This window comes from Ancalomicrobiaceae bacterium S20 (assembly GCA_040269895.1).
In the GTDB taxonomy this organism is placed as follows: domain Bacteria; phylum Pseudomonadota; class Alphaproteobacteria; order Rhizobiales; family Ancalomicrobiaceae; genus Methyloraptor; species Methyloraptor flagellatus.
Window position 1 is genome coordinate 3,810,001 of the sequence record CP158568.1, and the last position, 57,671, is coordinate 3,867,671.

Genomic DNA, 57,671 nt, shown 5'->3' on the forward strand with positions numbered 1-57,671 from the left:
CGGCTATTATCCGGTCTTCGTCGCCGCGCTCGTCGCGCTGCCGATCCGGGCGCTGATCGCGGCGACCTGGATCTCGCCGTGGGCAGTCATTCCGGTGCAGGTGCTCGATGGCGTCGGCGCCGGCCTGCTCGGGGTCGCGGTGCCGGGGCTGGTCGCGCGCATGCTGCGCGGCACCGGCCACGTCAATGCCGGCCTCGGCATGGTGATGACCGTTCAGGGCATCGGCGCCTCGCTGAGCCCGAGCTTCGCCGGCGTGATCGCCGCGCGGTTCGGATTCTCGGCGGCCTACATGGCGCTCGGGGTCGCGGCCGGGATCGCGCTCTGCGTCTGGCTGGTGGCGCGCGGCCATATGCGCATGGCCTGCGACGTCACGAAGGAAGCGACGGCCGGGAGGGATTGAAGGAACACATCACGCATACCGCAACGGGATCGCGGTCGTGAACTTCATCTCCTCCATGGCGATGAACGAGGTGATGTCGGTGAAGTCGAGCCGCGTGATCAGTTGCTTGTAGACGGCATCATAGATCTCGACGGAGGGGACGACGAGGCGCAGCAGGTAGTCGATCTCGCCGGTCAGCCGATAGGCCTCGACGATCTCGGGGATGTCGGAGATCGCCTTGCGGAAGGCCTCCAGCCATTCGATCGAATGGCGCGACGTGCGCACGCCGACGAAGACGGTGGTTCCGACGTTGGCGCGGCGGCGGTCGATCAGGGCCACGCGGCGCGCGATCAACCCGTGATCCTCGAGCGCCTTGATGCGGCGCCAGCACGCAGAGACCGAGAGGCCGACGGTGTCGGCCAGATCGGCGACGGCGACGGTCGCGTCGCCCTGCAGCTCTTCGAGGATTCTCTTGTCGCGAATATCGAGCACGACGCACTCCGTTTGCGAGTAGAGAATAAATGACGCAAAATGATCTCGTAAATAATCAAGAATGCGCAATCGGCTTGCGTATTTGCCCGCATATTGTGCAAACGACGCGCATTCTCAGCATCGCTCCTGCGCTACGGTTTCGACGTCGAAGCCAAGACGGAGCAGCAACGTGTCTCGCATCATCGGTCTCATCGGCGGCATGAGCTGGGAAAGCACCGCAACCTATTATCGTGAAATCAATGAGATGGTCCGCGAGCGCCACGGCGGCCTCGTCTCGGCCGACATCCTCCTGCGTTCGGTCAACTTCGACGAGATCGTCGCGCTGCAGAAGGCCGGCGACTGGGACGGCGCCGAGGCGCGCCTCGCGGAGGCCGGTCGCGGCCTGGCGGGTGCGGGCGCCGGCTGCCTGCTCATCTGCACCAACACCATGCATCTGGTCGCCGAGGGGGTGGAACGGTCGGCCGGGGTGCCGTTGATCCACATCGTCGACGTGGTCGGGCGCGATCTGACGGCGCGCGGCGTGAAGACGCCGTTGCTGCTCGCGACGCGCTACACCATGGAACAGAATTTCTGGAAAGACCGGCTGCGGCGGAAGTTCGATCTCGACGTCATGGTCCCGGACGAGCAGGATCGCACCATCGTCCACGACGTCATCTTCGACGAACTCTGTCGCGGCGTGATCAAGGAAGCCTCCCGCGAAAGTTACATCAGAATAATCAACGCAGGCAAAGCGCGTGGCGCCGACAGCGTGATCTTCGGATGTACCGAAATAGGGCTTCTCATCAATTCCGCCGATACGGATCTCGCGGTATTCGATTCGACCAAACTCCATGCCCGGGCCGCTGCGGACTTCTTCGACGGTCGCCTCGACATGGCTCCCCTCGCCGCCTGACGGCGCCTCGCTCGGAAAGTCGGTCATGCCCGCGCACACCTCGCCGTTCCCACCCTCCCTCTGGGCCGCCATGACCCCGGATCGCCCGCCGGCGCCTCAGTTGGCGGGCGAGACTACGGCCGACATCGCGATCGTCGGGGGCGGCATCACCGGGCTCTCCACCGCTCTCGAACTCGCCTCGCGCGGACGCTCCGTCGTCCTCGCCGAGGCGGCTTCGGTCGGGTGGGGCGCCTCCGGACGCAACAACGGTCAGGTCATCCCGACGATGACCGGAGCCGAACCGGACGTCATGGCGCAACGCTTCGGCGAGACCGGCGAGCGCTTCGCCCGTCTCGTCTGCGACAGCGCGTCCTATGTCTTCGATCTGATCCGTCGCCACGGCATCGATTGCGAGGCGGTCCAGAACGGCTGGTTCCAGCCGGCCCATTCGCCGGGTCGCGTGAAGCTGTCGGCCGCCCGCGTCGAGGCCTGGGGCCGGCGCGGCGCGCCGGTCCGCCTGCTCGACGCGGCCGAGACGGCGGTGCTCACCGGCTCGAAGGACTGGTACGGCGGCATGCTCAACGCCTCCGGCGGTCATCTCAATCCGCTCGCTTATGTGCGGGGTCTGGCGAAGGCGGCGGAAGCGGCCGGAGCGCGGATCTTCGAGGGCACGGCGGTCACCGGCATCGAGAAATCCGGCGAGGGCTGGCGGCTGACCACGGCCGGCGGCACCATCGTCGCCGATCGGGTGATGCTCGCCTCCAACGGCTACACCGACTGGTTCGCCCCGTCGCTCGCCCCGAAGATCGCCCGTTCGCTGATCCCCGTCCTCTCCTGGCAGATGGCGACGGCACCGCAACCCGATCACGTCCGCGCCTCCGTCCTGCCCGGGCTTCAGGCGCTCTCCGACACCCACGGCGATCTGCGCTTCTTCCGCTGGGATGCGCGCGGCCGGCTCGTCTCGGGCGGCGCGATGATCGTTCCCTTCGACGGGGCGCGGCGGCTGAAGGCGCTGATCGGCGAGCGTCTCGCCGGGATCTTCCCGCAGATGGGCGTGCCCGGCTTCGATTACGTCTGGAACGGCCGCATCGGCATGACGCACGACCGGATGCCGCGATTCCATCGGCTGGCCGAGGGGCTGTGGACCTGGGAGGCGTGCAACGGCCGTGGCGTCGCGCTCGCCTCCGCCCTCGGTCCGGTCTTCGCCGACGCGCTCGACGGCAAGCCGGAGAAAGAGCTTCCCGTGCCACTGACCGAGGTGCGCCCCTATCAGTTCCACGCCGTGGCGAAGCTCGTCGCCCCGGCGATGCTCGCCTGGTACCGCTTCAAGGACGGTCGCGAGCCCGCGTGACGACGAGACCCGAGACCACCCCATCCCCGGAACGCAAGAGCAACAGGAAGAACCAGATGTCCGATACGTCCCCCTCCGGCCGAATGGTCCCGATCGAGTGGCTCCAGGGCGCCTTCGCCATGCGCGCCGCGGCCTATGCCAACATGTTCGATGTGCTGCGCGATGCCTTCGGCACCGACAAGGCGGTCGAGCTGGTCGGCGAGGCGACCCGCCGCATGGGCGTGACCATGGGCGCCAAGTTCGCCGACCTCGGACCGGCGAACCTCGTCGGGCTGAAGGACCGCTTCATCGGCGGCATCCCGGCCGTCGACGAGATCTTCGCCCCGGAGATCCGGCAGTGCGACGACGAGCGCCTCGAGATCAAGTTCCATCGCTGCCCGCTCAAGGAGGCCTGGCAGGCGATGGGTCGTTCGGAGGAGGATCTCGAACTCCTCTGCAAGGCCGGCGGCGCCATCGACGGCGGACTCTTCAAGGCGGCCGGCTTCGTCTTCAAGGGCGAGACCTGGAAGCCGGGCGAAGAGGGCTGCTGCCGCCTGGTGGTCGAGCCCGGCACCGCCGCCTGAGGCAAATCAGTTTCGGAATTGGCATTCCATCGGCCCCCTGAGGCCCTCGAGTGGAGAAAGAGTATGACGTTCACCCGCAGGACCATCGTCGGCTTCGCGCTGATCGCCCCCTTCGCGGCCGCGCCGGCCGTTGCCGCCGACGCGATCCGCCTCGGCTACCAGCTGCCGCTGACCGGCAACACGGCCCAGTACGGCCAGGACTTCAAGACCGCGGCCGAGATCGCGCTCGAGCGCTTCAATGCGTCCGGCCGCCTGCCGGTCAAGGTCGAGATCGTGTTCGAGGACAGCCGCTCGGATGCCAAGGAAGGCGTGGCGATCGCCCGCAAGTTCGTCGACGACGAGAAGATCGTCGGTGTGCTCGGCGACTTCACCTCCGGCGTGTCGATGGCGGCGGCGCAGGTCTACAAGGAGGCCGGCATGCCGCAGCTCTCCCAGACCGCCTCGCATCCGGACTACACCAAGATCTCGGAATGGCAGTTCCGCAACATCACCACGCAGGCCGGTGAAGGGCCGTTCAACGCCGACTGGATGCTCTCCAAAGGCATCAAGAAGGTTGCGGTGGTCGCCGAGCAGACCGACTGGGGCCAGTCCGTCACCAAGTACTTCAACGAGCGTCTGACCGCGCAGGGCGGCACCGTGGTGCTGACCGAGTATTTCAACCGCGGTCTGCCCGACTTCCGCTCGCTGCTCACCAAGATCCAGCGCGAGAAGCCCGACGCCATCTACACCGGCTTCTTCTACGAGGACGGCGCCAACTTCCTGAAGCAGGCGAAGCAGGTCGGCCTCAACGTGCCGATCTGGTCGACGTCCGCCGCCCACAATCAGAAGATCATCGAGCTCGCCGGCGCGGACGCCGACGGTCTGTCGCTGACCACCAACTTCCTGCCCAACAGCCCGAAGCCGGAAGTGAAGAGCTTCGTCGAGGCCTGGGTGAAGGCGCGCGGCGCCGAACCGGGCCAGTTCCCGGCGCAGGCCTTCGACGCCGTCAACATCATGCTCGAGGCGGTGGTGAAGACGTATCCGAAGACCACCCGTGCCTCGGTGCGCGACGCGCTCGCCGCCACCAAGGACTTCCCCGGCGTGACCGGCACGACGACCTTCGGCCCGGATCGCGAGCCGATGAAGTCGCTCGCCAAGGTCCGCGTCATCGGCGGCGCCTTCACGCCCGTCAACGACTGACGCCCTCCGGGAGCGGTTCGCCGCTCCCGCTCAGCCGCCCGGGCCACCGGCGCCCAATTGTTTCGACGCGACGCGAGGGCTCAGCGTGATCGATCCCTATTATCTGCAGCAATTGGCCATCGGCCTGTCACAGGGGGTGATCTACGCCCTGATGGCGATCGGCTTCACGCTGATCTTCGGCGTACTCAACGTCGTCAACTTCGCCCATGGCGAGGTCTACACGATCGGCGCCTTCGTCGGCCTGATCGTCGTCACCGCCTTCGCGCCGCCGCTCGTCGTCGTCGTGCTGATCGTCCTGGCGGTCGGTGCGGCGCTCGGCTGCGGGCTCGAGCGGATCGCCTTCAAGCCGTTCCGCCGCTTCTCCGACGAGGCGTCGCTGAAGTCGCGCGCGATGCGGGAATCGACGCTGATGTCGTCGCTCGCGGTCTCGATCGTCGCCCGCGAGGGGCTCGAGATCGCCTTCGGCTCGCAGATGCAGACGCTGCCCTTCGCGGCGCTGATCAACAAGCCGATCGCGCTCGGTCCGGTCACCATCGTCACCGGCGACCTGATCATCCTGGCCGTCGCCGCGGTGATGCTCGGATCCCTGCAGTATCTGCTGACGCGGACCCGCGTGGGGCTCTCGATCCGCGCGGTCTCGGCCAATCCGCTCGGCGCGAAGTACGTCGGCATCGACACCGACCGCACCATCCTCTTCACCTTCGCCATCGGCTCGGCGATGGGCGCGGCGGCCGGCATCCTGGTCGGGCTCTACTACGGGGCGATCTTCCCGGCGATGGGCTTCGTGCCCGGCATCAAGGCCTTCGTCGCCATGGTCATGGGCGGCCTCTCGTCGATCCCCGGCGCGGTGATCTGTGCGCTGCTGCTCGGGCTCTCCGAAGGCATCGCCACCACCTTCGTCTCGTCGAACTGGGCCGACATGGTCGCCTACGGCTTCCTGGTCGTCACCCTGATCTTCTTCCCACAGGGGCTCTTCGGCGCCGGGAGGGAACGTGTCTGAGATCTCTAAAAAGATGTCGCGCCCGGCGCTCGTGCCGATCGCGCTCGTGCTCCTCGTCTTCGCCGTCGCGCCCGCGAGCCTCGCCTGGTTCGGCAAGGGCTACTTCTTCCAGGTCGCCAATCTGGTGCTGATCTTCGCGCTGCTCGCCGCGTCGCTGCATCTGGTGACCGGCGTCGCGGGGCTCCTCCACCTCGGCCATGCCGCCTTCTACGGCATCGGCGCCTATGTCGCGGCGCTGATGGGGTCGGAGCTGAAGCTCGGCTTCCTGTGGGGTCTGCCGGCGGCCGGCCTGGCGGCGGGGCTCCTCGCCTTCGTGGTGGCGTTGCCGACCATGCGGCTCGTGTCGATCTACTTCGCGGTGGCGACGCTCGCCATCGGGCAGATGATCAACACGGTGCTGCTCAACTGGGTCGCGGTCACCAAGGGGCCGAACGGGGTAATGCTCTTCTCCGGCATCAAGCTCTTCGGCTGGTCGGTGAAGGGTGGCCTGTCGGTCTACTTCGTGGTGGCGGTGGTGGTCGGCCTGTCGATCTGGGCGCTGCACCGGCTGACCCATTCCTACTGGGGCAACGCGCTCCGGGCGCTGCGCGAGGACGACCAGTGCGCCGATGCCATGGGCATCGACACGGTGCGGCTGAAGATCGAGGTGTTCACGCTGTCGGCCGTCTTCGCCGGTCTCGCCGGCGCGCTGTGGGCCTATACCACCGGCTACGTCTCGCCCGGCGACTTCAACTTCTCCAATTCGATCCTGATCCTGGCGATGGTGGTCGTCGGCGGTCTCGGCTCGCTGCCCGGGGCGATCGTCGGCGCCGTGCTGCTGATCCTCCTGCCGGAGGTGCTGCGCTCCTTCGGCGATCTGCGCAACGTGATGGTCGGCATCGTGATGTTCGTCTCCATCCTCTTCCTGCCGAAGGGTCTCTTCGGCGAGGTCCCCGCGCTCACCTTCGCCCGTCGGGCACTGGGTCGGCGGTGGACGGCTGCACCGGGCGAACGGGAGGTCGGCTGGAAATGACGCTGGTCGAAATCGAAAACGTCACCCGTCGCTTCGGTGGCCTGCTCGCGGTCGACGCCGTCACCACGAAGGTCGAGGCGGGCGAACTGGTCGGCCTGATCGGGCCGAACGGGGCGGGCAAGACGACGCTCTTCAACCTGATCTCGGGCTTCACCACGCTCACGGCCGGCAGCGTCCGGTTCAAGGGCGAGGCGATCGACGGACTGAAGCCGCATGTGATCGCCGCCCGCGGCATGTCGCGCACGTTCCAGAACCTGCGCGTCTTCCCCAACATGTCGGTCTTCGACAACGTCTCGGTCGGCGCGGTCGGCAAGATGGGACTGTCGGCGGGGCGCGCGATCGTCGGCGGCGCCAGGCGCTCGCAGGCGATCTCGCGGGCCACCTGGCAGGCGCTGGAGCGCGTCGGACTGACCGAGGTCGCCGGCGAACTCGCCGCCAACCTCTCCTACGGCAAGCGCAAGTATCTCGAGATCGCGCGGGCTCTCGCCATGCGGCCCGACTTCCTGATCCTCGACGAGCCCGCAGCCGGCCTCAACGACAGCGAGACGGCGGAGCTCGCCCGTTTCATCCGCTCGCTCAACGCCGACGGCCTCGCCGTCATGCTGGTCGAGCACGACATGAACCTCGTCATGAGCATCTGCTCGCGCGTCGTCGTGCTGGCATCGGGGCGCAAGATCGCCGACGCCGCACCCGATGTGGTGCGCGCCGATCCGGCGGTGCTCGAAGCCTATCTGGGGGTCGAGGAATGAGCCTGCTCGAAATCCGCGGCCTGACCGTCGCCATGGGCATCCAGGAGATCCTGCACGGCGTCGATCTCGACGTGCCGGACAAGGGCATCGTCGCCGTGCTCGGCTCCAACGGCGTCGGCAAGACCACCCTGATGCGGGCGATCTCCGGCATCTATCGGCCGAAGTCGGGCTCGATCCGGTTCCGGGGCGAGGAGATCTCGAAGCTCAAGAGCCACGAGATCGTCGCCCTCGGCCTGCTCCAGTCGCCGGAGGGGCGCCAGATCTTCTCGTCGATGAGCGTCCGGGAGAATCTGGTGCTCGGCGGCGGGCGGCACGGCACGTCGGAGCTCGACCGCGTGCTGGCGCTCTTCCCCAAGCTCGGCGAGCGCATGGCGCAGACGGCGGGCTCGCTCTCGGGCGGCGAGCAGCAGATGCTGTGCATCGCCCGGTCACTGATGGCGAAGCCCTCGCTCCTGCTCCTCGACGAACCGTCGCTCGGCCTCGCGCCGAAGTTCGTCAAGGGCATCTTCGACCTCGTGTCGCAGATCCGCGCCGAGGGCCTGTCGATCCTGATCGTCGAACAGAATGCGAAGGCAGCACTCCGCATCGCCGATCGTGCGGCGGTGATGGAATCGGGCAGGATCGCGCTCGAAGGGGCCGCCGCCGACCTCGCCGGCGATCCGCGCATCGTCGAGGCCTATCTCGGCGGCCATGTTCACGAACAGCCGGCGGCGACCGGCACGGGAGAGCGCGCATGAACCTGCCGATCATCGAACGTCGTCGCATCGAGGCCGAGATCCTCGGCCACGTCTATGCGGTGCTGAAGGCCCGGTCCGGCGAGGACGAGGCGAAGGCGGTGATCGGCGAAGCGGTGTCGCGCTCGGCGATCGAGCAGGGCGCCCGCTTCCGCGAGGCGCTCGGCCGCGATCCCGATCTCTCCGACTTCGACGCCATCCTGCCGAACTGGACGACGGGCGGCTCGCTCGAGCTCGAAGTGCGCCATGCCGCGCCCGATCGGCTCGACTTCGACGTCACCCGTTGCCGCTATGCCGAGATGTACCGCGAGATGGGGCTGGGCGAGATCGGCCACCTCCTCTCGTGCAATCGCGATGGCGACTTCTGCGTCGGCTACAATCCGAAGATGGAGCTGACGCGCACCGAGACCATCATGGGCGGGGCGAAGCGCTGCGACTTCCGCTATCGCCTCGAAACCACCCAGCCCGAGGAGAATCGTCCGTGAACGCTCCCACCCGCTTTTCCTCCGAAGAGATCGACGAAGCGGTCGCCTGGCGGCGCGAACTGCATCAGATGCCGGAACTGGCCTTCGAGGAGCATCGAACCTCGGCCTTCGTCGCCGAGCGGCTCGCCGCCTTCGGCCTGAAGGTCGAGACCGGCCTCGGCGGCACCGGCGTCGTGGCGACGCTCACGCGCGGCACGTCGTCCCGCGCCATCGGCCTGCGCGCCGACATGGACGCGCTCGCCATCCACGAGGCGACGGGGCTCCCCTACGCTTCCAAGAACCCCGGCCGGATGCATGCCTGCGGCCACGACGGCCACACCGCCATGCTGCTCGCCGCCGCGCGGTCGCTCACGAAGAGCACGACGCTCGACGGCACCGTGCATTTCATCTTCCAGCCGGCCGAGGAGAACGAGGGCGGCGCCGAGCGGATGATCGCCGAGGGGCTCTTCCACCGCTTCCCCGTCGAGGCGGTCTTCGGCATGCACAACTGGCCGGCGCTGCCGATCGGGCGGGCGGGCCTCACCACCGGCCCGATGATGGCGGCCTTCGGGATCTTCGAGATCGAGGTGAAGGGTCGCGGCGCCCACGGCGCCATGCCGCATCAGGGCGTTGATCCGGTCGCGGCGGTGTTCCAGATCGGCTCGGCGCTGCAGACCATCGCCTCGCGCAACGTCTCGCCGATGTCGTCGGCGGTCGTTTCGGTCACGACGGTGCACGGTGGCGACGCCTGGAACGTCATTCCAGACGCCTGCAAGATGAGCGGCACCGTGCGCTGGTTCGCGCCCGAGATCGGCGACCTGATCGAGACGCGGCTGAAGGCGATCGTCCACGGTATCGCCGGGGCCATGGGCTGCGAGGCGACGATCGACTATCAACGCCGCTACCCGGCGACCATCAACGACGCCACGGAGGCCCGCTTCGTCCAGGGCGTCATCAGCGACATGGCGCCGACGCTGATGCTCGAGAGAGACATCGAGCCGAGCATGGGCGCGGAAGACTTCGCCTTCATGTTGCTCGAGAAGCCCGGCGCCTATGTCTGGGTCGGGCAGGGCCGAGGGCCGGGCGAGGCCGGTCTCCACTCGCCGCGCTACGACTTCAACGATGCGGCGCTGCCGATCGGCGCGGAACTGTGGACGCGCATTGCCGAAGCCAAGCTGAGGGCGTCCTGATCCCCGCTACGAGGCCTTCGCACCGCGAGGACGACCGTCATCGCCGTGCGAGGGCCGAGGCGTACCCCTCTCCCAACCGTCGCCTACGACCTGGCTCGACGCCCCCGGCGCGGGAATCTCGGTTCCCCGCGTCGGCTTTCGCGCCCAGCCTTAGACGACGGAACGGCCATGCCGGGAGAACACGGGCCTGAAAATCAAAAAGCCGCGCTTTTGGGTGTCAATCGGCGAGCAATCTTGACCCCGGATCGGCGTCGAACTTTGACCCCCTGGTTTCGCGCAGTTGGGCGCTTCCGATCGAATGTCGAAGCTTCGCTGTGAGCATGTCGTCGGTGTCGTGACGGAGGGAGGGCGTAGCCCGACCGGAGGCACTATACCGACGACGGCGCCGATCTCAGGCCCGGTGTTTGAAGCGCCAGCTGTCGTTGCCGGTCTCGACGATGTCGCAGTGATGGGTGAGGCGGTCGAGCAGCGCCGTAGTCATCTTGGCGTCGCCGAACACCGACGGCCATTCGCCGAAGGCGAGGTTGGTCGTGACCACGATCGAGGTGCGCTCGTAGAGCCGGCTGATCAGGTGGAACAGCAACTGACCGCCGGATTGGGCGAAGGGCAGGTAGCCCAACTCGTCGAGGACGACGAAGCCGAGGCGGCAGAGCCAGTCGGCCATTCGCCCCTGTCGGCCGGCACGGGTCTCGGCCTCGAGCTTGTTCACGAGGTCGACGACGTTGAAGTACCGCCCCCGCATGCCGGCTCGGATGCAGGCCCGTGCGATGGCGATGGCCAGGTGGGTCTTGCCCGTGCCGGTACCGCCGATCAGCACGACGTTGCGCTGCTGGCCGATGAAGCCGCCGGCGGCGAGGTCTCTGACCAGGTTCTCGTTGATCGGCGTGCCGTCGAAGGCGAACTCGTCGATGTCCTTGGCGAGCGGCAGCTTGGCCACGCCCATCTGGTAACGGATGGAGCGGGCCTGCTTCTCGGCGATCTCGGCGGTGAGCATCGCCGCGACGATGCGCTGTGGGTCGTGGTTGCGCTTCAGGGCCGCCGCTACGATCTCGTCGTAGGCCGCCTTCATGCCGAACAGCTTCAGCTCGGTCATCGTGCTCAGGATCTTGGTGCGGTCCATCAGCCGGCCCTCCGCAGGTCGTCGTACCGCGCGCAGTCGGCAATCGGCTCGAACCGCAGCTTCAACGCATCCGGGGTCAGGATGCCGACCGGGATCGGCGCGGGCCGCCGTCGCGCCAGGATGTTCAGCACCACGTCGGCGGAGTGCACGCCTTCGCCGAGCGCCTCGGCGCAGGCCGCCTCGACCGCACCCAGTCCGTCGTCGAGCACCGCGGCGAGGATCTCCACCATCTGCCGGTCGCCGTCGTTGGAGCCGGCGAGCTTGCGGCGCACCCGATCCATCGCGCCCGGCAGAACCCAGTCCTTGAACGGGGCGCCGTTGCGCAGGGCTCCCGGCTTGCGGGCGAGCACCGGCACGTAGTGCCAGGGATCGTAGATCGTCTCGCCGCGACCGAAGGAGCGAGGATGCTCGGCGACCACTCGGCCGTCCTGACGAACGACGATCCGATCGGCATAGGCCCGGATCTCCACCGGCCGGCCGACCGCGCTCGCCGATACGGAGTATTTGTTGTTGTCGAACCGCACGAGGCAGGTCTTCGATACCGACGCCGTCACCGCGTGGAACCCGTCGAAGGGGCCGCGATACGGCACCAGCGACGCCCGCTCGGCTTCGAACGCTTCCCATATCGTCCGGTCGGGGAACTCCGGGTTCCGATGCGCCTTGGCGTAGGCGATGCACCGGTCGAGCAGCAGGGTGTTCAACTCGTCGAAGGACCGAACCCGCAGGCGCGGGGTGAAGAACCGCTCGCGGACCAGCCCGACCTGGTTCTCGACCTGCCCCTTCTCCCAGCCCGAAGCCGGCGTGCAGGCGACCGGCTCGACGAGGTAATGCCCCGCCATCTGCAGGAAGCGCCGATTGTAGGCCCGCTCCTTGCCGACGAAGATCGTCTCCACCGCGGTCTTCATGTTGTCGTAGATGCCGCGCGTGCAGGTGCCCCGGAAGAAGGCGAAGGCCCGGTCGTGGGCATCGAACACCATCTCCTGGCTCTCGCGCGGATAGGCACGGACGAACATCATTCGGCTGTGGCAGAGCCGGACGTGCGCCACCTTCACCGTCATCGGCAGGCCGTTCATCAGGACGACCTCGTGGCTCCAGTCGAACTGGTACGCCTCGCCCGGCGCGAAGGAGAGCGGCACGTAGGCGTCGACCTTCGCCGCCGACGTCTCCAACGCCCAGGCCCGCGCGTAGCGACGAACGGCGTCGTAGCCGCCTTCGTAACCCCGGCCGCGCAACTCCTCGAACAGTCGAACCAGCGTCAGCCGCTCACGCGCAGATGCTGCCGCGTTCGCCGCGAGCAGCCCGTCCAACTCGGTCTTCCACGGTCCGAGCTTCGGTAGCGGCTGGTTCCCGCGACTGTAGGAGAAGATCGTTTCACCGGAACGCAGCACCTTCCGGACCGTGTTCCGGGCAACATGCAGTTCGCGGGCGATCTCCTTGATCGAACGACCTCGAACGAAGAACTCGCGGCGTATCCGCGCAATCGTATCCACTGACTTCATCCCCCGACCGCCGCCCTCCACGAAAGGAACGGCAGTCTGCTCGCGGTGGCGGTAAGGGGGTCAAAATTGGACGCCGATCACCCCTCGTAGGGGGTCAAAGTTCCACGCCGAAACACACTTTTGCGCGGCTTTTGTGAAGGTAATTGGTGGAGCCAAGGACCACTAAACCAGCATCCACCACAGTGCGCTGAGATCCAAAAAATAAGCGGTTTTCCAACGTATTATGGCGCTTTTTGTCTACCCACGACCACACGGGACCGCTACTATCCAGCATCAAGTGGTGGGAGAGTTGGTGGGAGATACGGGAATTGGCAGCGAAGCTTCTCACCGCCCGCGAGGTCGCCGCGATCAAGGCGGACGGAAGGCACTCCATCGGCGACGGGCTCTATCTCGAATTGGTCGGGAACGCGCGGCGATGGTTCACTCGGTACACGATCCAGGGACGCCGTCGCGAGATGCAGCTCGGCTCGGCCGCCGACGTCAGCCTGAAGGAGGCTCGCGAACTCGTCGCAGACGTCCGCAAGGCGGTGAGGGCCGGCGTCGACCCCATCGAGCGCAGGAATGCGGTGGAGGTTGAAGATGCCAAGACGCCGAGCTTCGGGACCTTCGCCGACGAGCTGATCGGGACGATCGCATCCGGCTTTCGCAACGAGAAACACATCTACCAATGGAAGCAGACCCTTGGCGACGCCTATTGCGCCTCGATCCGGAAGAAGGCCGTCGACGCCATCACCACCGAGGACGTCGTCGACATCCTGAAGCCGCTTTGGACGACCAAGCAGGAGACTGCCTCCCGCCTGCGCGGGCGTATCGAGAAGGTCCTGGACGCGGCCAAGGCGCGAGGATGGCGCACCGGTGAGAACCCGGCCCAGTGGCGAGGGCATCTCGACCATCTGCTGCCTCGCCGTCAGAAGCTACAGCGCGGCCACCAGCCGGCGATGCCATATGACAAAGTCCCAGCATTCATCTCGCGCCTGCGGGGCCGCGACGCTGTTGCTGCTCGAGCACTCGAATTCCTGATACTGACCGCCGCCCGCACCGGCGAGGTGATCGGCGCCACTTGGAGCGAGATCGACCTCGGCATGAAGGTCTGGACGGTTCCGGCCGATCGGATGAAGGCAGGGCGCGAGCATCGCGTGCCGCTTTCGGGTCGGACAGTCGAAATCTTGAACGAGGTGGTGAAGCTCCGCGAAAGAGAGGAGCCCACGGCTCACCTGTTCCCGAGCAGTCTGCGAGGGCAACCGCTGTCGAACATGGCCTTCAAGCAGTTGTTGGTCCGGATGGGCGAGACCGGCTTCGTACCCCACGGCTTCCGATCATCGTTCCGCGACTGGTGCGGCGAATGCACCCCCTTCCCGCGAGAGGTCGCCGAAGCTGCGCTCGCCCATATCATCGGGAACTCAGTCGAGCAGGCCTATCGCCGGGGAGACGCGCTTGAAAAGCGCCGAGAGATGATGGAGGCGTGGGCAATCTACGTCGGCGGAACGAACGCGGTGCACCGAGGAAATTGAATCCGGTTGCACGGGTGGCTGGGCCCCTTCTTTCCTATCTTTAGAACGATGTCAGCGAGATTGGCAACGGCGCCAGCTCAACACGAGCTCCCCCAGGGCAACAACACTGGACGTGTTAGCCGGAAGCCGCTCACCGCAAAATTTGAAAACAACAGTTTAGCTGCCGCTGCTTTCAACCTTCTGCCTTGGCTGAAGCTCCTTGATAAGCCGATCGGGCGTTTCACGGTCACACATAAAAGTCCAGAGCTTATCGGCCACAAACGCTTGCGTGCGGGTAACGACATTCTCATCGAACGATGCCCATCCGAAGGGAACTGCATATCCAGACGAGGCGCCTATCGGCGCATGAGCGAGCACTGCCACCGCAATGTGCGGAACGATCATTATCTCCAATGCGGGCGGGAGATGGCTGAAATCCGCGGCAAGAACCTCATCGAAAGTCCGGTCGACGAACCAAGGAGCCTTGCCGGGAAATAGGCAGACAGCGCGCAATTCCGTTGCGCTTGCCGGCGCAACAGCAGCAATCCGACGACGGAGATAGGAGAGTGTGTCCCTATTCTGGGTGGTCGCTCCCCATAGACGGGTCTGGGGCGCTACGGAGAGCAGGAACTCCGGCTGGTCAGCGCCGCTGCGCAAACCATAGTCGACCACGTCAAGAAGCCGCCTCGCATTCGCTTCAGTGTACAGCGGACCGATGATCGGCACCGTCTTGCGGTCTACGCGCGGTTCGCCGGCCCGCCCGACCGCCTCCCGCCAGTAGCGGTTCACGTTCAGTCCAGACTTTGTGACAAATTCCTTTAAAAATTCAGGTGCCAGATCTACAAGTACCTCATACGCCTGCGGCACACCGATGTGGTTGCCGTTGACCTTAAGGTCGTCGATCAGCATCGCCGCCGCGCTTTCGATCTGCGGCCGGTCGGAAATCTCATGCTCTGCCCGCCAGGAGCTGAGGTCTATTTCCGGGAGGCTGGGCGCGGATGCCTGTGCGAATACCCGCACGCGAACCGGCACCTGAAAACGATCCTTGGGAACGACCCTGTCCACCGAGTACAGGTCCGGTTGCTGAACCTGCTCGCGGTCGCGGCGTTCGGCAAGTTCATGGAAGAACCTGCTGAAACGCTCGAATATCCTGTCCCCGACCTTTCCTGTTCGGGCGGGGTCTGCGATCGGCAGCTCCGGAAGCGACATCTCTACGGAGTCGATGGCGCGCGGGGGTTGCGGCGCAATGGCGAGCAGGTCGAATCCGAGGTCGCGGCGGCGTTCCTCGACGGTATAAATGGAAGGATCGTCGGCCCCTTCCCGGAAGAGGGCATCGCCTGCGGGCGTAAGCCAGAGGCGGCCCTCGCGCCGCTCGACCAACCCGGGTCCCGTGGCCTCGTTGAGCACGTAGCTGATCTCGGCCTGCTCGAACCCGAAGAACGCTGCTGCGGACCCCTCCTCAATCCCGGGAACCGCCTTCACCAGCCGCAACAGGAATTCAAGGCTCTGGCTGACCTTGCCCAATATTGCGATCTTGTACGCAACCTCATACTTGCGGCAGGGCAGAAGCACGTCATAGACGCCGACCTCCAACCGTCGATCCTCGTCGGCCGGAAGCAGTTCATGTCCCTTCAGACGCAGGAGCGGGCGCGGTTGGTTAGCCATGCGCGCCCCCCTCGGCCCGCGCCTTCCGAGGACGCGACGCCGCTTCCCGCACAGGCTGCGTCCCTGCGTGCCCGATGATGTCCTCCGCACTGACCGCGCGCGCCGCCCCCCGCGTAACCTGCCGTCCGAATGCTTCCGCCATGCGCCCCATCGGCCCCTGCGGGGACCACCGCCCCCTTACGCCCACGACCACCAGCCGGTCCATGGCGCGGCTGACGGCGACATTGATCCGGTTGGGCGTTGTCAGGAATCCCTCGCGCACGCGCCGGACACCAGCCTCCATCGGCCCCTCTTCGTTGTTCCTCACCAGCGAGAGAAGGATCACTGGGTTTTCCTTGCCCTGGTAGCTATCGACCGTCCCGACCTTCAGGTGACGGTCCAGAAGATAGGCGAGCGCCGACTGCCGCAGCTTCCGGCGGATGAGGTCGCGCTGCGCGGCGTACATGCAGATCACCCCGATGCCGGCAGGATGCTTCTGTTGCGTGAGCAGCCAGGTCCGGAACGGCTCGTGGCTATGCCAGTCCTCAAGCATCGCCACGATGGCGTCCGCTTCCGCCCGGTTGATCCGGCTCTTGCCGCCCTCTTCCGGCCGTTCGGTGGCGGCTTCGCCCATGCCGTCCGTTTCGATCCAGAGCAGCGGGACATCGAGTCTTGCCGGGAGTAACGCCGGGTCGATTTCCGGAGTCTGACGGCCGGCATGCAGCGGCATATCGGGATAGAAGGCCTCCGACACGACCTGCCCGATGGGCGCCAGCATCCGGTATTGCGTTTTGAGCCGCGCACCGGCGGCGGCGCCGTATGGCGTGGTGAAGACGCGCTCGAAATCGCTGCGTTTGATTTCACGCTTCGCTACGCTTGTGCGCTCGGCGACAGCATTGACGACCTCCGCCTTGTGCTGCGGCTCCAGCTGCGCATGATCTCCCACAAGTACGGCCCAACGCGCCGCTTGCAGCGGCACCAGCAGTTCGCTGGCGGTGCAGCGGGCCGCCTCATCGACGATGACAAGATCGAACGCCGTGGCGGTCAGCCCCAGCGCGGTACGCCCCAGGCCCACACAGGTTCCGGCGACGATCTGGCGCGTCCCGGCAAGAAAGCTCTCGAAGCTGCGCTGCGCGCGCGAAACACTGCCCACGAAATCCCGGCCAATGGCGGCAGCCTGGTAAAGTCTATCAAACCGGTCGGCGCCGGCGCCGCGCGCATGGCGCCGCATGACTGCCTGCGCGACGTCGTCCGGCAACGTTGACCATTCCCGCGCCTCTTCCCCATCGAGCAGAGCCGCGGCATCAAGTCTTTCGAGGTGCCGGCGCATGGTGTCCAGCAAGCTGTTCAGTCGCTGCTCATCCCGGTCCTCCTGCATCGTAAGGTCGGCGAGGGTTTCCGCCAGCGGGCGGATGGTCGTCTCGATAGCGGCGATTTCGTCGGCGGCGCTGTCGGGAAGCCCCAGGGCGCCGGCAATCTCCCCGAGGCGGTCGCGGAAAGAAGCCCGGAAGCGATCCTTGAATCCCTGCTCGACCTTCGGCGTGTGATAGGCGCGAAGCGGCAGCGAAACCTGTTCCTCGTCGCGCCCGATCCGCAACAGGCTCGGCTGCACCCCGCCGTTCCGGAACAGGGTAAGCACCGCCTCGGCCGCCGTGTTCACGGCCTCGTGGGACTGGCTCGCCAGCAGCACGTTGCGCGCCAGACCCTTCGTTAGAGCATAATGCGCAAGCGCCGCGATGAAGCGGGTCTTGCCGGTCCCCGGCGGCCCTTGCAACAGCCCGACCGGGCGGTTCGCCACGATAAGCGCGAAGGCCGCTTCCTGGTCGGGATTGAGCCCGTAGATGCCGAGCGAGTCAGCGGCGGGCTGGTGAGCGACCTTCGAGGGCAGCGCTCCAGTTCGCGGGTCGAATACCCCCAGAAGGTCGCGGGATCGCCCGTTGCCCGCCAGTATCCGGTCAACGGCGTCCGTCCGGCGTTTCAGGCTCTGGCGCTCCAGGTGGCTCCAGAAGCGCAGGCGCTGCCCAGCATCGACGATATGCGCCTGGTGCGCCATGTTTGTGTCGCTCGCGTCGATGACCGCTAGATCCGACCGCGATAATTGGAGGTCGAGCTGGCCGATGCGGCGCCACGCGCCCTTCTTATCCTGCCGCTCCACGCCGACGGTATCGTGGCGCGCGAACTCGAACGCCCCGCTTTCAAGGTCGATGGGCACCTTGTGACGGCCCGATCCGCGATCGAAGACGCTTTCGATCTGCGCGCTACCTTCGATGGTAAGCTCGTTCTCGACGTCGATCAGCGCTCGCCAAAGCGCCGGAACGTCAATCGACCTCGGGGCGGCGACAGGCCGTACCGCAATCTCCTCGGCAAGGGCGTCCTCGGCCGCCTCTTCCGCGACCGGCGCGGCGGCAGGATCTTCGACATCGACCGGCGCGGGGGCCAACCCCGTCCGTTCCGCCGCGACCCTTTCCTGCACTTCCGGGAGAGCCAGAAGAGGCGCCAGAGCGGACAGGTCGTTCACAAGGGCGCTTTCAACCGAAAGGGTTGCCACGACCATGTGGAATTCCTGGGCGGCGCTACGCTTGATCTGCCGCTGCTCCAGCCTGCGGCGCTTTGCGAATACGGGCTGTGCGTCGTTGTCCAGCCGGATATCCAGTTCCTCCGCTGCGCCGCGCAGCACGAAGAACAGCGTGCCCCGCGCGGCATCGCGGCGCACACGCAGAAAAATGTAGCCCTCGTCCGGTTCGATCGGGCCGGTGGCCGCACCGACAATGCTGACGGCGTAGTGGGCGGTAACATCGCCCGCGTCGTCTGCTGCCGGCGCGTTTAGCCGCGCAAGCGCAGCCTCAACCTGGTCGAGAAGCGGCAAGAGTGTGGAAAGGCGCGGCTCTTTTTCCCGACAGTCCGCGATGGCTCTCGCGATTTCACGCGCATCGCGCTCGGCCAGTGCGGCGCGGGTGAACACTTCCTCCGCTATTCTGGTGACCGCGAACCGGTCACGCTCGAAAAGGTTGCCCGACGGAGGGGCATAAGCCGCTGTGGTGCGCTCCCCGTCTGCACACGGCGAGAAATCCAGCGCGTCAATGAGGACGGGCGCGTTTTCCGCGAAAACAACAATGTTAGCGGGCGATATGTCGCCATGCCCCCGGCCGCTCTCATGAAGCGCATCAACCGTTCGCGTCAGGCGCTCCACGAAGGCCAGCGCTGCCGCAGGCGTCGTAAAATCCTCCGGCGGTGCCGCCAGAACAGCCGAGAGAGTCGGGCCTTCGACCCAGTCCTGTACGAGGGCCATGGAGTCGCCAAGCCACAACGCCTCATGGACCGTCGGCAGGCCCGCAGGACGGTCGGCCTTCGCCGCTGCGGCCTTTTCAAGGAAAGCCAGGATGGCCGCCCCCTCGCAGGCTGTGTCGCCCCATGAAGCCTGTTTCCAGAGCTTCACGACAACCGGCGCGCCGTTTTTCTGGCTCCGCCACATTTCCACGCGGTCGTTCTCGACGATGAGGTCTCCCGATTCCGGAAAGGCCGTTATGAGCTGACGCGCCGACCGGATGGCGCCGCGATGCCGCTCAAGCCCGGAGATGATCTCATCCCGCGTCGGGCGCTGCGCGGTCGCGCGGTTGAATCCCTGCAAGGCCTGGATGGCGTCCGGGTAGCGGCGGGACGGATCGAGTTCCAGCGCCTCGGCGAACCAGTCGTGGAGCGCGTGAAACGTTCCGGCCCCGTCGATGTCCGGATTCCACTCCGGCGGACTGCCGCCGGGAATTTTGCCGAACAGCAGCAGGTGGACAGCGACCGCCGTGAGGAACACGTCGCGGCACTGGGGCCCGCGTTCCACGCCCAGGTGGTCTTCCGGCACATCGACGCACGCAAGAAACTGGTAACGGGCCTCGCCAAGGGATTTGACCTCCGGGAAGCGCGCGGCCATCAGGTGGGAGAACTTGGCGGTGGTAGGCGCCTCAAGCCAGATGCTGTGGCCGCCAAGGTCGAGATGGGCGGCATCCTGCCCATGAAGATTCGCCGTTGAAGCGAGAATCTGGCGCGCCAGTTCGATCTTCTCGGAAGGCGCGAGCCGCACCGCTTCTGTTTCAGCGAACACGCCGAGTCTCTGCATTCGGCGACGGCGGTCATAGATTTCCCAGTAATGCACTCCCCGCTCCGGATCGTCGATCTTAGGGGGAAGCAGGGTTTGCTCGGCGGCGCTACTGCGATCCTTAAGCCAGTGATAGACGGCGTGTTCCCGTCCGGCAATTTCCCGGCGTCCTTCCTCGTTCTGAAAACGGGCGTCTGGACATTTGGTGAAATCCCAAAGACGCAGTGTGCCTAGGTTGTTCTTGTTGCCTTCCTCGGCGGCCTCATACTCGCGGTATATGTCCTGCGGATGCGAGAATGTGGGCACGTCCTCAGCGGTGAACCGCTCGAAACGCCGCCGCCCCGGCTGGAATGGCGAACTGGGACCGGCATTGAAGAAGCGGTGAAGACGCTCTTTCCAGAATGTGTCAGTCAGCGGCGTGGAAAGGTATGCGGCGGAGACGGTCCCGAACGCCGCGCGTTCACGGCCGCTGTCCTTCACGATGCTCAAGAACTCGTCGGCGGTTAGAACCTTTGCTATTTCAGTTTCGGCTATATCCGTGCGGTCGGCCTTTCCCGTGAGGACGACCAGCCCCTCTATCCGCGGCAGGGGAAGATTCCTGGTTTCAGGTCTCTTCTTGAACTCCGTGTTCAGCAGCCGAAGTATGTCGCGCGTGATGCCGGCGATCTTCGCAACGGGAGACGGGTCTTTATCGATGCCGTTCAGGTGCCAGTGGCCATCGACACTCGAAATCTTCCCGTACCAGTCTTTCAGGTCGATCAGGAATATCCGCTTATCGGATACGATCACGACATCGATCTCGCGAGCCCGCCCTACGCCGAGAACGAGGTCAAGGTTTGTGAACGCATACCAATCGGCGGGCAGGTCGGCCCTGAACCGGTCGATCCCTTTGATCTCGCGTTTATGCACGCCGCGGCCGGCGTTTGTAATTTTCATAAAGCCTAGCCTCAATACGCCACATGCAACATAGCTAGGTTTTAGTGGCGTATCGATGCCTCCTTTGGGTGTGGCAGGAAAAATCGTGAATTAGCTCAGGCGCACGTCGCCCAGGAAATGCAACCGGGTGCAACAAACTTGGGCGTAATAGCTTCCCTGTTTGAGTTCTCTCCGCCATCCAAAACCATCGTTAATTTTCCCCTCGTCAAGACGTCACGCTACGGATCTCAACTAAGCGCCTATGTACCGTAGCAACACCAATGCCTAAAGCCTTCGCTATGGCAGTCGGGCCTTGTCCATCGGCAGCAAGTCGCGCAACATCATCTGCCACCGAAAGCCGACGCCGCCCCTTATACTTGCCATTCCGTTTCGCCTTGGCGATGCCTTCCATCTGGCGCTCGCGACGAAGGCCAGTCTCGAATTCGGCGAAGACGGCGAGCATGCCGACAAAGGCGCGGCCGGCGGCGGAACCGGTGTCCACCGGCTGTTCGATGCACCGGAGCGACGCACCCTTCTTTTCCATCTGACGGACGATGTCGGCGAGATCGGCGACAGAGCGAGCGAGGCGATCGAGACGGACCACGACGAGTTCGTCGCCCTCGCCGAGGATCGAGAGCACCCGGCGCAGTTCCTCCCGCCCTTCGGTCGTGGTGCCGCTCTTCGTTTCGAGGAAGCTGGCGATGCATCCCGCCCTCTCCAGGGCCTCGGCCTGAATACTCAGGTCCTGATCGGTGGTGCTCACCCGCCCATAACCGAACCGCTTGCCCATTGCGCTTCCCAAAAATCTATCAATAGGATCTGGAGATCAAGTTAGAACCGATCAAAACTCAATTCAAGGCTCTATTGATAGCGTCCTAGGACCCTGAGGCTATCACTCAAGGACTCGCGATAGGGCATACCCTTTTGATCGAGACGCGAGATGCAGAACCAACGCTGGTCAAAGCTCCGGGAGCCCAGAACGGGCCATACACTAGCTAACGCCCTTCCCGCCGAAGCCTCCTATCCAAGTCCTCTCGCAAGCCGTCCTTTTCGTAGTGCGATGCTAATTTTTCGAGCAAGTCGAAGACGCGCACGTGTGTCCCGGCCAAGGGGCGAGCGAACTCTCGGTAGCGTGACGCCAGCTCTCGTTCCTGAGTACCGCCTTCATCGAGCGAGCGCCGAACGACGCCTCGCTTGTTCATGATCCCGATCGAAAATCCGTCTCGCATTTCCTCGAGCTCTGGACGGTCCAACAGGTCGCACAAGAAGCGCGGCGGCCAGCTCCCCTGTTCATCCGGGGGGATGTGCGCCAAGATCTGACCAAGCGAGCTGTCGCAAGACCTTAATCGACCAGCTTCGCCGCAAAGCGCTCTGGCATCGTCGACGAACCGGACGCACGATTCCGGATCGATGCGGCCATCAGGCATCGTACCGGGCGACCGCTGGCAACTATGCAGTGCGCTCCAAGCGATCGCTGCAGCGGCTTCGGCCTCCTCGCTCGATGGTTCGTCCGGCTCTGCTCCGGTCGATCTATAAACGAGACAGATCAATTCAGTGAAAAGCTTTGGATCGCTCATGATCGCTTCGAAGAAGGTCCTAGCATGGCGTTGCGCGTCGAGGCCGAGCGGACGAATGAGTGCGAACTCCAGGCGGACCAACCGGTCGCGCTCGATACGGCCCGACTCTTCGATGCGGTCGAGTGCTACTCCGATCGAATATAAGTCCGGAAGGACCCCGTCCGCTTCAACGCCGGAAACCAGTCCTTCGAGCATCTCTGCGATCAAGCTCGGACCGACCTTTTCCAATTCGTACTGGCAGACCAGAAAGGCAGTCTTCGGCCGTCCCGCGTTCAGGAGACGCCGGACGACATGGTCGTGCCATTCGGCTGTGTCGCTTCTCCAGAGACGCGGATGGCAGCAGCGCCAATAAGCGTCCTCGACCTCCGTGCCGAGCTGCTCGACCAGTGCCAGCAGTTCAGTCCGCGCCTCGGCCAGCGTCAGAAAGTGCGCGACCTTCTTGGCGGTCCATCCCTCCCGATCTGCTGTGGCGAGAACTTGTTTCACGAGGCGTAGTGCCTGATCCGTCGGGCACATGCACAGTGCTCCCCGAACCTCACCGATTTGAAGGGATTGTTCGTCGAAGGCCGCCCCGCTGCGCACGATCCAGTCGGCGATCTCTTCCTCTCGAAGGGCGAGTTTGGTCAACGTCGCCCCGACATTGCCCCTCCCACTACAGATGGTCACCAGCCTATCAATGCCGTCCCATCCTTCCGCTTCATGAATTTCGCGAAGGGCATCGAGTCTCGCGCGGTCGATCCATTCATTGCGCTTGAGATGATCTATCTCTCGCACGCGGACCGGAATTTGTGGCCATGGGTCGGCGAACAGCCAAGCGCTTCGTGAAACCGGATCGCGCGGCGTGAGTTGCTCGTATAGCGATTCCAATCGCGCCAAACGTCTTGCCAGGGCGACTCCCTTGAGTTGTCCATAGTTGAACTGCTTGTGAATCCGCTGGCGGAGGGCAGCGCGTAACTTTTCCCGATCGTCGTCGTTGGTCTCCCGCTTCGCGAAGTCGTCAAAGAGTGCGAGGACAGCTGCGATCCGAGCCTGGTCGAAGACATCGATCTTTTCGATGAGCTTCACCAATCGGTCTGGGTGTCCCGTAGCGGACGACACCACGCGATCGGCCACCGCGACCAGCATCGCATCCCTTTCCTCACCCGACACGCCGCGTCCCACGCCCGCGTCGTCGTCGCGCCATTCGGGGCGGTTGGAGGCAGAGGCAACGTCAAGTCGAGTGTCGACAAGCTTTAGCAAAAGGTCGGACGCCACATCCGGTGCCACACCTATCAGTGCGTCGAGCGCCGCTATTCGCTGTTCGAGATTCGCAGCCGTCTGGGGGAGCCAAGACCGAAACAAGCCGGCCAGCGTGGACCGAGGCGAGTTCGACCAGTTCCCTTTGATCTCCGTCCGCGACAACCGCGCCAGCAGCAGCGCTACGCGAGTAAACCGTTCGGGAGCCCATGCGATACGCTCCAGCGCCCACAACAAACCGGCATGCCAGCAGCGGCCGATGAGGCTCGACGCCCCGGTCTCCGTAAGCAGACGCAAAACGGGAGCATTGGCTTCGGCGAGGCTCCTCTCGATGCCGCGGATGAAAGCCATAGGGGCCGCTTCGGCCAGATCCGGCAATTGAGATGAGAGCGCGAGCCACCGCTCACCAGTAGCGTCAGATAACAGGTCGGTCACGAGGCGCTCGACGCGCCCCTCGATGTCACCGGCTGCCAATGCGGCGATGCTCGGGCCACGGACCGCAAGTTTGATCAGCGTATCGCAGATCGCTCGGATCAGTAGGCCGGACTCCGCTCGAACCTTACCGTAGATCTGCGCCGCATATCGCTGATCGTCCGGCAACTCGAGTTCCGGATCGGGGGACGAGAGCACGCGCAATGCGAGTTGGAAAAAGCGATCGAGTTCGTTCCGGGTGATACGCGCCCCGAACAGATCCAGCAGTTCGAGCGGGGACTTTGCTTTCCAGACCTCGCCAATGACCAAGATCGGCGCGTCATCCGTCTGCGCGAGATGCCGCAGATCCGCTTCGACTTGCTCGTAAGGCCGGCCGGCGAGTTCCGCGACGATTGCACGATCCCCGGGCTTCCCTGCGACCCAACTTCCCAAGAGGCAGACCGTCGACAACGCCGCCGCCTGCGGGGCATCGAGCCACAGAGGACGGCGGATGGCAGGGTTGGTCGACCTCCTTCGGCGGTATACCGACCAAGAGCGCCCCGTGGCCGAGGCCAAGCGTTTGGCATCACTCTCGTCGAGACCGATCGATGACAATGCCGTTTCGAATTCCCTAACGTCCGGGCGCTCCAGCGCGATCATAGCAGCGAGCTCACCCTCAGCTCCCCCCCGCGACATCCCCTCCATATCGCCCGAGGCATAGGGTACGATCACCACTGTTCCGGGCCGCACGGTCGGCTTCCCCGCCGCGTCCGGACGAGCCGCGATGGCGATCTTTAGAGAAGAGTTCTGGTCGACGAAGCGCCACCCCGCGGCCTCATTCACGACCAACGCCCCGGCTGCCGAGTCCGGTTGAGACGCCAACGAGGCCGCAGCGAATGCAGCTGCTTCTTCGACGCTGTCGGCTCTGATCCGAATGAGACCGCTCCCACCCGCATCCAGGATCTTCCGGGTCGCATCTAGCAAACGGTCCCGCTCCGCCTCTCTGCCGACGAAGAGCGCCTCAGGAGTGATCTGCGGCTCGGTCTGACTGGCCCAGCCACGCCAATGTCGTCCGAGATCCTCAACGCCGTGTCCCGTCAGTCCAATCTCGTCACCGAACTCGAGCTTCACCGCGGGAGTGTTTTCCAGCCATTCTTCAATCGTACCCGCATCGTAGGCGCGAACATCAGCCCATTCGCCTGCGCCGAGCTTTTCGGCCACCCATTTCGCCCTACCGGGCCAGACGCGTCCGGTGACGGCCACGTAGACGCTTGCGCGGCGAATGTTCTGAGGAGTCTCTCGGGTTCGTTTGTCGTAGTCGGTGTTGGCCTTGTGGGTAATCTGAGCTTCACAGCTCAGTTCCCAGAAGGATCGCCCTTCAGGGACCCAAGCGTTTCCGGCGGCGCTCACCAGTGCACCATCCCACCCCGGTTGGCTCGTCAGGTCACCCGCCGGCATTGCCACTTGCGTGACACTTCCGACGTCGTGAATTAGACGGCGAACATAACGAGGCAGCGCGGCCTGCGCGTCTTTGCCATCGGCCCAGTCGGCGATCTGCTTGGCGGTGATCTTCACTTCAGCCTCCCGAGCGAGCGAACCCATCAAGGATTGGGCAACCCGACAGAATCGGGCGAAGGACCGCCATTTTCTACCGGAAGAGGAGCAGCTTGTGAAAGCAGCGGCCCATCTTTCGAACGAAGCGGCTCCCTCGTGGCCCAATCCACGATCTTCGACGAGAGCTGAACGATAGTGTGGTGCAACCGGGCGCAATCTTTGCGATGCGCATCGCCGGAGGTCGTAGTGGAAGCGAGGCACCGTGAGCGAACTCGTTCGACGCAAAGCTCGCAGGATCGCATTCGCCGCGGAGCACGGCCTGCCGGTAGTCGGCTGGCACGTTGAGAACGAGAGCGGAGCGAAGCGTGCAGGCCCTGAACTCTTCCTCTTCCTCGCCGACAGCCAACCAGGCGACGTTCTTCTCATCGAGCAGGTCGATCGCCTGCCGCGGCTGACCTCGGTCGACTGACAGAAGCTTCAATCCGACCTTGACGCGCGACAGTTGCGCGTGATCACACTCGATTTGCCGACCTCATGGATGCGCGCGTCGCCGGCGGACAATTGCACAGCGCGGATGTTCGGTGCGCTAAATGCCATGATGCTGGACGTCTTACCGGCCGTCGCACGCAAGGATTACGAGGACCGGCGTCGCCGCCAAGCGCAAGGGCAGGCGCGGGCGAAGGCCGAGGGGCGCTACCGAGGCCGGGCCGAGAACGTCGTCAGAAACGACGGAATTGCAGCGATGCTGAAAGGCGGCGCCAGCTGGAGCAAAATCCAGGCGGCAACCGGATGCAGCAGAGCGACGGTGGCGAAGATAACGAAGCGCTTTGCGGAAGCATCGGGCAGAAGTTGAGAGCCTTGCGCCCTATGGCCGTCGGCGGGGTCGATCAGGCGTGCACCCGGGTGCACCAGGTCAGCACAGTGCTCCTCAGATGGCGCAAGCGATGGATTGGGCCGCTTGGCAGGACCGGCAACGGGTTCGAAGCGCCTGTGCAGTGGCCTCAATCAGGGCCATGTCGAGCAGATAGGCGGCCATGACCATGGACGGTTGATGGCTAGCCCCTTCACGCAAGCGCGCAATTTGGCCGCAAATTTCTTTGGCATCTGCCAGAGGATCGATTTCTTCGTTCATCGTCTCAGCCACATCTTGTTCTCAAATGTTCTACAACCAAGTTTTCGTTCGGTTGCATAATCCGAACATACTGCAAACGGAACGAGTGCACCAATAATGCGGTGCCTCCAATTTCCCTCAACCCTATTGCATATAGGTCGTTAGTCGGTAGCCTGTCGTTGAAGCAGCGGAGGGCGCCGATGTCTCGGATCCCGCTCGAAAGAACGTTCGCGTTCGTGCAAGGCATCCAAGCCGCAAACACGGCAGCAGAAGTTACCGACAGAGTGAGACGCGAAACGTCGGCACTCGGCGTCCAATACGTCGTCGCCGGCGTGATTCCCTCTCCGACCTTATCCGTGGCTGCTCAGGCTCGGCACATCCTACTAGGGGAGTGGCCGCGAGAGTGGGGGGACGCCTACTTCAGGCGCGGACTGCTGCGGCGCGATCCAACAATCCGGCGAGTGTTGCGTCAGGTTCCTGCGTTCTCATGGCGAACGATCGGGGTCGAAGACACCAGTGATGATCTGGCGCTGATGGACGAGGCCCGAGAGCACGGTCTGGCGGAAGGCGTAACAGTGCCGATGATGTCGCTCGATGGTCGCCCGGTGGGTTTTTCCTTTGCTGGGCGTCACGTGGATGACTCGCCCGAGGCGTCGGGCGTGTTCACGCTGATTGCCAATTTTGCAGCCGGCCGCGTGCTCGAAATCCGCCGCAATCAAGCATTGGCCTCCACTCGACTAACGCGCCGGGAGGCCGAAGTACTTAGCTGGGCGTCCGTTGGAAAGACCGATTGGGAAATATCGGTGATCCTGAGCGTATCGGAGGCCGCGGTGCGCAAGCACTTCCACAATGCGAGATCGAAGCTGGGCGCGATGAATCGCACCCATGCTGTTGCGCTTGCACTTCGGCAGGCAATTATTCGCTGACGCGTCAAGGTATCGAAACCGATACTGCCGATCCCCCGACAGCAAACAGAGAATCACCCTGCGCGATCCAGCGCGGGGAGCGAAATCATGATCGAGATCATCAAAGGTACCGAAGTGGGTCGGTACGCCGACGAGATGGACCAGGCGTATCGACTCCGCCACACCGTGTTCGTCGAAGAGATGGGGTGGACCGATCTCGCCAAACCGGACCGTCGCGAGATCGACCAGTTCGACGACGAACACGCCCTGCACATGATCTACCGGCGAGACGGCGAGGTCGTCGGTTATCAGAGGATGCTGCCGACGACTCGGCCGCACCTGCTCTCGCACGTGCTGCCCGAACTGTGTGAAGTGGAGCGGCCGGTCGGCGACCACATCTGGGAATGGACGCGCTACAGCGTGCGCAAGCCGTTCCGTGGCGGTGGGCGCGGGCTCAGCCCCGCAGCGAACATGCTGTTGTCAGCAATCGTCGAGTGGGGGATGGACACCGGTGTCGACCGGATGATCATCGAAATGGACCCAATCTGGCTGCTTCGGCTGGTGCAGCTCCATTTCTTGGTGGAACCGCTGGGCATCCCACGGACCGTCGGGAGCGCGTCAGTTGTGGCGGTCGCTGCCAAGTTCGACCGCCGGACGCTCACGATGCTTCGTGATCTGCGCGGCGACCACCGTTCCGTGCTGCGGTCGACGCCTGAACTCGAGATCGAGGGGGCCGTGTCATGAGCCACGAGCGCAAGGCGGCCATCGCGGCAATGGTCTCTTACCTGAAAGACGAGGCGATCCAGGAGCACATGGGCTTTACGGCGTATTGCCTCGCGATGGCCGAAGCTGATTTGAGAGGCCCGGTGCCGCCGGGTACGAGGCCGGACGACGTTCCTTCCGTCAAAGACGAAGCCAGAATGCTGGAGCAGCTGATCGAGCGGTGTACAGAGGCCAGGAGAGCCGTCGTCTAGCAAGGTGGCCGGCCGTGCGTCGTCAACTCGGCCGGCCCTTTAAACGGCTTGTGCGGCCAGGACATTTGAATGACGTCCAAGCACCGGGTCGCCGGTCCTGGCGTCAATTTTCCGCTAACCCCTCAAAACCCGGCAGTTTGCCAAGCAGGACACGAGCAACGGCGGAGCCCGTGTGCACCCGGGTGCACATCGCCGCACCGAGCGGTCAAGCCTCACGCTTAGAGTTCCGCTGCGAACGGCGCAGGTCCCGCTCCCGGATCCAGACGTCATTATCCCGTTCGATGCGAGCAAGGATTTATAGCGACGCATCTTGGAGAGCAATAACTTCACGTAGGTCCGCGCGGACGTCCTCAGCAAGTCGCATGATCTCCGTCGCTCTCTCGCTCACTTCATGCTCCTATCGCAAGCGGGTACGATTGAGAGACGATCGTGAGGGGGCTCCGGCGCGCGTCTCCGCACACAGTATACACTGCTGTGGGGCCACGAGGTCGTTACACGATCGCTACCAGCGGAAGCGATTTCGCCGCTCGGCAATGGACGTGCTACCGCCCTGTGGAGCTTTACCCGGAAAGCAGCCTAAAGCTGGCTCGGTGCCCTCGGGGATCAACGCTGCTGAGCCGAACTCGCTGCGAAGCGTCGCCGACGCGTGTTCCGACGCAATGACGCACCGGCGACGGCCGCCAATAGGCCCCGCATTACTGTGTGAGCTTGTACCGAGTAGTCTTCGAGATCGCGATCAGTTCGTCGATCGACTGCTGGCTGTTCGCCCCGAAGCCCTTGTCGATCGCGCACGAGACCAGGAACATTTTCTTCTCGTTGTCGAGGATCAGGTTCGGGCTTTGCGGATCGATGTCCGAGTGACCGAAGACGAGCCGATCGGTGCAGACGTCGGCCATCCGGAACCAGTCCCAGCCCTTGTCGGAACCCCGCCCCATGTGTGTTTCGGCGTGGAACTTTGACCCCCTACGAGGGGTGATCGGCGTCCAATTTTGACCCCCTTACCGCCACCGCGAGCAGACTGCCGTTCCTTTCGTGGAGGGCGGCGGTCGGGGGATGAAGTCAGTGGATACGATTGCGCGGATACGCCGCGAGTTCTTCGTTCGAGGTCGTTCGATCAAGGAGATCGCCCGCGAACTGCATGTTGCCCGGAACACGGTCCGGAAGGTGCTGCGTTCCGGTGAAACGATCTTCTCCTACAGTCGCGGGAACCAGCCGCTACCGAAGCTCGGACCGTGGAAGACCGAGTTGGACGGGCTGCTCGCGGCGAACGCGGCAGCATCTGCGCGTGAGCGGCTGACGCTGGTTCGACTGTTCGAGGAGTTGCGCGGCCGGGGTTACGAAGGCGGCTACGACGCCGTTCGTCGCTACGCGCGGGCCTGGGCGTTGGAGACGTCGGCGGCGAAGGTCGACGCCTACGTGCCGCTCTCCTTCGCGCCGGGCGAGGCGTACCAGTTCGACTGGAGCCACGAGGTCGTCCTGATGAACGGCCTGCCGATGACGGTGAAGGTGGCGCACGTCCGGCTCTGCCACAGCCGAATGATGTTCGTCCGTGCCTATCCGCGCGAGAGCCAGGAGATGGTGTTCGATGCCCACGACCGGGCCTTCGCCTTCTTCCGGGGCACCTGCACGCGCGGCATCTACGACAACATGAAGACCGCGGTGGAGACGATCTTCGTCGGCAAGGAGCGGGCCTACAATCGGCGCTTCCTGCAGATGGCGGGGCATTACCTCGTCGAGCCGGTCGCCTGCACGCCGGCTTCGGGCTGGGAGAAGGGGCAGGTCGAGAACCAGGTCGGGCTGGTCCGCGAGCGGTTCTTCACCCCGCGCCTGCGGGTTCGGTCCTTCGACGAGTTGAACACCCTGCTGCTCGACCGGTGCATCGCCTACGCCAAGGCGCATCGGAACCCGGAGTTCCCCGACCGGACGATATGGGAAGCGTTCGAAGCCGAGCGGGCGTCGCTGGTGCCGTATCGCGGCCCCTTCGACGGGTTCCACGCGGTGACGGCGTCGGTATCGAAGACCTGCCTCGTGCGGTTCGACAACAACAAATACTCCGTATCGGCGAGCGCGGTCGGCCGGCCGGTGGAGATCCGGGCCTATGCCGATCGGATCGTCGTTCGTCAGGACGGCCGAGTGGTCGCCGAGCATCCTCGCTCCTTCGGTCGCGGCGAGACGATCTACGATCCCTGGCACTACGTGCCGGTGCTCGCCCGCAAGCCGGGAGCCCTGCGCAACGGCGCCCCGTTCAGGACTGGGTTCTGCCGGGCGCGATGGATCGGGTGCGCCGCAAGCTCGCCGGCTCCAACGACGGCGACCGGCAGATGGTGGAGATCCTCGCCGCGGTGCTCGACGACGGACTGGGTGCGGTCGAGGCGGCCTGCGCCGAGGCGCTCGGCGAAGGCGTGCACTCCGCCGACGTGGTGCTGAACATCCTGGCGCGACGGCGGCCCGCGCCGATCCCGGTCGGCATCCTGACCCCGGATGCGTTGAAGCTGCGGTTCGAGCCGATTGCCGACTGCGCGCGGTACGACGACCTGCGGAGGGCCGGCTGATGGACCGCACCAAGATCCTGAGCACGATGACCGAGCTGAAGCTGTTCGGCATGAAGGCGGCCTACGACGAGATCGTAGCGGCGGCCCTGAAGCGCAACCACGACCCACAGCGCATCGTCGCGGCGATGCTCACCGCCGAGATCGCCGAGAAGCAGGCCCGCTCCATCCGTTACCAGATGGGCGTGGCCAAGCTGCCGCTCGCCAAGGACATCGACGAGTTCGCCTTCGACGGCACGCCGATCAACGAGAACCTGGTCAGAGACCTCGCCGCCGGCGGCTTCATCGGCCAGCAGCGCAACGTCGTGCTGATCGGCGGTACCGGCACGGGCAAGACCCACCTGGCCATCGCCATCGCACGGGCCTGCATCCGAGCCGGCATGCGGGGGCGGTACTTCAACGTCGTCGACCTCGTGAACAAGCTCGAGGCCGAGACCCGTGCCGGCCGACAGGGGCGAATGGCCGACTGGCTCTGCCGCCTCGGCTTCGTCGTCCTCGACGAGTTGGGCTACCTGCCCTTCGCCCAATCCGGCGGTCAGTTGCTGTTCCACCTGATCAGCCGGCTCTACGAGCGCACCTCGATCGTGGTCACGACCAACCTCGCCTTCGGCGAATGGCCGTCGGTGTTCGGCGACGCCAAGATGACTACGGCGCTGCTCGACCGCCTCACCCATCACTGCGACATCGTCGAGACCGGCAACGACAGCTGGCGCTTCAAACACCGGGCCTGAGATCGGCGCCGTCGTCGGTATAGTGCCTCCGGTCGGGCTACGCCCTCCCTCCGTCACGACACCGACGACATGCTCACAGCGAAGCTTCGACATTCGATCGGAAGCGCCCAACTGCGCGAAACCAGGGGGTCAAAGTTCGACGCCGATCCGGGGTCAAGATTGCTCGCCGATTGACAAGATTTTCCAAAATGTTCGGCATCGATCTCCTCCAGGGAACTGGCATCATCGGTTGACACGCAATATTCAGCGAATTTTCTGGTCACACCGCGTCCCTTTCGTCCAGATCAATCCCGCGACGCTCCGGCGCAGCTATGGTCGCCACGGTATTGGAGATGGAATCAACCCGGCAAGCGATTTGCCTTGGGGCACCGTGTTCGATTCGAACTGCTGTCACCGAAACGAGTTAGAGTCGCGCCGACCTGATCGGCTGGATCGAGCTACAGGACCTGCTCGGCGCCATAACACCGACTTCCGACGCGCCCGTGCCGAGCGATTCGCACTGAGTGCGACGAGGTGGTGGGAGAAATGGTGGGAGAAAGTCAGCCCAAAAATCAAAAAGCCGCGGAACTCCGCGGCTTTTGAAGAGAAGATTGGTGGAGCCAAGGGGAGTCGAACCCCTGACCTCTTGAATGCCATTCAAGCGCTCTCCCAACTGAGCTATGGCCCCACGTGCCGTCGGGTTTGGGGTGCCCGACCGATGGGCGCGACGTTTAGGGGAAAGCCGGGCCGCGATCAAGAGGAAAAAACGCGATCCTCCACCGCCGCGGTGAAGAGGCCGGCGCTCCGGCCGAGCCGCATGGGACTGCCGGGGAGATCGCGGCGCTCACCGGCCACTCGGGGCGGAATACGGAAGCCGGCCGAATGCCGCCATTTCCCGGCCTCGCGGCAGCCGGTGATCGCACCGACCAAACAAAAAACGCCGCCCGATCGGGGCGGCGTCTTCGTGTGCAAATCGCCTGTGGATTTCGCCGGCAAACCGTTCGAGGCTTCGATCGGCTCGACACGGCGGAAGCCGGCCGGCGACGCGCGCAAGAGGCGCGCCGCCAAACGCTCAGCGCTCCTCGTCCTCGCCGGCGACGTCGATATCGATACCCTCGATGTCGCCGTCGTCTTCTTCCTCCTCGAGGAAGGTGTCGCCGAGGTCGTCGCCGATATCCTCGATCTCCTCGTCCTCGATGTCCGGCACGGCTTCCGCGCCTTCCTGCTCGGCATCGGCCTCCTCAAGGCTGACGAAGTCGACCGGCATCGCCTCGTCGGCCTCGGCCTCCTCTTCCTCCTCGACCGGAGCCGGCTTGGAGCGCATGGACACCGCCGCGGCCGTGAACGCCGTGCCGCACTTGGGGCACAGGATCGGGTCACGGTTCAGGTCGTAATATTTGGTGCCGCAGTTCGGGCAGAGCCGCTTGGTGCCGAGCTCGGGTTTCGCCACGGATCGCCTCTCGTCGCATCTGAAGAAAACGGGCCTCCCCTCTAGTCCGAAGAGGGCGCCCCGTCAAACATCAATGTTGCCGATTCGGCCGCAGAAATCCCGCGAGATTTCGCGGGTCCCCGGGAGATCGCTTCAAGGTGCCGCGTCGACAACGCTTGTCGTCGCGCACCCGTGTCAATGCTCGGGCAGGCGGTCGCGGGTCCGCGCGCGGGTCGACCGCGCCGGTGTGCGCCGCGAGATGACGCGTGCGCGCGAGCGTGCTAGAGGGCGCGCGCAAGCCCTTTCGGGGCTTCGCGCGCGGAGCCGGGTCGCACCGGACCGCGCATCACCGACCTTCCCCTTCGTGGTCCGATCGATCCGACGGATGCTCCTTCGGATATCGACCACCAGCGAGAAACGAGCCGCGCCCCCATGTCCCATTCGGCCGCGAAAGCCCCCCTCGCCTCGGTCCGTTCGTCCGGCCGCGCCGGCCTCAAAGGCCGCATCCGCGTGCCGGGCGACAAGTCGATCTCGCACCGCTCGCTGATGTTCGGCGCGGTGACGATCGGCGAAACCCGGATCGAAGGGCTGCTCGAGGGCGAGGATGTGCTCGGCACGGCCGCCGCCATGCGCGCGCTCGGCGCGACGGTCACGCGCGACGGCGAAGGCCTCTGGCGGGTCAGCGGCCTCGGCGTCGGCGGGCTCCTGGAGCCCGAAGCGGTGCTCGATTTCGGCAATGCCGGCACCGGCTCGCGGCTTACCATGGGCCTCGTCGGCGGCCACGCGATCGCGGCGACCTTCGTCGGCGACGCCTCGCTGTCGCGCCGGCCGATGGGCCGCGTGCTCGACCCGCTCCGTCAGATGGGCGTCTCGGTGATCGCGCGGAAGGGCGACCGCATCCCGCTCACCATCAAGGGCCCGGACACGCTGATCCCGATCACCTATCGGGTGCCGGTGCCGTCGGCGCAGGTGAAGAGCGCGGTGCTGCTCTGCGGCCTCAACGCGCCGGGCGTTACCACCGTGATCGAGCCGGTCGCGACCCGCGATCACACCGAGCGCATGCTGGAAGGCTTCGGTGCCGCGATCGAGACCAGCGTCGGCGGCGCCGGCGAGCGAATCATCCGCCTGCAGGGCCGGCCGGAGTTCAAGCCGCAGACCATCATCGTGCCGGGCGATCCGTCCTCGGCCGCCTTCCCGATCGTCGCGGCGCTGATCGTGCCGGACAGCGACGTGACGGTCGAGAACGTGCTGCTCAACCCGCTGCGCACCGGGCTCATCACCACGCTCCTCGAAATGGGCGCGGACCTGACGATCGAGAACCAGCGCCTGTCGGGCGGCGAGACGATCGGCGACATTCGGGTCAAGTCGAGCCGGCTCAAGGGCGTGCGCGTGCCGGCCGAACGGGCGCCGTCGATGATCGACGAGTACCCGATCCTGTCGGTCGCCGCGGCGCATGCCGAGGGCGAGACGCTGATGGAGGGCCTGGAGGAACTGCGCGTCAAGGAGAGCGACCGGCTCTCGGCGGTCGCGCATGGGCTGACGATCAACGGCGTCGACGTGGTCGAGGGCGAGACCTCGCTGCTGGTCCGCGGCCCGGCGCGCAAGATCGGCGGCGGCGTGGTGCCGACCCATCTCGACCACCGCATCGCCATGTCGTTCCTGATCCTCGGCTTCACCGCCGATACCGCGATCACGGTCGACGACGCCGCGACGATCGCGACCAGCTTCCCGACCTTCACCGGCCTGATGGAAGGTCTCGGCGCATCGTTCCAGCCGGTCGAGGGGTAAACGGCGCTCGTACCGGTTCCATGACGCAGGAAGGCCGGGGATGCGGCGCATCCCCGGCCTTCCTGTTTTCCGAAGCATCGATCCGGGTCACACCCGCATCGGCATCAGCACATAGAGCGCGTTGCGCTGGTCGTAGTCGTAGATCAGCGTCGGCGAGCCCGGATCGGCGAGGCGGAACACCGCCGTGTCGGTCTCGAGCTGGCCGGCGATATCGAGCAGGTAACGGCTGTTGAAGCCGATATCGAGCGGATCGCTGTCGTACTCGACGCCGACCTCCTCGGTCGCGGAGCCCGAATCGGGGTTGACCACCGAGAGCACCAGCCGGCCCTCGCCGACGGTCAGCTTCACGGCGCGGCCGCGTTCCGACGAGATGGTCGAGACGCGGTCGACGGCCGCGGCGAATTCGCCGCGATCGACCTTGAGCTCCTTGTCGTTGCCCTGCGGGATCACGCGGCCGTAGTCCGGGAAGGTGCCGTCGATCAGCTTCGAGGTCAGCACGACCGCGCCGAAGGTGATACGGATCTTGGTGTCGGACAGTTCGACCGAGATCTTCGCGTCCGGATCCTCGACCAGCTTCTGGATCTCGCCGACCGTCTTGCGCGGCACGATGATGCCCGGCATGCCCTCCGAGCCGTGCGGTGCCTCGACCTCGGCCTGGGCGAGGCGGTGGCCGTCGGTCGCCACGGCGCGGAACTTCAGCGCGCCTTCCTTCTCGACCGTGTGGAAGAAGATGCCGTTCAGATAGTAGCGCGTCTCCTCGGTGGAGATCGCGAACTGGGTACGGTCGATCAGGCGCTTCAGGTCGGCGGCCGGCAGCTGGAAATGGTGGGTGAAGGTGCCGGCGGTGAGATCGGGGAAGTCCGATTCCGGCAGCATCTGCAGCGCGAACTTCGAGCGACCGGCCTTCAGATCCAGCGTCGCGCCGTCCGAGCGCGTGGCGAGCTCGATCTCCGCGCCGTCGGGCAGCTTGCGGACGATCTCGTAGAGCATGTGGGCGGGGACCGTGGTCGCGCCCGGCTCGCTCACCATGGCCGGCACCGTCTCGGTGATCTCGAGATCGAGGTCGGTCGCCTTCAGCTTCAGTTCGCCGCCCTCGCTGCGCAGGAGGACGTTCGACAGGATCGGGATCGTGTTGCGGCGCTCGACCACGCGATGCACATGGTTCAGCGACTTCAGGAGGTGCGCCCGCTCGACTGTGACTTTCATGGGGGTTCCGAACACTCTCTGAGGCGCGGCCGGGGCTCTTGCGCAAGGGGCTGCGCAGGAACCGGCACGCCGGTCGGGTGGGCGATCCCGTTCGACCTGAGCATGATCCGGACCGTCGAAAGCGTCTCGCGCCTGTCGGGCGAAACAGCAACGCTCCGGGTCACGGTCGTCCGGGGACCGGGACGAAGAAACTTATCGTATGGGGAACGCGGTGCAAGGGGCGTGCGGGGAAAAACGCCGTGCTGCAAGGCGTTTCGCCCCGGATTTCCGCCCCGCCCCTCGCAGGTCCGGCCGCCGGAGCGGCGGGGCCCGACGCGCGGCACGATGGCGGCCGCGTTCCAGGCGGCGAGGATGGCGACCGCCCCGCTCGCCGCAGGCCCGGGGCGGAGGCCCGCGGCCGCGATGCCGCGGGCTCAGGCGCCCGGCTGGACGCCATCGTAGCCCTCGATCAAGATCAGATCGACGATCGCGCCCTTGTCGCGCCAGAGCGCGGCCTCGGCATATTCCGGGCTCTCGGCGCAGGCCCTGGCGGTGGCGAGATCGGCGAACTCGATCACGATGTTGCGCTGGCGCGCCTCGCCGCGCACCGTCTCGAACGGGCCGCCGCGCACGATGAAGCGGGCGCCGTACTTGGCGAAGGCGACGCTGTTGCGGGCGAGATATTCCTTGTAGGCGTCGGGATCTGTGATGTCGACGCGGGCGATCCAATAGGCCTTGGGCATGCACTGCTCCTTTGTTGGGGGCGCACGCTAGCCGAGAAAGATGACAAGCGCCAACGCGGGCGCGGCCAAGGCAACCGCGAGCAAAGGTGCCGGCCGGCTGGCCCCAGGTCGCGCCCTGTGGAGCCGCATCAGCGCGCCTTCAGCCCGGCCTCGATCTCGGCGACGATCGCATCCGCCGCCGCACGGCGGTCGGTGGCCGCGAGGATCGGGCGGCCGACGACCAGCAGGTCCGAGCCGCCGCGGATCGCCGCTTCCGGTGTCATCACCCGCTTCTGGTCGCCGGCCGCGGCGCCGGCCGGGCGCACGCCCGGCGTCACCAGCAGCATGTCGGGACCGACGATGGCGCGCAGTGCACCGGCCTCCTCGGGCGAACAGACGAGCCCGTCCATGCCGGCGGCGCGCGCCTGCGCCGCGCGGGTCGCGACCAGGCCCTTCACGGTTCCCGCATAACCGGCTTCGGCGAGATCGGCATCGTCCATCGAGGTCAGCACGGTGACGCCGAGCAGGGTCAGCGAGCCGCCGACCTTGCGCTTGGCCGCGACGGCGGCGCGCATCGCCTTCGGATAGGCATGCAGCGTCACGAAGGTCGGTCCGAGCGCGGCGATCGATTCGATGCCATGGGCGACCGTGTTGTCGATGTCGAGCAGCTTGACGTCGAGAAACACTTTCTCACCCGCCTTCAGCAGGCGCTCGGCGAGGCCGAGGCCGCCGGAGAATACGAGCTGGTGGCCGATCTTGTACACGCCGACGCTGCCGCGCGTCGCCTCGACGATCGCCTCCGCTTCCGCCACCGTCGGCACGTCCAGGGCCAGGATCAGCCGGTCGCGCGGATCGTTGGGGGCGAAGGACGTGGCGGCGGTCGTCGGCGCGGACATGATGGCGGGCTCCTCGGCTCGGGCGGGGCGGGTGAAACGTGGCCCAGTCCATGGACCGGCGCGGCGCGGCGCACAAGCCTTTCCTAGAGCGGCATCCGATCAGATTGGATCGGATGCCGCTCTAGCCTACTGTAAACGCAAGCCTTTTCCGATCGGAGTGAATCACTCCGATCGGGCCTTGCTATAGCCCCGCGCCATGCATGATTGCGCCGCGCCGATCGACCTTTGCCCGAGGCGCCGCAAGGGCCGCTTCAGCGGGCGTAGCGGCTCGCCTCGTCGAGCAGACGGGCGAGCAGGCTGCGCAGCTGCTTTGCCTGCGTCTCGTCCTTCAGCGCGCCGTTATCGCCGAAGGCGTCGCTCGCCCGCGACACCGCGATCTGCTCGGGCAGCACGGTCGCGCCGAGGCCGAGCGTCAGCGACTGGCGCAGCATCATCAGGCCGCGATAGGCGCCGAGGCCGCCCGGCGACGCGCCGCCGATCGCGAAGACACGATCCTTGTAGGGGTTCGGCGGCACCTTGCAGCGGCTGACCCAGTCGATGGTGTTCTTGAGCAGCGGCGTGACGCCGGCATTGTACTCCGGGCTCGCGATGAAGATGCCGTGGTGCTCGCCCATCAGGCGCTGCAGCTTCTGCGCATTCTCCGGCGGGCCGGACTGGGCCTCGAGGTCGCCGTCGTAGATCGGCATCGGATAGTCGGCGAGCGAGACATGCATCACCGCCGCATCGAGCAGCGCCAGCTCCTTCACCACCGCCATCGCGAGCTTCTGGTTGAGCGAACCCGCACGGATCGAGCCGGCGAAGACGAGAATGCGCGGATTGGCCATGCGGTGTTCTCCTCGGACAAACGTTCAATCTCGGGCGATATGAGCGACCGACGCGTGGCCGGCAAGGGGCGCCGTTGCGTCATGCGTTCAGCCGGACGCCCTCAGTCGTCGTGGTCGAACGGCACCCAGCCGTGCAAAATCCGGCCGCTCGCGCGTTCGAAGGCGAAGCGGTTGCCGCCGCCGGCCGGCTGGTCGTGGCGGCGGTCGATCGGCAGGCCGGCGAGCTTGCAGAAGAGCAGCGTTCCGACCGCGCCATGGCCGATGAAGATCAGGTCGCCGTCGCCGGGTTCCTCGTCGATGGCGGCCGTGACCGCGGCGACGATGCGCGCCTGCGCATCGATCGCGCGCTCCCAGCCGTCGATGCTGAGGTCCGGCGCGGCAAAGAACCGGTCGGCGGTCGCCTCGAACAGCGGTGGCGGCAGGAAGCCGGTCGCCGAGCGGTCGTTCTCGTGCATGCGGCGACGGATCTCGATCGCCAGTCCCAGCGGCTCGGCGATCAGCGCGGCGGTCTCGATCGCCTTGACCTCCTCGGATGCGAAGATGCGCCCCGCGCGGCTCGCCCAGCGGCAGCCGGCGGCACGGCGGGTCCGCTCACGGCCGAGTTCGCTGAGGCCCCAGCGCGGCACAGGCACGGCCGGATCGATCGCGACCTGCGGATGCGTCACGTAGTGCACGCGTGCCGGGCGGGCGGAACCGCCCGTCTGGACGGACGCGGCGCTGTCGGCGGCAAGATCGGAAGGCATCGGACTGTCTCGTACCGGGCGCGCGATTCGCGGGCGCGAATCGCGCCTTGTCGGCTCGACATTACCGCGCCTGCACGTCAGGTCCTTGAACGGATCCGCGCCGGGCGCGATCAGGGCCGGGGCGCGATCAGGGCCGGGCGCGATCAGGGCCGGGCGCGATCAGGGCCGGGCGCGATCAGGGACGGCGATAGACCCAGACCCGTGCCGGCGGCAGATTCATGACGATCCAGCCGGAGCGCTCCAGCTCGAACCGGCCCGCCTCGGGCGGCACCGGCGGCACGAGCGCATAGGAGAACTGGATGAACGGCGCGCCTGGGGCGAGCAGGTCGAAGGCCTCTTCCAGCAGCCGCACGCGCTCCGGCAGCGGCCGCGTGAACAGCGGCAGGCTCGACACGACGGCGGCGAGCGGCGTCTCGGCCGCATCGCCGAGCGTGCGGCTGAGACCGTAGGCGTCACCCTGCACGAAGGTCACCGCCGGGAAGCGGCGGCGCAGCAGCGTGCAGAATTCGGGATTGTACTCGATCGACACCACGCGCGACGGCGCAACGCGTTCGATGATCGCGGTCGTGACCACACCGGTGCCGGGGCCGAGCTCGACGACCGAGCCGGGAAGCGACGGGTCGATGTAGCTCGCCATCAGCTTGGCGAGCGCCGGGCTCGAGGGCGCGACGGCGCCGGTGGTCAGCGGCTTGTCCAGCCAGGTGCGGAAGAACCTGAACTCGTCGAGGACCTTGTGCTTCAGCACCGCGGTCGTCTCCTTGAGCCTCGGATGTCCCATCCGCTCACCTCCGGTCGGTTGTTCTTCTCGCGATCGTCGGCGGGCCGACCCGGCCTGCCCCGATGTCGCGGTCGCCGAGAACATGGCGCCACCCGCGGCCGAGCACAAGACGCCACCCGATGAAATCGGCGGCATGCGACATGTCCGTCGCAGGCCGGGCGCAGATGCAATTCCCGGATCGATCAAGCGCTTAGCAACCACGCTTCCTACGTTGTCGCCTGTCGCCAGGTCGCAAATGCGACAGCCGGTCCGGTCAGCCGCCGAGATTGTCGAAGAAATCCTTAACCTTGGCAAAGAAGCCGGCACTCTCCGGATGATTGTCGCCGGACGAGCTGCGCTCGAATTCCTCGAGCAGCTCCCTCTGCCGCCGCGTCAGGTTGAGCGGGGTCTCGACGACGACCTGGATATACATGTCGCCGAAGGTGTTGGCGCGCATCACCGGCATGCCCTTGCCCTTGATGCGGAACTGCTTGCCGGTCTGGGTTCCCTCCGGAACCTTGACCTTGGTCTTCTCGCCGTCGAGCGTCGGCACCTCGAACTGACCGCCGAGCGCGGCGGTCGTCATCGACACCGGCACGCGGCAGAACACATCGGCGCCGTCGCGCTGGAAGAAGGCGTGCGGCTTCAGGCCGATGAAGATGTAGAGATCGCCCGACGGACCGCCGCGCAGGCCGGCCTCGCCTTCGCCGGCGAGGCGGATGCGCGTGCCGTCCTCGATGCCGGCCGGGATGTTGACGGTCAGCGTCTTCTCGATCGTGGTGCGGCCGGAGCCGGCGCACTTCTGGCACGGATCGGCGATGGTCTGGCCGCGGCCCTGGCAGGTCGGGCAGGTGCGCTCGATGGTGAAGAAGCCCTGCATGGCGCGGACCCGGCCCTGGCCGCCGCAGGTGCGGCAGGTCTGCGGTGCGGTGCCGGGCTTCGCGCCCGAGCCCGAGCAGGCGTCGCAGGTGATCGAGGTCGGGACGCGGATCTCGACCTGCTTGCCGGCGAAGGCCTCCTCGAGCGTGATCTCCATATTGTAGCGGAGATCGGCACCGCGCTCGCGGCCGCCCCCGCCGCCGCGCCGTCCGCCCATCTCGCCGCCGAAGAAGCTCTCGAAGATGTCGGACATGGTCTGGGCGAAATCGCCGTTGAAGCCCGGGCCGCCGGCGCCGCCCCCGCCGTTCTCGAAGGCGGCATGGCCGAAGCGATCGTAGGCCGCGCGCTTCTGCGGGTCCTTCAGCGCCTCGTAGGCCTCGTTGACTTCCTTGAACTTGGCCTCGGCCTCGTGGTCGCCCGGATTGCGATCCGGGTGATACTGCATGGCGAGCTTGCGGAAGGCGCTCTTCAGGTCCTTCTCGTCGGCGCTGCGGCCGACCCCGAGAACGTCGTAAAAATCGCGCTTGGCCATGTCGGTCGTTTCGCCCCCTTCGGCGGAAACAAGAAATCGGAGTGCTTTCGCCGTGATCAGGCCGATTTCGCCGCGCGGTCAACAGGCGCGTCGCCTCGGATCCCGGCCGGCCCTGTCTCACTGACGAGATCGGCTCGCTCGTGAAATCGTCTCACTTGCGAGATCACCCGGCGCGGTCCCGCACCGGGTGAAACCTGGTATCACGGATGCGGCACGGGCGCCCGCTTTGCGCGGGCGCCCGCTCGTGAAGGCGTCAGGACGCCTTCTTGCCGTGGTCGTCCTTGACCTCTTCGAAGTCGGCGTCGACGACGTCGTCCTTCTTGGCCTCGCCGGCACCGGCCTCACCGGCCTGGCCGTCGCGGTACATGGCCTCGCCGAGCTTCATCTGCGCCTCGGCGAGCTTGTTGGCGGCGGCCTTGATCGCCTCCGGATCCTCGCCGGCGAGCGTCGTCTTGGTGTCCGCGATCGCGGCCTCGATCACCGACTTGTCGGCGCCGGAGACCTTGTCGCCATAGTCCTTCAGCGCCTTCTCGGCCGAATGGACCAGCGCCTCGGCGTGGTTCTTGGCCTCGACCATCTCGCGCCGCTTCTTGTCCTCGGCGGCATGAGCCTCGGCGTCCTTGACCATCTTGTCGATGTCGGCGTCCGAGAGACCACCCGAGGCCTGGATGCGGATCTGCTGCTCCTTGCCGGTGCCCTTGTCCTTCGCCGACACGTTGACGATGCCGTTGGCGTCGATGTCGAAGGTGACTTCGATCTGCGGCACGCCGCGCGGCGCCGGCGGGATGCCGACGAGATCGAACTGGCCGAGGACCTTGTTGTCCGCCGCCATCTCGCGCTCGCCCTGGAACACGCGGATCGTGACCGCGGTCTGGCTGTCCTCGGCGGTCGAGAACACCTGGGACTTCTTGGTCGGGATCGTCGTGTTGCGGTCGATCAGACGCGTGAACACGCCGCCGAGCGTCTCGATGCCGAGCGACAGCGGGGTCACGTCGAGCAGCAGGACGTCCTTGACGTCGCCCTGCAGCACGCCGCCCTGGATCGCGGCGCCGATCGCCACGACCTCGTCCGGGTTCACGCCCTTGTGCGGCTCGCGGCCGAAGAAGGTCTTCACGATCTCCTGGACCTTCGGCATGCGGGTCATGCCGCCGACGAGAACGACCTCGTCGATCTGACCGGCGGTCAGGCCGGCGTCCTTGAGGGCCGCCTTGCAGGGCTCGATGGTCTTCTGGACGAGGTCGTCGACCAGCGCCTCGAACTTGGCACGGGTCAGCTTCATGGTCAGATGCTTCGGACCCGAGGCGTCCATGGTGATGAACGGCAGGTTGATCTCGGTCTGCGTCGCCGACGACAGCTCGATCTTGGCCTTCTCGGCGGCTTCCTTGAGCCGCTGGAGGGCGAGCTTGTCGTTGCGCAGGTCGATGCCCTGCTCCTTCTTGAACTCGTCGGCCAGATAGCCGACCAGCCGCATGTCGAAGTCCTCGCCGCCGAGGAACGTATCGCCGTTGGTCGACTTCACCTCGAACACGCCGTCGCCGATCTCGAGGATCGAGACGTCGAAGGTGCCGCCGCCGAGGTCGTAGACCGCGATCGTGCCGGCCGACTTCTTGTCGAGGCCGTAGGCGAGCGCAGCTGCGGTCGGCTCGTTGATGATGCGCAGCACCTCGAGGCCGGCGATCTTGCCGGCATCCTTGGTCGCCTGACGCTGGGCGTCGTTGAAGTAGGCCGGGACGGTGATCACCGCCTGGGTCACGGTCGTGCCGAGGAAGGCTTCGGCCGTCTCCTTCATCTTGATCAGCGTGAAGGCGGAAATCTGCGAGGGCGAATACTGCTTGCCGTCGGACTCGACCCAAGCGTCGCCGTTGCCGCCCTTCACGATCTTGTAGGGAACGAGCTTCTTGTCCTTCTCGACCATCGGGTCGTCATAGCGGCGGCCGATCAGGCGCTTGACCGCGAAGAAGGTGCGCTCCGGATTGGTCACCGCCTGGCGCTTGGCCGCGACGCCGACGAGGCGCTCGCCGTCGTCGGTGAAGGCGACGATCGAGGGGGTCGTGCGCGCGCCCTCGGCGTTCTCGATGACCTTGGTGTTCTTGCCGTCCATGACCGCAACGCACGAATTGGTCGTGCCGAGGTCGATACCGATCACCTTACCCATGTCTTCCTCTCTTTCCGGCAGACCGCCCGGACCCTGACGGCATCCGCAAGGAACGCGCGTCCCCGACGCGCATCGGCGGTCCCCAACTCGAAGTCTGTGGGGCGAGTATTGTCACACATCGACGATTCGCGCCCGCATTCCGGGCCGAATTCATCTGTCGCCGGGTATATATGTGGGGCGGTTTCCGGCCGCAAGGCGGGTGATCACGGCGGGAGGAGCTTCGGCCGGTCCGCGTGCAGAAATAGACTTGCCCGGCGAGAATGCTGTCCCAATCTTCAAGGTTCGCCGCGCGCCGTCGTGCACTCGCACCAGCGCGGCATGATGTGGATGGGGCACGAGGACAGGCAGAACATGATGCTCGATCGGCCGCCCGGCCGGCTTCATCCCGACGCATTCCCCGGCCTCGTCGTCGCGCCCGACCATCTGGACAGGCCGGCGCAGGAAGCGCTCGTCGCCGAACTTCGGGCCGCGCAGAAGGTCGCGCCGTTCTTCACGCCCGAGATGCCGCGCACGGGGAAACCCTTCTCGGTGCGCATGACCAATCTCGGACCGCTCGGCTGGGTCTCCGACCGCGCCGGCTATCGCTATCAGGCGACGCATCCCGCGACGGGCAAGCCTTGGCCGCCGATCCCGGCCTCTGTGCTGGCGATCTGGGAGGAATTCTCCGGCTATCCGCATCCGCCGGAGGCATGCCTCGTCAACTTTTACTCTCCCGATGCCAAGATGGGCTTGCATCAGGACCGCGACGAGGCCGATCTCGACGCCCCGGTCGTGTCGATCTCGCTCGGCGATACCGCGAAGTTCCGGGTCGGCGGCACGGCGCGGACCGATCCGATCAGGTCTTTCGAACTCCGGTCCGGCGACGTACTGGTGCTCGGCGGCGCCTCGCGGCTCGCCTTCCATGGCGTCGACCGGATTCTCGGCGGCACCTCGACGCTGCTCGGCACGCCGGGGCGGATCAATCTCACGCTCAGGCGCGTGACGAAGCCGGGGTGAGACCCGTTCCTTTTTCATTGCCGGGGTCAAGCCCTGGCTCGGCAATGGAGAGGCTTCGGGCCATGGAGCGGTTCGATGCCGCCTCGGCTTCCGGCCCCCCGTAGACGCCAACCCGCCATTGACGCCCCTCGCCCTGCCCGTTACCGCTCGACCGCTCCCCGAATCCCGAGGCCTCTCCTTGCCCCTCTCCGTCGCCAGCCGTCTCGACCTCTCCCGCGCGCGCGACGTGCTGCATGAGGTGTTCGGCTATACCGATTTCCGACCGGGTCAGGACGAGATCGTCGCGGCCGTGCTCGAGGGGCGCGACGTGCTGGCGGTCATGCCGACCGGGGCCGGCAAGTCGATGTGCTACCAGCTGCCGGCGATCGTGCGCGAGAACCTGACGGTGGTCGTCTCGCCGCTGATCGCCTTGATGCGCAATCAGGTCGCACAGCTGCGCGCCAACGGCGTCGCGGCCGGCGCGCTCAACTCCTCGGCCGAACCGGACGAGGTGCGCGAGACGCTCGCCGACCTCAGGACGGGCCGGCTCCGGCTGCTCTACATTGCGCCGGAGCGCCTGGCGCGGCCGGAGACGCAGGACATGCTGGCGCGCGCCGGCGTCGGCACCATAGCGGTCGACGAAGCGCATTGCATCTCGCAATGGGGCCACGACTTCCGCCCCGAATACCGCGACATCGGCGCCTTCGCCGAGCGGCTCGGCCAGCCGCAGATCCTGGCGCTCACCGCCACCGCCGACGAGGCGACGCGCGAGGAGATCCGCGAGCGGTTGTTCGTGCGCCAGCCGACCGTGTTCGTGCACGGGTTCGACCGGCCGAACATCCGCATCGCGATCCGGCCGAAGGCCAATCCGAAGCGGCAGCTGACCGACTTCCTCGACAGCCATCGCGGCGAAAGCGGCGTCGTCTATTGCTCGTCGCGCAAGCAGACCGAGGAACTGGCGGACGCTTTCTCAGGCGCCGGCTTCCACGCGCTCGCCTATCACGCCGGGCTCGAGGCGGCGGAGCGGTCGCGCCGGCAGGACGTGTTCCTGCAGGAGGACGGCGTCGTCATGGTCGCGACGGTGGCCTTCGGCATGGGCATCGACAAGCCGGACGTCCGCTTCGTCGCCCATGCGAGCCTGCCGAAGTCGATCGAGGCCTATTATCAGGAGATCGGGCGCGCGGGGCGCGACGGATTGCCGGCGGATACCCTGACCCTTTACGGCACCGACGACATCCTGTTGCGCCGCCGCCAGATCGACGAGAGCGAGGCCTCCGAGGAGCAGAAGCGCATCGAGCGGCAGCGGCTCAACGGGCTGGTGGCGCTCGCCGAGGCGCCGCGCTGCCGGCGACAAGTTCTGCTTTCCTATTTCGGCGAGGACAAAAGCCCGGCTTGCGGCAATTGCGACGTCTGCGTCGACGGGATCGAGACCTTCGACGGCACGATCCCGGCGCAAAAGGCGCTCTCCGCCATGGTGCGCACCGACCAGCGCTTCGGCGAGGTGCATCTGATCGCGGTCCTGACCGGCGAGACGACGGATCAGGTCGTCCGCTTCGGCCACGACAAACTCAAGACCTTCGGCTGCGGCACCGAGTTCACCAAGGTGCAGTGGCGGGCGATCTTCCGCCAGATCCTCGCCGCCGGGCTCGCCGACGTCGACATGGCCAACCATGGCCGCTGGATCCTGACCGAGGATGGCGTCGCGGTCATGAAGGGCCAGCGCAGCGTGACGTTCCGGCGCGACGTCGTCGAGGCGCGGACGGAAAAGCGCGGGCGGCGCGCCGAGCAGCGCGAGAAGATCACCGCCGCCGGGCTCGACGCGGTCGAGACGCGGCTGTTCGAGGCGTTGAAGCGCGAGCGCGCGGCGCTGGCGCGCGACATGAACGCGCCGGCCTATGTCGTGTTCGCCGACCGGACGCTCCTCGACATGGCACGGCGCCGGCCGGCGAACCGGACGGAAATGTCCGAGGTTCACGGCGTCGGCGCGACCAAGCTTTCGACCTTCGGCGATCAGTTCTTGCGGGTGATCCGCGATTTCGAGGGCTAGAACGGCATCCGATCCGATTGGTTCGGATGCAGCTCTCCTGCTCTTGATCGTGTGACCGGTCAGCCGCGCCCGAGCATCGCCGCCAGCCGCGTGACCAGCTTCTCCGCCACCTCGCCCTTGGCCATGTCGGGCCAGTCCTCGACGCCGTCGGCGGTGACCAAGCGGATCGTGTTGCGGTCGCCGCCCATGATGCCGGTTTCGGGGCTGACGTCGTTGGCGACGATCAGGTCGGCGCCCTTGCGCTCGAGTTTTCCGCGCGCATTCGCCAGCAGGTTCTCGGTTTCGGCCGCAAAACCGACCACCAGCTTCGGCCGCGCGGTCGGATGGCGGCCGACCGTCTTCAGGATGTCGGGATTCTCGGTCAGCGCGAACACCGGCGTGCCGCCCTCGCCCTTCTTGATCTTCTCGGATGCCTCGGTCGCGACGCGCCAGTCGGCGACCGCGGCGGCCATGACGGCGATGTCGGCCGGCAGCGCCGCCTCGACCGCCGCGAGCATCTCGCGCGCGGTCTCGACATGCACCACCGTGACGCCGGCCGGGTCGCCGATCGTCACCGGACCGGCGACCATCGTCACCCGTGCGCCGGCCTTGGCCAGGGCGCTCGCGATCGCGTGGCCCTGCTTGCCGGAGGACCGATTGGCGATGTAGCGCACCGGGTCGATCGGCTCGTGGGTCGGGCCCGAGGTCACGATCGCCGAAAGCCCGTCGAGCGAACGGGCCACAGGGTGAAATGCCGCTCGATCGCGGCCAGGATCTCGGCCGGCTCGGCGAGGCGGCCGGGGCCGAACTCGCCGCGCTCGGCCATGGCGCCGACATTCGGGCCGACCAGGGCGACGCCATTCGCGGTCAGGAAGTCGACGTTGCAACGGGTCGCCGGATGCGCCCACATGCGCGGGTTCATCGCCGGGGCGGCGAGCACCGGCTTGTCGGTGGCGATCAGCACATTGGTGGCGAGATCGTCGGCGATGCCGTTCGCCATCTTGGCAAGCAGATTGGCCGTCGCCGGCGCGACCACGACCAGATCCGCCTCGCGCGATAGCCGGATGTGGCCGATCTCGTGCTCGGCGGTCAGGTCGAACAGGTCGGAATAGACCCGATCCTCGGTCAGGGCGCCGACCGTCAGCGGCGTGACGAACTGCTTGGCCGCTTCGGTCATGACCGCGCGGACGCGAGCGCCGCGCTCGCGCAGACGGCGGATCAGCTCGAGCACCTTGTAGGCGGCGATGCCGCCGCCGATGACCAGAAGGATGCGCTTGTCCCGCAGCATGTCGTCCTCGTCGCGTCGCCGCCACAGCCCGTGGCGCCCGGCTCCCCGCCGCCGGGCCGTCGCCGACCTATAGCAGCCGTCCGACCGACCGCCTATGCGACGCGGGTCGATAGGGAGAAGCCCTTCCGATCGGCTGGCGATGCGGTCCTACCCGAAAGAAAAGGGCACGGCACCGGTTTCCCGATGCCGTGCCCGATCGCATTCCTCCGACCGCGACCGATCAGCCGACGCTGAACTTGGTGGCGTCGTAGGTCCAGGCCGTGCTGCCGGTGTCGGAGTGGACCACACCGACCAGGACCGCGCCGCCGTTCCGGAAGTCACCGTTCGCGGCATAGTAGAGACTGCCGCTGTTGTCGTCGTAGACGAAGCCGCCGTGTCCGTTGGTCGAGAGAACCGTGCTGGTCACGGCGCTCGCGTTGGCCACATGGGTGATGTTGGTGCCGTCGGTCAGGCTCGACACGTCGTAGACGCCACCGTTGGCGGTGTTGTGCAGGACGATGCCGTCGGTGCCGGCGGCGCCGAAGTTGTGGATGTCGGTGTAGCCGCCCAGGTTCTGGTCGAGCACGATCGTGTCGTTGCCGGCACCGCCCACCGCGGTGTTGGTGCCCGCGCCGAGGTTGACCGTGGCGTTGCTGTTGCCGAGCGTGACGTTGTCGTTGCCGACGCCGCCGCCGATCGACTCGATGTTCACCGAGGTGATCGTGTTCGCGCCACCCTGCAGGATCAGGGTATCCGAGGCCGCGCCACCATCGAGGTTCGTGGTGGAGGAAGCCGCGAGGCTGATCGTATCCGCCTGGCCGGAGCCGTGGATCGATTCCACGTTTGTCGCCGTCAGGGACACCGTACCGGAGCTCTGGGCCAGCGTCAGGCTGTCGCCGGAGCCGCCGCCGAGATCGACCGACAGGGCCGCACCGGTGTTGACCGTCACCACATCGTTGGCCGAGCCGCCGATCAGCACCTCGACATTGGCCATGGTGAGGGTGTTGGCGAGATCCGCCAGCGCCACACGGTCGGAACCGGCCCCGAGGTCGATCGAGGCGTTGTTCAGCGCGGTCGTGAAGGTCACGGTATCCGCCACGTTGCCGCCGTTCACGGTCTCGACGTTCGCCATCGTGATGGTGTTGACGAAGTCGCCGAGATTGACCGTGTCCGAACCGCCGGCGAGATCGATGGTCGCGCCGATGGCCTGGGCCGCGTAGGTGATCGTATCCGCACCGGCGCCGCCGAGCAGGGATTCGATCCTGAGCGCCGTCACCGTGTTGCCGGACCCCTGCAGGGTCAGGCTGTCGTAGCCGCCGCCGAGGTCGACGCTGCCGGTCAGGGCACCGGTCACCGTCACCAGATCCGCACCGACGCCGCCGATGATGGTCTCGACGTTGACGACGCTGATCGTGTTGCCGAAGCCGCCGAGCGTCAGGGTGTCGGAGCCGCCGCCAAGGTCGATCGAGGCGTTGGAGGCGATGCCGGCCAGCGTGACCGTATCGGAACCACCGACACCGGTGATCGTCTCGGCGTTGGCGATCGTCACCGAGTTGGTGGCGTTGGCCAGCGTGATCGTGTCGTTGCCCGCACCGAGGTCGATGGAGGCACCGGCGAGTGCGGCACCCATGGTCAGCGTATCGACGTCGGACCCGCCGTAGAGGGTTTCGACATTCGAGATCGTGGCCGTGTTCGCCGCGGAGGCGAGGCGGAAGATGTCGTTGCCGGCACCGCCGTCGAGCGTGGCACTGGCGAGCGCCGCGCCGAAGGTCAGGATGTCGGACCCGCTGCCGCCGAGCAGGGTTTCGACGTTCGACACCGTGCCCGTGTTGGTGACCGCGTCGAGCAGGGTCAGCTTGTCGGAGCCGGCACCGAGGTCGACCTGGCCGCTGAGCATCTGGGTCGCCAGCGTCACGATATCGCTGCCGGTGTTGCCGGTGATCGTCTCGATGTTGGCCGCGGTGAAGGTGTTGTCCACCGCACCGAGGGTCAGCGTGTCGGAGCCGATACCGAGGTCGACCGTGACGTTCGAGAGCTTCGTCGTCATCGTCACTTGGTCGACGCCGATGTTGCCCGTGACGCTTTCGACGTTGGTCAGCGTGATCGTGTTGCGGAAGGCGCCGAGAACGATGCCGTCGCTGCCGCCGGCGAGATCGACCGACATGCCCGAAGCCTGACCGGTCAGGGTCACGACGTCGATGCCGCTCGAGCCAGCCAGGGATTCGATGCCCGAGACCGAGGCCGTATTGCCGGTGTTGGCGCCGTCGAGGCCGAGGGTCAGGCTGTCGACACCGGTGCCGAGGTTGATCGAGGCATTGGTGACGGCGGTGGTCAGGGTGATCGTCTCGTCACCCGTGCCGCCGGTCACCGTCTCCACGTTCGCCATGGTCGCGGTGTTGACGCCGCCGGTGAAGGCGACCGAGTCGGAGCCCGCCCCCATGTCGACGCTGTAGTTCGCGCCGGCCGACGAGATCGTGATCGCGTCGGCGCTGCCCGAGCCGGTGATCGTCTCGACGTTGGCCACGGTGACCGAGGTCGCCGCTGCCGAGAAGGTCAGCGTGTCGGAGCCGGCGCCGAGGTCGATCGAGCCGTTCGCCATCGCGGCCGAGATGGTCAGCGCGTCGGAGCCGGTCGAGGCGGAGATCGTCTCGGCGTTCGCCACCGAGGCGGTGTTGTCGCTCGTGCTGGCGAAGGTCAGCGTATCGCTGCCGGCACCGAGTTCGATCGAGGCATTCGACGCCTGGCTGGTCAGCGAGATCGTGTCGTTGACCGCACCGCCGGTGATGGACTCGATGTTCGTCGCCGTGACCTTGTTGGTCGCATCGTCCAGCACGAGCTGGTCGCTGCCGCCGCCGAGGTCGATCGAGGCCGTGATCGCACCGGATGTGGTGATCACGTCGGCACCCGAGCTCGAGGTCACGCTCTCGACATTGACCAGCGTCGCGGTGTTGGCGCTGCCACTGGTGAAGGCGATCGTGTCGGAGCCGCCCTTGAGGTCGATCAGGGTGCTGACCGCCTGGTCGGTGAAGGTCACCGTGTCGGAGCCGGCCGAGCCGTAGATCGTCTCGACGTTGGTCGTGGAGACCGAGGTCGCGGAGCCGCTGGCGCCGCCGAGGGTCAGGCTGTCGCTGCCCGCGCCGAGGTCGACCGAGCCGTTGGTGATCGCGGTCGAGTAGACGATCACATCCGAGCCGGAGCTGGAGGTCACGGTCTCGACGTTGCCGATCGTCGCGGAGTTCACGCTGCTCGACTTGAACGCGATGCTGTCGCTGCCGGCACCGAGGTCGATGGAGCCGCCGTTGAACTGCGTCGTGATCGTGAAGGTGTCAGAGCCGCCGGTCGCCGTGATCGTCTCGACGTTGGCCAGCGTGACCGTGTTGTTGCCGCCCGAGGTGAAGGCCAGGAGGTCAGAGCCCGCCTTGAGGTCGATCGAGCCGTTGGTGACCAGCGTCGCGACCGTGACGGTATCGTTGCCAGAGCCGCCGACCACCGTGTCGACGTTCGACACCGTCGCCGAGTTCGACGCCGCATCGGCGAAGGTCAGCGTGTCGTTGCCGGACACCAGGTTGATCGAACCGCGGTTGATCGCCGCGCCGAGCGTGATCGTATCAGCGCCGGTACCGGCGGTGATGGTCTCGACGTTGGAGATCGTGCCCGTGTTGTCGAAGTCGCCGAGCGTGACGGTGTCGTTGCCCGAACCGAGGTCGATCAGGGTGTTCTGCAGGCGGCTGGCGATCGTCAGCGTATCCACGAGGGCACCGCCGTTGATCGTCTCGACACCGGCGATCGTCGCCGTATTGGCGAAGTTGCCGAGGGTCAGCACGTCGTTGCCGGCACCGAGGTCGATGCGACCGGAGGCCGCCGAGGCGAGCGTGATCGTATCGGCATTGCCGCTGCCGACCAGGGTCTCGGCATTCGCGACCGTCACCGTGTTGGTGCCGGAAGCGTTGGCGAACACCAGGGTGTCGCTGCCGTCGCCGAGGTTGATCGACCCGGTCATCGCCTGGGCGATGTTGACCGTGTCGGAGCCCGTGCCGCCGACGATGGTCTCCGCGTTGGAGACCGCGATCGTGTTGTCGCCGGCCGAGGACAGCCGCAGGGTGTCGGAGCCGCCGCCGAGGTCGACGGTCGCGTCCGAGGTCGCCGCGTTGAACACCACCGTATCGTTCGCCGCGCTGCCCGTGACGCTCTCGACCGCCGCGACCGAGATCACGTTGGCCGAGCCCGTTGCACCAAGGAGCTGGATCGTATCCGAGCCCGCACCGAGGTTCAGCGAGATGTTCGAGGCGCCGGCCGACAGCGTGATCGTGTCGGCATCGCTGCCGCCGGTCACGGTCTCGACCGTGCCGATGGTGGCGCTGTTGGCGTAGTTCGCCAGCGTCAGCGTATCGGAGCCGGCACCGCCGGAGATCGAGGCGTTGACCAGCGAGTCGGTGACCGTGAGCGTATCGGCCAGCGAGCCGCCCTGGATGGTCTCGACACCGGTGAAGGTCGCGGTGTTGGCGAAGCTGCCGAGCGTGACCTTGTCGCTGCCGGCGCCCATGTCGATCGAGGCGTTGGCGAGCTGGGTGGTGAACAGCACCGTGTCGGAGCCGGAGCCGCCGAGCAGGGTCTCGACGTTCGCCAGCGTGCCGTTGTTGGTGCCGTCGGCGAGCGTCAGCTTATCGGAGCCCACACCCAGGTCGACGCTGATCGTGCCGGCCGAACCCATGGTGATGGTGTCGACCGCGGAGCCGCCGATCACGGTCTCGACGTTGGTCACGACGAGCGTGTTGGCGAGATCCGCGAGGATCAGCTTGTCGGAGCCGGCGCCGAGGTCGATCGCGACGTTGGAGGCCTGCGTGGTCAGCTTGACGACGTCGGCCGACACGCCGGTGACCTGGATGGTCTCCACGTTGGCGAGCGTCACGGCGTTGGCGTTCGAACCGGTACCGGTCAGGACAACGGTGTCTTCGCCTGCCCCAAGGTCGAGCGAGGCGCTGGCGCCGGCGCCGAGCGTGATGGTGTCGACGGAGCTGCCGCCGGTGATCGTCTCGACGTTGGCGACGGTCACGTTGTTGGCGAAGTCGCCGAAGCGGACCGAGTCGGAGCCCGCGCCGCCGTCGACCGACACGCCGTCGGCCTGGGTGGCGAAGCGGATCGTATCGACCGCCGCGCCGCCGACCACGGTTTCGACGTTCATCACCGTGACGGTGTTGGTCGCCGCGCCGAGGTTCAGGCGGTCGGCGCCGTCGCCGAGGTCGACCGTGGCGTTGGCCGTGCCGGCCCAGGTGACCGTGTCGTTGCCGGTGCCGCCGTAGACGGATTCGGCGTTGAGGACGGTCGCGGTGTTGGTGCCGTCGGCGAATACCACCTTGTCGGTGCCCGCGCCCATGTCGGCGTAGGCGCCGGTGACCGCGGCCGAGTAGGTCAGCGTATCGCCGCCCGTGCCGCCGATGACCGATTCGACGTTCACCACCGTGGCGCTGTTGGTGCCGGTGCCGAACACCAGCTTGTCCGAGGTGCCGCCCATCAGGTCGACGGACACACCGGTGGTGTTGGCCGCCAGCGTGACGGTGTCGGCGCCCGCCGCACCCTTGATCGACTCGACGTTCGCGGTCGTCACCGAGTTGGTGCCGTTGAAGAGCTCCAGGTAGTCGGTGCCGGCCGCGAGATCGATCGAGGCGCCGACGATCGCCGAGCGCAGGTAGATCGAGTCGACGTCCGAGCCGCCGGTGACCGTCTCGACGTTGGTGACGCTTACGGTGTTGACGAAGTTGCCGAACACCACGCGATCGGAGCCGGCGCCGAGGTCGACCGAGAGGTCGTTCGACTGCGTGTCGAAGGTCACCACGTCGGCCATGCCGCCGCCGGTCACGGTTTCGACGTTGCGGACCGTCAGCGTGTTGGCCGCGGAGCTCGACAGGGTCAGCGTGTCGTTGCCGTCGCCGAGGTCGTAGGTCACGCCCGAAGCCTGGCCGGCCATGGTGATCGCGTCGGCGTTGGCGCCGCCGGTCAGGGTCTGGATGTTGGCCAGCGTGATCGTGTTGCCGCCGTCGGCCAGCACGAGGCTGTTCGAGCCGGCGCCGAGATCGATCGAGCCGTTGGAGAGCGTCGAACCGAGCGTGATGGTGTCGCTACCGGCGACACCCACCAGGGTCTCGACGTTCGAGACCGTCAGCGTGTTGTTGAAGTTGCCGAGCGTCAGCTTGTCGGCACCGCCGCCGAGGTCGACCGAAGCGCCGGCCGCTGCCTGGCTGCCGAGCGTGATCGTGTCGGCCGAACCGCCGCCGAGGATCGACTCCACGTTGGTGATGGTGCCGGAGGTGGCGCCGCCGAGCGTCAGACTGTCGGAGCCGCCGCCGAGGTCGATCTTGGCGTTCGCAAGGGTGCCGACGAGGGTCACGGTGTCGGTGCCCGTGCCGGTCGTGATGCTCTCGACGTTGGTCGCGCTGAACGTGTTGTCGAAGTCGCCGGAGACCGTGAAGCTGTCGGTGCCCGCGCCGAGATCGACGGTGCCCGAGAACTGGGTGGTCGCGGTGATCCGGTCGACGCCCGTGCCGCCGACGATCGTCTCGACATTCGCCAGCGTCGCGACGTTGGCGTAGTTGCCGAAGGTGACTCGGTCGTTGCCGTCGCCGAGGTCGAGCTTCACGTTGCTGACCGAGGTGACCAGCGTGACGGCGTCGTCACCGAAGCCGCCCGTGACGGTCTCGACGTTGGAGACCGACAGGCTGGAGCCGAAGTCGGACAGCGCCAGCACGTCGCTGCCCGCTCCGAGGTCGACCGAGCCGTTGGTCACGCCCGAGGCGAGCGTGATCGTGTCGGAGCCGGAGCCGGCGACGACGGTCTCGACGTTGGTGACGGAGGCGACGTTGTTGAAGGCGCCGAAGGTCAGCTGGTCGCTGCCGGCACCGAGGTCGAAGGCGACGTTGTTGGCGATGGTCGCCAGCGTGACCTGATCCGAACCCGTGCCGCCGGTCAGCGATTCGACGTTCGACAGCGTCAGGCTGTTGGTGCCGTTGGCGAGCGTCAGGCTGTCGGTACCGACGCCGAGGTCGATCGAGCCCTTGGTGATGATCGAGCCGAGCGTCACGGTGTCGTTGCCCGTGCCGCCGGTCAGCGTCCGGACGTTCGAGGCCGTGATCTGGTTGTCGCCGTTGGCCAGCGTCAGCGTGTCGTTGCCGCCGTTGAGGTCGACCGTGCCGCCCTGGAAGACCGTGGTCAGCGTGACCGTGTCGTTCGAGGTGCCGCCGAGGACCGATTCGACGTTGGCGACCGTGAGCCGGTTGGTGAAGTTGCCGAGCGTCAGCGTGTCGTTGCCGTCACCGCCGTCGACCGAGACGTTCGAGGCCGCGGTGACGTAGGTCATCGCGTCGGCATCGAGGCCGCCCTTCAGGGTCTCGACGTTCGCGACCGTCACCGTGTTGGCCTGATCGGCCAGGATCACGGTGTCGGTACCGGCGCCGGTGTCGACCGAGCCGTTGGAGAGCGCCTGCGAGAAGGTCAGCGCGTCGGCGGCCGTGCCGGAGACGACGGTCTCGACATTGCCGATGGTCGCGGTGCTCGCGAAGTTGCCGAGGATCAGCTTGTCGTTGCCGCCGCCGAGATCATAGGTCGCGGCGCCCGACTGGGTGGCGACGGTGATCGTGTCGGCGCCCGCGCCGGCCGTGACGGTCTCGACGTTGGCGACGGTCGCGGTGTTGCCCGAGGCCGTGAAGGTCAGCGAGTCGGCGCCCGAGCCGAGGTCCATGCTCGCGTTGGCCGCCGCGGTCGTATAGGTGACCGTATCGTCGCCGCCCTGGCCGAGCAGCGTCTCGACGTTGCCGATCGAGATCGTGTTGGTCGCGGCAGCGAGGGTGAGCTTGTCCAGACCGCCGCCGAGGTCGACGGTCATGTTGTCGGCCTGGGTGGCCAGCGTGATGACGTCGTTGCCGGCCGAGCCGATGACGGTCTCGATGTTGGTGACGGTCGCCGTGCCGCCGGCCGCGAAGGTGATCGTGTCACCGCCGCCGCCGAGGTCGTAGCTGACGTTGGTCACCGCGCTCGACACCGTCACTGTGTCGACGTCGATGCCGCCGACGATGCTCTCGACGTTGGCGATCGACAGCGTGTTGGCGTCGTTCGACAGCGTCAGCGTATCGACGCCGGCGCCGAGGTCGACGGTGTTGGTGGTCGAGGCCAGCGTCACGGTGTCGACGCCCGAGCCGCCGATGACGGTCTCGACGTTGGCGACCGTCGCCGTGTTGGCGAAGTTGCCCAGCACGAGCTTGTCGGTGCCAGCACCGAGGTCGATCGCGGCACTCGCGAGCTGCGTCGTGACCGTGACCGTATCGGAGCCCGAGCCGCCGTTCAGCGTCTCGACGTTCGCCACCGAGATCGTTGTCGCGGTCGAGCCGGCGATGGTCAGCGTGTCGGCGCCGGCGCCGAGGTCGACGGTGCCGCCGACGAGGCCGGAGGCGATCGTGATCGTGTCGGCCGCGTTGCCGCCGACCACCGTCTCGATGTTGACGAGCGAGGCGGAGTTGATCTGGTCGGCGAGCTGCAGCTTGTCGCTGCCGGCGCCGAGATCGAGGGTCAGATCGACCGCAGCGTTCGACAGGGTGAGGGTGTCGGCACCCGTGCCGCCCGTCACGCTCTCGACGTTGGCCACCGTGACGCGGTTGAGCGCGCCGGTGAGCGTCAGGCGATCGTTGCCGTCGCCGAGGTCGACCGAGACATTGGTGCCGTTGAGCGTCACGACGTCGGCGTCGGCGCCGCCGGTGACGGTCTCGACGTTGGCGATGGTGACGGTGTTGGCCTGATCGGCGAGACGGACCGAGTCGGCGCCCGCGCCGAGGTCGATCGAGCCGTTGGCGAGCGCCGTCGTGAACGTCACCGTGTCACTGCCGCCCTGGCCGATCACCGTCTCGACGTTGACCGCGGTCAGGCTGTTGGTGGACGCGGCGAGGGTCAGGCGGTCGTTGCCGGTGCCGAGATCGACGAGGCCGTTGGTCATGCCGGTCGACAGCGTCAGCGTATCGCTGCCCGTGCCGCCGTTGAGGGTTTCGACATTGGCGATCGTCGCGGTCGTGGCACTGGAGCCGGAGAAGGTCAGCGTATCGGAGCCCGCGCCGAGATCGATCGTGCCGGCGGCGAGGCCGGAGGCGACGGTCAGCGTGTCGGCGAGCGAGCCGCCGACGATGGTCTCGACATTGACGACCGAGGCGGTGTTGATCTGGTCGGCGAAGGTCAGCTTGTCGTTGCCGGCACCAAGATCGAAGGTGCCGTCGGTGACCACCGTCGACAGGGTGACGTTGTCGGCGCCCGTGCCGGCGGTGATGCTCTCGACGTTGGCGACCGACAGCTTGTTGGTCGCGCCGGTCAGGGTCAGCAGGTCGGAGCCGTCGCCGAGGTCGACGGAGACGTTCGAGGTGCCACCCATGGTGACGGTGTCGATGTCGGCACCGCCGGTGACGGACTCGACATTGGCGATCGTGACCGTGTTGACGAAGCTGCCGAGCGTGACCGCATCGGAGCCCGCGCCGAGGTCGATCGAGCCGTTGGTCAGCTGAGCACCAACCGTCAGCGTGTCTGCGCCGGCCTGGCCGATCACCGTCTCGACGTTGAGCGCGGTCAGGCTGTTGGTGGTCGAGGCGAGGGTCAGGCGGTCGTTACCGGCACCGAGGTCGACGAGGGCGTTGGTCACGCCGGTCGACAGGGTGATCGTGTCGCTGCCCGTGCCGCCGTTGAGGGTCTCGACGTTGGC

The 57,671-nt window shown here is 66.3% G+C and carries 41 protein-coding genes, 1 tRNA gene and 2 pseudogenes (2 of these 44 only partly in view); 22 read left to right on the forward strand and 22 right to left on the reverse strand.

Annotated elements, in window-relative coordinates; genetic code table 11:
• Positions 1-400 carry the 3' portion of an MFS transporter gene (locus ABS361_17285; protein ID XBY43802.1) on the forward strand. The gene continues 866 nt to the left of window position 1, outside the view, so only the last 400 of its 1,266 coding nucleotides appear in the window; its start codon lies beyond the left edge, outside the window; its stop codon occupies positions 398-400.
• Positions 401-409: 9 nt separating this feature from the next.
• On the opposite strand, the gene ABS361_17290 is transcribed toward ABS361_17285, so the two are convergent.
• Positions 410-871 carry an Lrp/AsnC family transcriptional regulator gene (locus ABS361_17290; GenBank protein XBY43803.1) on the reverse strand — a complete coding sequence of 154 codons (462 nt, stop codon included), beginning with the start codon at positions 869-871 and terminating at the stop codon, positions 410-412.
• Positions 872-932: 61 nt separating this feature from the next.
• Between ABS361_17290 and ABS361_17295 the strand changes: the two genes are divergently transcribed.
• The 10 genes from ABS361_17295 to ABS361_17340 all read left to right on the forward strand — a co-directional run bounded on the left by ABS361_17295 (position 933) and on the right by ABS361_17340 (position 9,984).
• Positions 933-1,763: an aspartate/glutamate racemase family protein gene (locus tag ABS361_17295; protein ID XBY43804.1), complete on the forward strand. Its 831-nt coding sequence runs from the start codon at positions 933-935 to the stop codon at positions 1,761-1,763.
• Positions 1,764-1,788: 25 nt separating this feature from the next.
• Positions 1,789-3,093 (forward strand): FAD-binding oxidoreductase, encoded by a 1,305-nt coding sequence (locus ABS361_17300; GenBank protein ID XBY43805.1) that lies wholly within the window; start codon positions 1,789-1,791, stop codon positions 3,091-3,093.
• A gap of 56 nt (positions 3,094-3,149) precedes the next feature.
• A complete protein-coding gene (locus ABS361_17305) occupies positions 3,150-3,656 on the forward strand; it encodes an L-2-amino-thiazoline-4-carboxylic acid hydrolase (GenBank protein XBY43806.1) in 507 nt (168 codons plus the stop codon).
• A 63-nt stretch (positions 3,657-3,719) separates the two neighbouring features.
• Positions 3,720-4,835, forward strand: a complete 1,116-nt coding sequence (locus tag ABS361_17310) for an ABC transporter substrate-binding protein (GenBank protein ID XBY43807.1) — start codon at positions 3,720-3,722, stop codon at positions 4,833-4,835.
• An 85-nt stretch (positions 4,836-4,920) separates the two neighbouring features.
• The gene (locus tag ABS361_17315) at positions 4,921-5,835 is read left to right on the forward strand and encodes a branched-chain amino acid ABC transporter permease (GenBank protein ID XBY43808.1); all 915 of its coding nucleotides are present in this window, start codon (positions 4,921-4,923) and stop codon (positions 5,833-5,835) included.
• Positions 5,828-6,847, forward strand: coding sequence for a branched-chain amino acid ABC transporter permease (locus ABS361_17320; GenBank protein ID XBY43809.1), 1,020 nt, complete (start codon positions 5,828-5,830; stop codon positions 6,845-6,847). Before ABS361_17315 ends, ABS361_17320 begins: the two co-directional genes overlap by 8 nt.
• Entirely contained in the window at positions 6,844-7,596 is a 753-nt protein-coding gene (locus ABS361_17325) for an ABC transporter ATP-binding protein (GenBank protein ID XBY43810.1), read from the forward strand. The genes ABS361_17320 and ABS361_17325 overlap by 4 nt, the downstream gene beginning before the upstream one ends.
• Complete coding sequence (locus ABS361_17330) at positions 7,593-8,333, forward strand: ABC transporter ATP-binding protein (protein XBY43811.1); 741 nt, start codon at positions 7,593-7,595, stop codon at positions 8,331-8,333. The genes ABS361_17325 and ABS361_17330 overlap by 4 nt, the downstream gene beginning before the upstream one ends.
• The gene (locus ABS361_17335; protein XBY43812.1) at positions 8,330-8,815 is read left to right on the forward strand and encodes an L-2-amino-thiazoline-4-carboxylic acid hydrolase; all 486 of its coding nucleotides are present in this window, start codon (positions 8,330-8,332) and stop codon (positions 8,813-8,815) included. Before ABS361_17330 ends, ABS361_17335 begins: the two co-directional genes overlap by 4 nt.
• Positions 8,812-9,984, forward strand: coding sequence for a M20 aminoacylase family protein (locus ABS361_17340; protein ID XBY43813.1), 1,173 nt, complete (start codon positions 8,812-8,814; stop codon positions 9,982-9,984). The genes ABS361_17335 and ABS361_17340 overlap by 4 nt, the downstream gene beginning before the upstream one ends.
• A gap of 391 nt (positions 9,985-10,375) precedes the next feature.
• Here the strand turns inward: ABS361_17340 and istB (ABS361_17345) are convergent, their stop codons facing one another.
• Together istB (ABS361_17345) and istA (ABS361_17350) are read right to left on the reverse strand one after the other, a co-directional pair.
• Entirely contained in the window at positions 10,376-11,104 is a 729-nt protein-coding gene (istB, locus tag ABS361_17345) for an IS21-like element helper ATPase IstB (protein ID XBY43814.1), read from the reverse strand.
• Entirely contained in the window at positions 11,104-12,603 is a 1,500-nt protein-coding gene (istA, locus tag ABS361_17350) for an IS21 family transposase (GenBank protein ID XBY43815.1), read from the reverse strand. Before istA (ABS361_17350) ends, istB (ABS361_17345) begins: the two co-directional genes overlap by 1 nt.
• Positions 12,604-12,911: 308 nt before the next feature.
• On the opposite strand from istA (ABS361_17350), the gene ABS361_17355 reads away from it, so the two are divergent.
• Positions 12,912-14,114 carry an integrase arm-type DNA-binding domain-containing protein gene (locus tag ABS361_17355; protein ID XBY43816.1) on the forward strand — a complete coding sequence of 401 codons (1,203 nt, stop codon included), beginning with the start codon at positions 12,912-12,914 and terminating at the stop codon, positions 14,112-14,114.
• 156 nt (positions 14,115-14,270) lie between these two features.
• Here ABS361_17355 and ABS361_17360 read toward each other — a convergent pair whose 3' ends face one another.
• From ABS361_17360 to ABS361_17375, 4 genes are all read right to left on the reverse strand, one after another.
• Positions 14,271-15,758 carry a hypothetical protein gene (locus ABS361_17360; protein ID XBY43817.1) on the reverse strand — a complete coding sequence of 496 codons (1,488 nt, stop codon included), beginning with the start codon at positions 15,756-15,758 and terminating at the stop codon, positions 14,271-14,273.
• Positions 15,751-20,760: an AAA domain-containing protein gene (locus ABS361_17365; protein XBY43818.1), complete on the reverse strand. Its 5,010-nt coding sequence runs from the start codon at positions 20,758-20,760 to the stop codon at positions 15,751-15,753. The genes ABS361_17360 and ABS361_17365 overlap by 8 nt, the downstream gene beginning before the upstream one ends.
• A 205-nt stretch (positions 20,761-20,965) precedes the next feature.
• On the reverse strand, positions 20,966-21,529 hold the full coding sequence (locus ABS361_17370) for a recombinase family protein (GenBank protein ID XBY43819.1): 564 nt from the start codon (positions 21,527-21,529) through the stop codon (positions 20,966-20,968).
• 205 nt (positions 21,530-21,734) lie between these two features.
• Complete coding sequence (locus ABS361_17375; GenBank protein ID XBY43820.1) at positions 21,735-25,538, reverse strand: hypothetical protein; 3,804 nt, start codon at positions 25,536-25,538, stop codon at positions 21,735-21,737.
• 241 nt (positions 25,539-25,779) lie between these two features.
• On the opposite strand from ABS361_17375, the gene ABS361_17380 reads away from it, so the two are divergent.
• Positions 25,780-25,986 (forward strand): recombinase family protein, encoded by a 207-nt coding sequence (locus ABS361_17380; protein ID XBY43821.1) that lies wholly within the window; start codon positions 25,780-25,782, stop codon positions 25,984-25,986.
• 39 nt (positions 25,987-26,025) lie between these two features.
• Complete coding sequence (locus tag ABS361_17385; GenBank protein ID XBY43822.1) at positions 26,026-26,370, forward strand: helix-turn-helix domain-containing protein; 345 nt, start codon at positions 26,026-26,028, stop codon at positions 26,368-26,370.
• A gap of 75 nt (positions 26,371-26,445) precedes the next feature.
• On the opposite strand, the gene ABS361_17390 is transcribed toward ABS361_17385, so the two are convergent.
• A complete protein-coding gene (locus ABS361_17390; protein XBY43823.1) occupies positions 26,446-26,661 on the reverse strand; it encodes a hypothetical protein in 216 nt (71 codons plus the stop codon).
• A 167-nt stretch (positions 26,662-26,828) separates the two neighbouring features.
• Here ABS361_17390 and ABS361_17395 point away from each other — a divergent pair, with 167 nt between their 5' ends.
• The 3 genes from ABS361_17395 (at position 26,829) to ABS361_17405 (ending at position 28,507) form a co-directional block, all read left to right on the forward strand.
• Complete coding sequence (locus ABS361_17395; protein XBY43824.1) at positions 26,829-27,554, forward strand: LuxR family transcriptional regulator; 726 nt, start codon at positions 26,829-26,831, stop codon at positions 27,552-27,554.
• 87 nt (positions 27,555-27,641) lie between these two features.
• The gene (locus ABS361_17400; GenBank protein XBY43825.1) at positions 27,642-28,277 is read left to right on the forward strand and encodes an acyl-homoserine-lactone synthase; all 636 of its coding nucleotides are present in this window, start codon (positions 27,642-27,644) and stop codon (positions 28,275-28,277) included.
• On the forward strand, positions 28,274-28,507 hold the full coding sequence (locus tag ABS361_17405) for a hypothetical protein (GenBank protein XBY43826.1): 234 nt from the start codon (positions 28,274-28,276) through the stop codon (positions 28,505-28,507). Before ABS361_17400 ends, ABS361_17405 begins: the two co-directional genes overlap by 4 nt.
• Before the next feature lie 695 nt (positions 28,508-29,202).
• Here ABS361_17405 and ABS361_17410 read toward each other — a convergent pair.
• Positions 29,203-29,442 carry a hypothetical protein gene (locus tag ABS361_17410; GenBank protein ID XBY43827.1) on the reverse strand — a complete coding sequence of 80 codons (240 nt, stop codon included), beginning with the start codon at positions 29,440-29,442 and terminating at the stop codon, positions 29,203-29,205.
• Positions 29,443-29,560: 118 nt separating this feature from the next.
• Between ABS361_17410 and istA (ABS361_17415) the strand changes: the two are divergent.
• Together istA (ABS361_17415) and istB (ABS361_17420) are read left to right on the forward strand one after the other, a co-directional pair.
• Positions 29,561-31,059 (forward strand): annotated as a pseudogene (gene istA / locus ABS361_17415) (IS21 family transposase).
• A complete protein-coding gene (gene istB / locus ABS361_17420; GenBank protein ID XBY43828.1) occupies positions 31,059-31,787 on the forward strand; it encodes an IS21-like element helper ATPase IstB in 729 nt (242 codons plus the stop codon). Before istA (ABS361_17415) ends, istB (ABS361_17420) begins: the two are co-directional and overlap by 1 nt.
• 591 nt (positions 31,788-32,378) lie before the next feature.
• Here istB (ABS361_17420) and ABS361_17425 read toward each other — a convergent pair.
• From ABS361_17425 to ABS361_17435, 3 genes are all read right to left on the reverse strand, one after another.
• Positions 32,379-32,454: transfer RNA gene (locus ABS361_17425), tRNA-Ala, on the reverse strand.
• Between the two features lie 65 nt (positions 32,455-32,519).
• Positions 32,520-32,834, reverse strand: a complete 315-nt coding sequence (locus ABS361_17430) for a hypothetical protein (protein ID XBY43829.1) — start codon at positions 32,832-32,834, stop codon at positions 32,520-32,522.
• Positions 32,835-32,838: 4 nt separating this feature from the next.
• Positions 32,839-33,216 (reverse strand): TIGR02300 family protein, encoded by a 378-nt coding sequence (locus tag ABS361_17435; protein ID XBY43830.1) that lies wholly within the window; start codon positions 33,214-33,216, stop codon positions 32,839-32,841.
• 411 nt (positions 33,217-33,627) lie between these two features.
• Between ABS361_17435 and aroA the strand changes: the two genes are divergently transcribed.
• Entirely contained in the window at positions 33,628-34,983 is a 1,356-nt protein-coding gene (gene aroA / locus ABS361_17440) for a 3-phosphoshikimate 1-carboxyvinyltransferase (protein XBY43831.1), read from the forward strand.
• A gap of 87 nt (positions 34,984-35,070) precedes the next feature.
• Here aroA and dnaN read toward each other — a convergent pair whose 3' ends face one another.
• From dnaN to dnaK, 8 genes are all read right to left on the reverse strand, one after another.
• Complete coding sequence (gene dnaN / locus ABS361_17445; protein XBY43832.1) at positions 35,071-36,189, reverse strand: DNA polymerase III subunit beta; 1,119 nt, start codon at positions 36,187-36,189, stop codon at positions 35,071-35,073.
• A gap of 413 nt (positions 36,190-36,602) precedes the next feature.
• Positions 36,603-36,911, reverse strand: coding sequence for a DUF1330 domain-containing protein (locus ABS361_17450; GenBank protein ID XBY43833.1), 309 nt, complete (start codon positions 36,909-36,911; stop codon positions 36,603-36,605).
• A gap of 128 nt (positions 36,912-37,039) precedes the next feature.
• Complete coding sequence (gene pyrF, locus ABS361_17455) at positions 37,040-37,786, reverse strand: orotidine-5'-phosphate decarboxylase (GenBank protein XBY43834.1); 747 nt, start codon at positions 37,784-37,786, stop codon at positions 37,040-37,042.
• A 251-nt stretch (positions 37,787-38,037) separates the two neighbouring features.
• Entirely contained in the window at positions 38,038-38,610 is a 573-nt protein-coding gene (locus ABS361_17460; GenBank protein ID XBY43835.1) for an NAD(P)H-dependent oxidoreductase, read from the reverse strand.
• A 101-nt stretch (positions 38,611-38,711) separates the two neighbouring features.
• Positions 38,712-39,353 (reverse strand): histidine phosphatase family protein, encoded by a 642-nt coding sequence (locus ABS361_17465; protein XBY43836.1) that lies wholly within the window; start codon positions 39,351-39,353, stop codon positions 38,712-38,714.
• A gap of 175 nt (positions 39,354-39,528) precedes the next feature.
• Positions 39,529-40,131, reverse strand: coding sequence for a methyltransferase domain-containing protein (locus tag ABS361_17470; protein ID XBY43837.1), 603 nt, complete (start codon positions 40,129-40,131; stop codon positions 39,529-39,531).
• 253 nt (positions 40,132-40,384) lie between these two features.
• A complete protein-coding gene (gene dnaJ, locus ABS361_17475; protein XBY43838.1) occupies positions 40,385-41,521 on the reverse strand; it encodes a molecular chaperone DnaJ in 1,137 nt (378 codons plus the stop codon).
• Between the two features lie 253 nt (positions 41,522-41,774).
• Complete coding sequence (gene dnaK / locus ABS361_17480; protein XBY43839.1) at positions 41,775-43,676, reverse strand: molecular chaperone DnaK; 1,902 nt, start codon at positions 43,674-43,676, stop codon at positions 41,775-41,777.
• A gap of 354 nt (positions 43,677-44,030) precedes the next feature.
• On the opposite strand from dnaK, the gene ABS361_17485 reads away from it, so the two are divergent.
• Together ABS361_17485 and recQ are read left to right on the forward strand one after the other, a co-directional pair.
• Complete coding sequence (locus ABS361_17485) at positions 44,031-44,672, forward strand: alpha-ketoglutarate-dependent dioxygenase AlkB (protein ID XBY46929.1); 642 nt, start codon at positions 44,031-44,033, stop codon at positions 44,670-44,672.
• A 178-nt stretch (positions 44,673-44,850) separates the two neighbouring features.
• Positions 44,851-46,698: a DNA helicase RecQ gene (recQ, locus tag ABS361_17490; protein ID XBY43840.1), complete on the forward strand. Its 1,848-nt coding sequence runs from the start codon at positions 44,851-44,853 to the stop codon at positions 46,696-46,698.
• Positions 46,699-46,757: 59 nt separating this feature from the next.
• Here recQ and coaBC read toward each other — a convergent pair.
• Together coaBC and ABS361_17500 are read right to left on the reverse strand one after the other, a co-directional pair.
• A pseudogene (gene coaBC, locus ABS361_17495) lies at positions 46,758-47,965 on the reverse strand (bifunctional phosphopantothenoylcysteine decarboxylase/phosphopantothenate--cysteine ligase CoaBC).
• Positions 47,966-48,185: 220 nt separating this feature from the next.
• Positions 48,186-57,671, reverse strand: the 3' portion of a protein-coding gene (locus tag ABS361_17500; protein XBY43841.1) for a hypothetical protein. The gene runs 5,502 nt beyond the window's last position; 9,486 of the gene's 14,988 nt are visible here — the last part of the coding sequence; its start codon lies beyond the right edge, outside the window; its stop codon occupies positions 48,186-48,188.

Coding starts and splice junctions, on each gene's coding strand:
- ABS361_17400 (XBY43825.1), top strand. CDS start 27,642: ATGATCGAGATCATCAAAGGTACCGAAGTGGGTCGGTACGCCGACGAG.
- ABS361_17450 (XBY43833.1), bottom strand. CDS start 36,911: ATGCCCAAGGCCTATTGGATCGCCCGCGTCGACATCACAGATCCCGAC.
- ABS361_17460 (XBY43835.1), bottom strand. CDS start 38,610: ATGGCCAATCCGCGCATTCTCGTCTTCGCCGGCTCGATCCGTGCGGGT.
- istB (XBY43814.1), bottom strand. CDS start 11,104: ATGGACCGCACCAAGATCCTGAGCACGATGACCGAGCTGAAGCTGTTC.
- aroA (XBY43831.1), top strand. CDS start 33,628: ATGTCCCATTCGGCCGCGAAAGCCCCCCTCGCCTCGGTCCGTTCGTCC.
- ABS361_17405 (XBY43826.1), top strand. CDS start 28,274: ATGAGCCACGAGCGCAAGGCGGCCATCGCGGCAATGGTCTCTTACCTG.
- ABS361_17470 (XBY43837.1), bottom strand. CDS start 40,131: ATGGGACATCCGAGGCTCAAGGAGACGACCGCGGTGCTGAAGCACAAG.
- dnaJ (XBY43838.1), bottom strand. CDS start 41,521: ATGGCCAAGCGCGATTTTTACGACGTTCTCGGGGTCGGCCGCAGCGCC.
- ABS361_17485 (XBY46929.1), top strand. CDS start 44,031: ATGCTCGATCGGCCGCCCGGCCGGCTTCATCCCGACGCATTCCCCGGC.
- ABS361_17305 (XBY43806.1), top strand. CDS start 3,150: ATGTCCGATACGTCCCCCTCCGGCCGAATGGTCCCGATCGAGTGGCTC.
- ABS361_17360 (XBY43817.1), bottom strand. CDS start 15,758: ATGGCTAACCAACCGCGCCCGCTCCTGCGTCTGAAGGGACATGAACTG.
- ABS361_17310 (XBY43807.1), top strand. CDS start 3,720: ATGACGTTCACCCGCAGGACCATCGTCGGCTTCGCGCTGATCGCCCCC.
- ABS361_17395 (XBY43824.1), top strand. CDS start 26,829: ATGTCTCGGATCCCGCTCGAAAGAACGTTCGCGTTCGTGCAAGGCATC.
- ABS361_17300 (XBY43805.1), top strand. CDS start 1,789: ATGCCCGCGCACACCTCGCCGTTCCCACCCTCCCTCTGGGCCGCCATG.
- istA (XBY43815.1), bottom strand. CDS start 12,603: ATGAAGTCAGTGGATACGATTGCGCGGATACGCCGCGAGTTCTTCGTT.
- ABS361_17410 (XBY43827.1), bottom strand. CDS start 29,442: ATGGGGCGGGGTTCCGACAAGGGCTGGGACTGGTTCCGGATGGCCGAC.
- dnaK (XBY43839.1), bottom strand. CDS start 43,676: ATGGGTAAGGTGATCGGTATCGACCTCGGCACGACCAATTCGTGCGTT.
- ABS361_17330 (XBY43811.1), top strand. CDS start 7,593: ATGAGCCTGCTCGAAATCCGCGGCCTGACCGTCGCCATGGGCATCCAG.
- ABS361_17465 (XBY43836.1), bottom strand. CDS start 39,353: ATGCCTTCCGATCTTGCCGCCGACAGCGCCGCGTCCGTCCAGACGGGC.
- ABS361_17295 (XBY43804.1), top strand. CDS start 933: ATGCGCAATCGGCTTGCGTATTTGCCCGCATATTGTGCAAACGACGCG.
- pyrF (XBY43834.1), bottom strand. CDS start 37,786: ATGTCCGCGCCGACGACCGCCGCCACGTCCTTCGCCCCCAACGATCCG.
- ABS361_17325 (XBY43810.1), top strand. CDS start 6,844: ATGACGCTGGTCGAAATCGAAAACGTCACCCGTCGCTTCGGTGGCCTG.
- istB (XBY43828.1), top strand. CDS start 31,059: ATGGACCGCACCAAGATCCTGAGCACGATGACCGAGCTGAAGCTGTTC.
- dnaN (XBY43832.1), bottom strand. CDS start 36,189: ATGAAAGTCACAGTCGAGCGGGCGCACCTCCTGAAGTCGCTGAACCAT.
- ABS361_17370 (XBY43819.1), bottom strand. CDS start 21,529: ATGGGCAAGCGGTTCGGTTATGGGCGGGTGAGCACCACCGATCAGGAC.
- ABS361_17335 (XBY43812.1), top strand. CDS start 8,330: ATGAACCTGCCGATCATCGAACGTCGTCGCATCGAGGCCGAGATCCTC.
- ABS361_17365 (XBY43818.1), bottom strand. CDS start 20,760: ATGAAAATTACAAACGCCGGCCGCGGCGTGCATAAACGCGAGATCAAA.